Source organism: Lampropedia aestuarii (assembly GCF_004803635.1).
Lineage (GTDB): Bacteria > Pseudomonadota > Gammaproteobacteria > Burkholderiales > Burkholderiaceae_C > Lampropedia > Lampropedia aestuarii.
The window spans coordinates 1-57671 of record NZ_SSWX01000023.1; the positions used below are offsets into that span (position 1 = coordinate 1).

The window sequence follows — 57671 nt, forward strand, 5'->3', positions numbered from 1 at the left end:
GCGTTGCGCGTGTTGCGCCTAACGATGTATGCGCTGCGAACAGGTGCCTCGCCCTGCCTCTTTTGGGTGTTTTGCGCGACTGCGTAGAGATGGTCAACAGGCTCTGAGCTGTCTGATGCCCATAAGAAAGGGCAGCACGCCAAACGCTGCTGCCCTTTTGATGCGTACCCGCAAGACAAACCATGCTTGGCTTGGCTTGCACACACCCACCAAATTTAAAATTAAAACAAATAGTTGCCGCTGATCAAGAAGGTGCGTGGTGCACCAGGCATGCTGCTATTGCGCCAGTAGCGTTTGTCAGTGAGGTTGGTCACCGCCAAGGTCACCGTCCATGGCAGAGGGCGCCAGCCGATGGAGGCGTCAAAGCGTGCATAACCAGGGCGTTCGCTGGTGTTGGCCAGATTGGTATAGGACGAGCCACGGTAAGTCACGCCCACCTCAGCATACAGGTCATTGCGTGGCACATAGCGCACAAACAGATTGCCTGTTTTACGTGCAGTATTGCTCAGTTGTTTGCCTTCGTTTGCAGGGGTTGCCACATCGCGTTTGACAATGGCTTTTTGTAGGCCAACGCCACTGCGAACATACCAGTGTTCTGCCACACGCCCAGTCAGACTCGCCTCCATACCGCGTGAGCGCTCGCCACCCCGCATTGCCCATGTGAAGGGGTCATTTTCTGCATCGGGCTGGTAGCGCACATTGTATTTTTCCAGGTTGTAGACGGCCAACTGGCTGGACAATGCATTGTCAAACCAATCGCTTTTCACACCGACTTCAATTTGGCGCGAGTATTGTGGCTCTGCATCAAACACCACGTCTTCATTGACCGATACACCCAGCGTGCCACGCCCGCCATAGGGCGAGAAATTCTTGCTGTAGGACGCGTAGATGCTGTGCTCAGGCACTGGCTGCCACATGATGCCCAAACGCGGACTCAGCGCATTGCCGCTGTAAGAGCGCTGCCCGTTGTTGATCAGGTTATGGGTTTTGAACGAGTAATGCTCCCAACGCAGGCCAGCCATGATCTTCCATTGCTCAGTCAAACTGATCAAATCCTGCACATACAGGCCTTGGGCTTTGGCCGAGTGTCGGTTGGATGTGGTGGCTGCGATCTGTGCAGGTTTGCTGCTGGTCCACTCTGGGTTGTAGGGATCAACACCGCCCACATAAGGGTTGGTGGCCAAATCCGGGCTGCGTTTTTCCTGCGTGATTTCCAGCCCCATCAGCACATCATGGTCGATGCCATAGGTGTGTGCCTTGCCAATCACATCAAAGGCATTGCTGAAGGTTTTGTTATTGGTCACTTGCCAGGCACGCGTGAACGTCATCAAGCCCGGTGTATTGCATGCCGCGCCATTGCTCAAACGCGTGCCGTCCGGTTGGCAATAGCTGCCGTTATACAAATGGTCAAAATCCTGGTTGGCATCGTGGTAGCCCAAGGTCCATTTGGCCGACCAGTCATTGCCAAAGTCATAGCCCAAGACCGAGCGGAACATGTGCATGGTGTCTTCGACATAGTCTTCCGGATGCGCATAGGCGGTGCGGTAGGACACGTCGCTGGGCAAATTATTGTAGGAAGGCGCGCGATCAGGGCGGCGCCAGACGCTGTCATAGGTGTATTGCCCCAGCCACGTCAAGCCTTGGCGATTGTCGTAAGCGATGCTGGGCGAGAGCATTTTGTTGCGGTTTTGGATGCCACGGCGAAAGCTGTCGGCCTGCTCATAATCGGCCGTCAGACGCACTGCAAGGTTCTCGCTGACAAGACGGTTGATGTCAACGGTGCCACCACGGTTGCCATGCGAGCCCAAACGCATGCCCAGGCTGCTGAGTGACTCAAAGTTGGCCTGCTTGCTGATCATGTTCACAACACCGCCGCCTGCACCGCGGCCATACAGTACCGAGGCCGGCCCTTTGAGCACTTCAATACGTTCGATATTGGCCGTGCTGCGGCGAATTTGGCCACTGGTGCGGATGCCGTCGCGGTATATGTCGCTGCCATCGGCGCTGAAGCCACGAATCATCACGCCGTCACCGCGCATGTCGTAATTGGTGTCAACGCCTGGTACACCCTCCAGCATGACGCTCAAGTCGTTGATGCCGTAAACCTTGAATTTGCTGACCTCCAGAGTGCTGACAGTTTGCGGCACATCTTTGGTATCCAGATTGGTTTTGGTCGCCGTCGAGACGGACTTGGGGCGGCTATCGTCCAAATCCAGCGCATCGGCGGTGACAGTGACTTCTGTCAAAGCCAGGCCACTGGACTCTACACTGGCTGACGCACCGCTCTGAGCTGCTGCACTGCATGAGAGTGCCAGCATGGTCAAAGCGACTGCTAGTGGTTGAACATCGGTTGTCTTGACGGGCATACACGCATCCTGTTTTTGTAAGAGGGGACATTGCAGCGCGCATTATGTCAAAACAAAGTAAATTTGAGAATAGTTTCTATTTAGATTTTCATTAAGGATCAGTCAGGTTACTCATTACCCAACAAGCGTGCATGGTGCAGCTACGCATTCAGAGCTGCCAACACCACCGAGCACACGGGGTTTTGAGGTTGGCACTCAGCGTAAGAACGTGTTTACGATTTTTTTACAGGCTGTAAACACGTTCTAATGGCTTATCACACCTTGCACACCAGCTTATCTGCCTACACAACGACACAACGAACGCAGCAACACCCTTGAGCCGAAATTTGGCGGTGTCGCTGCTTGGGAGCCTCACTGCATAGGCAGGCAGGCTGGTCACGCAATCGATGCCAAGCGTGCTCCGGCTGCCACCATCTGCCCTTGCACTTGGGCATGCGTAAGCACTCCAGTCGTGGGGGCTGTGATATTGGTTTCCATTTTCATGGCCTCCATCACCGCAATCACCTCGCCTGCTTTCACAGCAACGCCGTCGGCCACTTTCCAGGCCAGCAAGGAACCGCTGACTGGCGCAACCACACTGCCCTCCGGCCAATCTTGCGCGTCTTGACTGCTATTGCCCACATTTTGTGCCTGCTCGCCAGCAGCGGCCCCCATGCTCGACAATCCAGCCAACAACTGCGATGGCAGGCCCAGCTGAACACGCTTGCCATCGACTTCCATGAAGGTGCGGTAGAGCGTCGACTCGCGGCTGGGCTCAGGGCGCGGCGCAAACTGGATGCGCTCGGCCAATTCGGTCTCAATCCAGCGGGTGTGGACTTTAAAGCCTGCTTCAGCGGTGAAATCGGCATCCGCCACCACCGCACGGTGAAACGGCAGGACACTGGCCACCCCCTCAATCTGAAACTCACGCAGGGCACGCCGCGCGCGCTGCAACGCTTGCTCACGCGTGGCGCCGGTGACGATCAGCTTGGCCATCATCGAGTCAAATGTGCCGGGAATGGTGCTGCCCTCGGTCACGCCAGTATCCAGGCGCACTCCAGGGCCTGAGGGTGCGTCAAAACGCGTGATTGTGCCGGGCGTGGGCAGATAGCCGCGGCCTGCGTCTTCGGCGTTGATGCGAAACTCAAAGCTGTGCCCACGCGGCGCAGGTGCCTGCTCAAACGACAACGGCAGGCCATCGGCAATACGCAACTGCTCTTGCACCAGGTCAATGCCGGCCGTTTCCTCTGTCACCGGGTGCTCAACCTGCAAGCGGGTATTGACCTCCAGGAACGAGATTTGACCGTCCTGGCTGAGCAAAAACTCCACCGTGCCTGCGCTGACATAGCCTGCTTTGGCGCAGATCGCTTGCGCGGCTGCGTGAATGCGTTGGCGCTGCGCGTCAGTGAGAAACGGTGCAGGTGCTTCTTCGACCAGCTTTTGGTTGCGGCGCTGCAATGAGCAGTCGCGTGTGCCTACGACCACCACATGGCCGTGTGTATCGGCCAGCACCTGGGCTTCGATATGGCGTGGTTTATCCAGGAATTGTTCAATAAAGCATTCGCCCCGGCCAAATGCGGTGATCGCTTCGCGTACTGCCGATTCGTAGAGCTCAGCGACCTCGTCCATGTGCCAGGCCACTTTCAGGCCACGGCCACCACCACCATAGGCGGCCTTGATCGCAATAGGCAGGCCATGCTCGGCAGCAAAGGCCAGCACTTCCTGGGCATCCTTGACAGGCTCTTTGGTGCCTGCGACCAAAGGAGCGCCGACCTCTTGGGCAATTTTGCGCGCAGCGACCTTGTCGCCCAAGGCGTCAATGGTCTCGGGCTTGGGGCCAATCCAGACGAGGCCCGCTTCGAGCACTGCGCGGGCGAAGTCGGCTCGCTCGGACAAAAAGCCGTAACCTGGGTGGATCGCATCAGCGCCACAGCGTTTGGCAATGTCCAATAGCTTGTCAATATGCAAATAAGTTTCGGCTGGCTTGGTGCCTTGCAGCGCAAAGGCTTCATCGGCCAAGCGCACATGCAAGGCATCGGCATCCGAGTCCGCATACACGGCCACCGACCGCACACCATAGTCAGCACAAGCGCGGGCGATGCGCACGGCGATTTCACCGCGATTGGCAATCAATACTTTACGAATCATCATCACTCTCCTTCTAAACCATTCAATTGCTCAACCACAAAAGGCTGCACAACGCGAAAGCGCACTTGCGCACCAGGCGGGACTTGTCCGGCCAGATCGATGTGGTGCGAAGCCACCGCCCCCACCACCGGATACCCGCCGGTCAGCGGGTGATCGGCCAAAAACAGCACCGGCTGCCCATTGGCTGGAACTTGCACGGCGCCAAGCACTGTGCCTTCACTGGGCAATTCGACGCCCTGGTACTGCGCCTGGCGCAGCAATGGATGTGCCCCTTGCAAACGGATACCAACCCGGTTCGATTGCGCAGTGACTTCCCAGACTTGCTCAGTGAGCAGTTGCAAGGACTGCGGCTCAAACCAGTCAGTGCGCGGGCCCAGCACCAAATCCAGCCACACGGGCTCGCCTGCTTGCGGCCATTGCCGCGCCGCGTGTGCCGCAGGCCATTGCACAGCGTGCAAGTCGTTGGCCGGCACCGCCTGGCCAACCTGCACGGCATCGCCCGCCTGTACGGCAGCTGGACCGACCATCGCCAATGTGTCGGTGGCACAACTGCCAAGGACGGCTTGCACCTCAAAGCCACCGCGCACCGCCACATAGCAGCGCAGTCCCGCCGTGCTCGGGCCCACTCGGACCTGGTCGCCATCGTCCACTGCAAAGGCCTGGTCTTGTGGCTGCTGAAAACGCTGGCCTTGCGCGGTCGTGACCTCAATGGCCACGCGCGCGCCTGTAATGGCCAGTACCGCACTGCCCTGGCATTGCCAGTGCATGCCCCCCATCACGTTCTCCAGCACTGCCGTGCCCGTCGGGTTGCCAACCAAACGGTTGGCTGTACGCATCGACTGGCGATCCAGCGCGCCAGAGACCGAAACGCCCATGCCAGTTTGGCCCAGGCGGCCCAAATCCTGGAACACGGTTTGCAGGCCAGCGGCCTTGATAGTCAGGGCACTGCCAGTGGTTGATGCTTTGGCTGCTGACTCTGGTGGTTGTGCTGGCGCGGCGCCGGACTTCGCAGGTAAAAAGACCGTCGATTGCGAGGCCCGCGTCACATCGACAAAGCGCACCCGAAAACCAGGCTGCACCAAGGCCGGTTCGGCTCGGCTCAAATCCCACATCGCCACAGGCGTGGTGCCGATCAGCTGCCAACCGCCTGGGCTGTCTTTGGGGTAGACCGCACTGAAATGCCCCCCCATTGCCACCGAGCCGGCCGGCACCTTGGTGCGCGGTGATGGCAGGCGCGGCACTTTGTCAAAGCTGGCATGGCCGCCTGCCAGGTACACAAAACCCGGCGCAAAACCAGCGAAGGCAGCCTGGTATTCGGCACCGGTATGCCGCGCAATCAATTCTGTGGTGTCAATGTCCAGCAACTGGGCCAAGCTGCTTAAATCAGCGCCGTCATAAACCACGGGAATCTCGACCAAACGGCTGTGCAATGCCTGCTTTGCAGCGGCGCTGCCTTGGGCCTGCGCTTGAGCTTCGGCGTCCCAACGCGCCAGCAACCGCTGTACGTGCTGCCAGATGCGCGCTGCAGTGGTGGCGTATGGTGCAAACTCGATCAAAATCGTGCACGCAGCGGGCACCATTTCCTCTACGCCGACTGGTCGATCGGACTGCAAAGCCTCAAACAAGGCCAAAGTCTTGGCCAAGTCAGGCAGCTCAATCAAAATGGCGCGATCGCTGGCAGGCAAACACCGTGCGCTCATAAGCTGCTACCTGCGACAAAGGACTTCAGGCTCACACCAGCGGCTTCGAGCTGCTGGCGCACTTGCTGGGCCATTGCCACTGCGCCAGGGCTGTCGCCATGGACGCAAATGGAGTCGGCCTGCAACGCAATCAGGCTGCCATCAATGGCCTGGATTTTGCCGGTCTCGACCAAACGCACCATGCGCTGTCCAACGATCTCAGGGTCATGCAAGACTGCCGCTTTTTCCCGGCGCGAAACCAAGCTGCCTTCAGGCGTATAGGCACGGTCAGCAAAGGCTTCAGCGACGGTGGCCAAACCGCGCTCCTGCGCCCATTGCAAAACAGGTGTACCGGCCAGGCCCATCAACACCAGCGAGGGGTCAATCGCCAAAATGCCTTCAATGACATCGCTCGCCTGGCGCTTGTCGTAGGCGATGGTGTTGTAGAGCGCGCCATGTGGCTTCACGTAGCGCACTTGGGTACCCGCTGCTGTGGCCAGGCCTTGCAAGGCGCCTATCTGGTAGACCACATCGGCCACCAACTCGGCGCTGCTCGGGTCCATGTTGCGCCGACCGAAACCGACCAAATCGGGGTAGCCCACATGCGCGCCTACAACTACACCACGGCTGGCTGCGGCACGCAAAGTGTTCAGGATGCCGGTTGGGTCGCCGGCATGAAAGCCGCAGGCCACATTGGCGCTGGTGACAACTTCCAGCATCGTGGCATCGTCGCCCATGCGCCAAGCCCCAAAACTCTCGCCTAAATCACTGTTCAAATCCATGTCAATTCCCTAAGATGATGCGTCAGATAGACAACGCAATAAATATTGTTGAGCAATCTCTATACTCGGTTTGAGCACATCGCTGTAAAACTGTTTTGTCCGCGACCCATTTTTCTACCAATGGAGCTATGAGCCCTCGCCACTTCAACAACCCTATTCCCCCAGCCAGCCTGACCGAATCGGTGGCTGAACAAATTCGCCAAAAACTGATCCTGGGCGAGCTGCGCGCTGGACAACACCTGTCCGAGGCGGCACTGAGTGAGCAGCTGGATATTTCCCGCAATACCTTGCGAGAAGTGTTTCGTATCTTGATCAAAGAGGGCTTGCTGCACCACGAACCCAACAAAGGCGTCTCGGTGGTCGTGCCCAGCATGGGCGACATCATTGACATCTACCGCGTGCGCCGTTTGATTGAGTGCACGGCCCTGGCCCAGGCCTGGCCGCGCCACCCGGCGCACAAGCAAATGAAAGAAGCCGTTGAGCATGCCCAGGCCGCGCGCGAGCTGGGCGACTGGATTGCCGTGGGTTCTGCCAATATGGCTTTTCATGCGGGCATCGTGGCCTTGGCCGACAGCGAAAGGTTGTCGGCCATGTTCTCTGACATTGCCGCAGAGCTTCGCCTGGCCTTTGGCCTGCTCGACGACGCCGAATACTTGCACGCGCCCTACGTGGAACAGAACATCAACTTGCTGGGCCTGTTTGAGACCAGCAGCCCCAGTATCGCGGCCAAGACGCTGGAGGACTACCTGAACCAGTCCGAGCGCATGGTCCTGGCCGTTTACGCACGACAAGTCAGCTGAACAGGACGCGCGCCGCGCCCGCGCCGCGCCCAGCGTGCATGCGCGCGCATGCTGGGCATTGCGGCGCATGCCAGCATCCAGTCGCAGGGCCAGTGGCGGCATCCATGCCCCAGCCCAGCCACACACACAGCGCGCTACGCACGCAAGCCAGCCAGCCAACGCACCAAAACGCAGCATGATTGCACGCTGCCAAATCATAGGCGCACCATTTTTGGTTGAACAATATCGTCGAAAACAATGAACATAACGTAAATATATCTTCTACGAAATTTACCGCATTGTTGATTACCCTAATCGACATTGTCAAAATATCGTGATAATTTTGCATGGCATTTTAATTGCTTGCGTGTTGTTCATGCGATCGCCATTGGCCAAATGACAAATTGTCATGATGGTGCTGCCAACAGCGATGGTGCATGATTGGAGAAGTCCGCTGCATTTGCAAACAATTAATTCGTTATGTCAGCCAGCCTGGTTCATGGATGCAGTTTGTCGCATCCACTACTACCTGATTGACTGGCAGACGCCAGATGGCGTCTGCGCCCCGTTCTCGCTCTTATTAGCTTTTGAAACCGCGAAGGAAACACCATGAAAAGACGCACCCTCCTGGCGACTGCCACATTGATTGCCGCCATGGGCGCCAGCTTCAGCGCACAGGCGCAAACCAAATGGGATCTGGCCTCAGCCTATCCGGCCTTCAACTTCCACACAGAGAATCTGGTGGAGTTCAGCAAAGATGTGGCAGCGGGCACCAACAACGAGTTGCAGATCACCGTGCACCCAGGCGCCTCGTTGTTCAAGGCACCAGAAATCAAGCGTGCCACACAAGGCGGCCAAGCCCAGGCTGGCGAGTTCTTCCTGGTGAGCTTCCAAAACGAATGGCCTTCGTTTGGCGCCGATGGCTTGCCATTCCTGGCTTCCAGCTATGAAGACGCCTACAAGCTCTACCAAGCGCAAAAACCCATGCTGCAGAAAAAACTGGACGAGCAAGGCCTGGTCCTGCTGTATTCAGTCGCTTGGCCGCCACAAGGCATCTACACCAAAAAACCGATTGAATCTGTGGCCGACCTCAAAGGCATGAAGTGGCGTGTGTACAGCCCAACAACGGCCCGCATTGGCGAGCTGATTGGTGCTCAGCCCGTGACCATCCAAGAAGCGGAACTGTCACAGGCGTTGGCCACCGGTGTGGTGGAAGGCTTGATCACCTCCAGCGCGACTGGCGCAGACAACAAACTCTACGAAAACCTGAGCCACTACTACAACGTACAGGCCTGGATTCCTAAAAACGCCGTAGTCGCCAACAAGCGTGCCTTCAGCCGCCTGGATGCTGCAACGCAAGAGGCGGTGATGAAGGCCGCTGCTGAAGCAGAAGAGCGCGGCTGGAAGCGCTCACAAGAAGTGAATGCCAAATCAATTGCAACCATGAAAGACGCAGGCATGAAGATTGAGGAGCCTAGCGCACAACTCAAAGCCGATCTGGCCAAAGTGGGCGAGACAGTGGTGACTGAGTGGGTGGGCATTGCAGGTGCCGATGGTCAGGCCTTGATTGAGGCTTACAAGGCCAGCAAATAAGGCATCTGCGTCGCGCGTCTGTCGCAGCGCCAGCAGCGTTGGCTGAGTGCATCTGAGATGCGTGTTTGCGCTCTCAGCCCCATGGGTGCATGGGGTTTATGTGTTTGCCAACGCTGCCTTTGTCTGCGCAGCATCAGACGCCACCAGATTCCACGCAAAGGAGTATTGCAGTGCGGACATTTCTCAACGGCCTCTACACCACCAGCGGATGGTTGGCAGGTCTTTCCATGGTTGGCGTATTGGTGATGGTGTTGCTCACCATCGTGAGTCGCTTGTTCAGTTTTTCAGCCCCAGGCACCGATGCCTACGCCGGATACGCCATGGCCGGCGCTGGCTTTATGGCGCTGGCCAGTACCTTGAAAAAGGGCGAGCATATCCGAGTGACTTTGGTGCTGGGCATGCTCAAGGGCGGGCCACGCAAAGGCCTGGAGTTGCTGGCATTGTCGATTGCCGTTTTGCTGTCCGGTTTTTTGGCCTTTTATTCGGCCAGACTGGTGTGGGAGTCCTACCAGTTCAACGATATCTCTACCGGCATTGATGCCACACCCATGTGGATTCCGCAACTGGTGATGGCCGTTGGTACTTTGATTTTCTTTATCGCCTTTGTCGACGAATGGGTGCTGGAGCTGCTCAACAAGGGCCGCAGCACCGATGCTGGTGAAATCAGCCTTGAGGAGCTGACCCATGAATGAAATAACCATTAGCATCACCTTGCTAGTCGTCTTGTTCGCCTTATTGGCAGGTGGCGTATGGGTTGGCCTGACCTTGGCCGGTGTCGCCTGGTTTGGCATGGAGGTACTGACTGGCCGCCCCGCGGGCGACGCCATGGCCATGACCATTTGGGGCTCGGCCAGTAGCTGGACCCTCACCGCCCTGCCCTTGTTTGTGTGGATGGGCGAGATTTTGTACCGCACGAATTTGTCCGAGAACATGTTCAAGGGTCTGGCCCCTTGGGTCAATGCCTTGCCAGGCCGCCTGCTGCACACCAATGTGATTGGCTGCACGATTTTTGCCTCCGTATCCGGCTCCTCAGCCGCTACTTGCGCGACCGTGGGCAAGATGAATATTCCCGAGATGCGCAAACGTGGCTACCCCGATGCACAAATCATCGGCTCCCTGGGGGGGCCCTCGACCTTGGGCCTGCTGATCCCGCCCTCGATCATCCTGATCGTGTATGGCGTAGCCGCTGAGGTATCCATCTCCAAGCTGTTCATGGCCGGTGTGTTGCCCGGTATTTTGCTGGCTGTTCTGTTTTCTGGCTGGATCATGGGCTGGGCCTTGCTCAACCCTGGAAAAGTCCCCAAAGCCGAAGATAACCTGAGTTTCAAACAAAAAATCTACGAAACCAGACACTTGATCCCGGTGGTGCTGTTGATTGCCAGCGTGATTGCCAGCATTTACACCGGCATTGCGACTGCCACTGAAGCGGCGGCTGTGGGGGTAGTTGGCGCCTTGATTTTGTCAGCATCGCAAGGCGCATTGACGTGGAAAAGCTTTAGCGAATCTCTGCTGGGGGCCACACGCCTGTACTGCATGATTGCGCTGATCTTGGCTGGTGCGGCATTCATGACTTTGTCGATGGGCTATATCGGCCTGCCACGCCAATTGGCCACCTACGTCGGTAGTTTGAATCTGTCGCCCGAAATGCTGATCATCGTGCTGGGCATTTTCTACATCCTGATTGGCTGCTTCTTGGATGGTATCTCAACCATTGTGCTGACCATGGCCGTGGTGCTGCCCATCATCAAGGCTGCTGGTATTGACCCATTGTGGTTTGGTATCTTCCTGGTGATCACCGTCGAGACCGCCCAAATCACACCGCCGGTGGGCTTTAACCTGTTTGTGCTGCAAAGCATGACGGGCAAGGAAATTACCTACATCGCCAAGGTCTGCGCACCGTACTTCTTCTTGATGGTCTTTGCCCTGGTCCTGCTTTGGTTCTTCCCTGGCTTTGTGACTTGGCTGCCTGCGAAAATGCTGTAAGCACCACAACCGATGGCCGTTTGACGCCAACTAACAGCTGACAAAGCCACCCCTGCCCGTCATAGACAATGGGCAGGGGTGGCTTTTTTCATGGCTAGCAAATGGCCAGTCGTGGGATAGTCGTCGGCCAAACGTGCAGACGGACTAGCCCGCTGACTTCGTCGGCCGCAAATAACGGTAAATGGTTTGCCGACTCACGCCCAATTGCCTGGCCACCTGGGAGACATTGCCATTGAATGCCAGCATGGCCGCTGCAATAGCCTGCTGGGTTTGTTGCTTGATAGGTCTGGCTGGACTGGCGGCAGCACCAAACAGCAGGTCTTCATCGCCGCCCTGAGCTTGAGCCTGCGCCGCCGCATGGTAGCGGCGCTCCACCGGCGACCAATGCGACTCGGATTTCTGCAAAGCCATGCGCATGTCGTCGGCCACATGCGGCCAATCAATCACCCGCTCGTCGCCCTGCAGCAGGGCACAGGCAGTTTGTACGGTGTTGGCCAATTGCCGGATATTGCCTGGCCAGTCATAGCGCTGCATCGCCGCCTCCAAATCCGGGGCCAATTGCGTGCCCTCAGGGGCTTGGTGGCTCGCCAGCAGACGCTGCCACAAGGCTGGCCAGTCGCTGCGCTCGCGCAATGCAGGCAGCTGCACATTGAATCCATTGATGCGGTAGAACAAGTCGGCGCGAAAACGCCCTTGTGCCACCGCGTCCTGCAGCCTGCAATGGGTTGCGCTGATCACGGCAAAATCGACTTTGACGCTGTCGCCCCCCAAAGGGCTGACCGTGCGCTCTTGCAGCACCCGCAGCAAACGCGTTTGCAGGGCCAGTGGCATGTCGCCAATTTCATCGAGGAACAGCGTGCCACCATCGGCCTCACGGATACGCCCCAGACTGCCTGCGCGCAAAGCACCGGTATACGCACCAGGCGCATAGCCAAACAGCTCCGACTCAATCAATGACTCGGGAATGGCTGCGCAATTGATGGCGACAAACGGCTTGTTGCGGCGCGGGCCACTGTCATGGGCTGCGCGGGCCAGCACTTCTTTGCCAGTGCCAGACTCGCCTTGAATCAGCAGCGGCACATTGCTGTGCACAATGCGGCGGACTTTGGCCACCACCGCGCGCCATTGCGCATCGCCAGTATCCAACTGGGCCAACGCATCAGCTGGCTGCAATGCAGCCTCAGTCTGTGGTTTGCTGGCATCGGCCTGCACTGCAGGCGATGGCACAGCCTCGGTGCTCGACCCCGCCACGGTAGCTGGGGTCTCCATACCATCGGCCAGGGACGCGGCAAATAGCTGCGTGTGCCCACTGTGAACACAGAAAAACAGGCGCTGCCCGCCCGGCAAGCGCAGTGCCGCCACTTCTGCAGGCGCACGGTTGTGCAGATGGACTTGCAAGCGGTGTTGCAAACGCTCTTGCAAAATAGTCGATGAAAAATCACTGGATGACAGGCGCAGCATGTGCATGGCAGCCTGGTTGGCGCCTATCAGGCAGCCGTCATCGCGCATGATCAAGATGCCCTCAGCTGCGCTGCCCAACCCCTCGACTCGCGGGTGCAGGTGGATGCGCGCATGTTGTGGGTATGCGGCTTTGAGCCAGCTGTTCTCAATCATGCGAGCAGCCATATTGGCCATGCCCAGGCTGTGGCTGTGCGATGCCATGGGCTCACCCGAAATATCAATGACACCGGCAATCGCGCCTTGTGCAGTAAAGATCGGCGCTGCTGCACAGTGCAGAAAGGCGTTTTGAGCCATAAAATGCTCACCGCCTCGCACCCTGACCGGCATGCGCTCAAACAGCGCTGTGCCAATCGCATTCGTGCCACGGCTGTTCTCTTTCCAGCAGGCGCCCTGGCTCAAGGCAACGCGCTGCGCCTTATTCAAAAAACCTCTGTCGCCTTGCGTGTGCAACACCATGCTGTGCGCATCGGCCAGCACCACCATGCTGCGGCTGCCGCGAATCTGGTGGTAGAGAAAATCCATCACGGGTTTGGCATGCGCGAGCAGCTCGACATTGGAGTCCAGCACATCGCTCAAACGGCTGCCACTCATCGGATCTGGCACATCGCGTGTGTCTTGCGGGTCAACACCGGCTTGGCTGCTGCGCAGCCACGACTGCGCCAAACGCCCGTCGAGCGCAGCTGCCATCGACTGGCCTTGCTCCAGCCATTGGCGTCTGGCTTGCTGCAATTGGGATGTTTCATGCCTCATACCTGCCTCCTATGCCAATGCTTGCCCACCCCCATTAACCAAAACCTTGTGATCACCTGAATCGGTTCCGAACAGCAAATTCGCCCCTGACACAACACAACGTTTGCTTTACTGAAGTGGTTAGGCATTGCGGCTTAGCCAATTATAGGAATGCACTTCGCAGCGTCTCTGAGCATAAACACTAGGCCCAGCAGTGTCACAAAATGGAACACTGCACTGTTGCACAACACCACAGCGATGCTTGAGCTGCTGCCCAATTGCTGCGATGCAGTAATAAAAAGACCAACAAAAACAAGCCTCTTGGCTTTTTGCATGTGTTGGCACAAGAATTGAATACCACAGAGTCAGCGCCTGCAACACTGCCCACTTTTTGGAACTCAGCACAGCAGCGCATTGACCGACCATTCAACCTTATGACAGGAGACCGACATGGCAGATCCCTTTGAACTCAAACGCTTTAACTTGGATTTGGCTTTCCCATTCAAAAACCAGTATGGCAACTACATTGGTGGTCAATGGGTAGCACCTTCTGCAGGACGGTACTTTGACAACCTGTCGCCGATCACTGGCAAGCCGTTCACCAAAATTCCCCAATCCGATGCGGAAGACGTCAACCGCGCACTGGATGCTGCCCATGCCGCCCAGGTCAAATGGGGCAAAACCTCAGCCGCAGACCGCTCTAACTTGCTGCTGAAAATCGCCGACCGCATCGAACAAAACCTGCAAACCCTGGCAGTGGCCGAAACCATCGACAATGGCAAGCCGCTGCGCGAGACCATGGCCGCTGACCTGCCACTGGCCGTTGACCATTTCCGCTACTTTGCAGGCTGCCTGCGCGCCGAAGAAGGTGCGATTTCTGAGATTGATGAGTACACCGTTGCCTACCATTTCCAGGAGCCGATTGGTGTGGTGGGCCAAATCATTCCCTGGAACTTCCCATTGCTGATGGCCGCCTGGAAACTCGCACCAGCACTGGCTGCTGGCTGCTCGGTGGTGATGAAGCCTGCGGAGCAAACCCCAGCATCCATTCTGGTCCTGATGGAAATCATTGGCGACTTGATCCCACCTGGAGTGGTCAACATCGTCAACGGCTTTGGCAAGGAAGCGGGCGAAGCCTTGGCCACCAGCAAACGCATTGCCAAGATTGCCTTCACCGGCTCCACCCCTGTGGGCCAGCGCATTTTGCATGCAGCCGCTGACAACCTGATTCCATCGACCGTGGAGCTGGGCGGCAAAAGCCCGAACATTTTCTTTGCCGACGTGATGGACCACGACGATGCGTTCTTTGACAAGGCACTCGAAGGTTTGGCGATGTTTGCGCTGAACCAGGGCGAGGTCTGTACCTGCCCATCACGCATCTTGGTGCAAGAGTCCATTGCCGAGGCTTTCATTGAACGTGCCAAATCACGCGTCGAGCAGATGAAACTGGGCCACCCCCTGGACACCAGCACCATGGTGGGCGCGCAGGTCTCGCAACTGCAAATGGACAAGATCCTGAGCTACATCGACATCGGCAAGAAAGAAGGCGCGCGTGCCTTGATTGGTGGTGAGCGCAACAACCTGGGGCAAGAGCTCAATGGTGGCTTCTACATCAAGCCGACTATTTTGCAAGGCGACAACAAGATGCGCATCTTCCAGGAAGAAATCTTTGGCCCTGTTGCGGCATTGACCACATTCAAAGACATGGACGAAGCCATTGCGATAGCGAACGATACCGAATATGGCTTGGGCGCTGGCGTTTGGAGCCGCAACGGCACGATTGCCTACCAAATGGGCCGTGCGCTGCAAGCTGGCCGCGTCTGGACCAATTGCTACCACGCCTACCCCGCTCACGCGACATTTGGTGGCTACAAAAAATCGGGTATTGGCCGCGAAACCCATAAAATGGCTTTGGGCAATTACCAGCAAACCAAGTGCATGCTGGTCAGCTACAACGCCAACAAACTGGGCTTCTTCTAAGCCACAAGCATCGGCACAGCGCGACGCACGCTGTGCCGTGCTGGGCTGGTGGCGTCAGTTGCCTCTTCTTGAGAAGTTCTTCTCACCACCTCCGCGCAGTTGCGCAAGGCACAGGCACAGGCACAGGCAGCCGCTTGCGCATCTCAACCATACCCGCCCTACTTGCGGGCGACTCAAACCCCAGCGCGTCGATGCAATCGGGCAGATCGCGCTCCAAAGCGGCCAATGGTGCTTCAAGCCCGTTTGAGACCGCTTGAGGGAGCACAAAGTACAAAAAAACAGCCAAACCGCTGCACGGTTTGGCTGGCAGTATTCACAACGCCAAGCGGTGAATGATCAGCGCTTGCGCAAGGCCAGAATGCTCAGGCCAATGAAGAAACCGGCAAAGGCGACGAACGACCAGTTGGCAATCGACAAGCCCAGAAATGACCAATCGACTAAAGAGCACTCCCCCGTACCTTTGAAAAACATGGGGATTTTTTCACGCAATGGGAAATTGCTCTCGAGCACGCCATAAAAATCGCGGCCACAGTTGGGAAACTCAGGCGGATCCCATTGCAGCCAACTTTGTTTGGCGGCGACAAAAGCGCCAAGACCTGCAGTCACCCAGGCAATCAGGCCCCATAGACCGAGCCAGGCTTTATGGCCCCATAGGCTGCCAATCAAGGCAGTCACACCAACCCCAATCAATGCCAGCCGCTGGACAATACACATCGGGCACGGATCCAGATCGAGGCTGTGCTGGAGGTAGAACGCAAACGCCAGCAATGCTGCGCTACAGGCCGCAATAATGGCGAGCAAGCGCCGGGGTGAGCCAAAAAAGAAATGGGTAAGGGATGTCAAGTTGTAGTTCCTTCCACGAACACGCGGGCGCGTCGTGGAGTCACCAAAACAGTATCTCCCTCACGCAGGCCCAATTCGGCAAACCTGTCTGCAGCGATATGCGCTTCAATCAAGGTAGCTGCCACGGTTGTATTGTCCGCCCCTTTAGAGGCGTTTGTTGACAAAAGTTCCAACCTTGCAACAGGTCCGACGACAATCGCACGGTCAATGCGTGCAATCAGGCCATTGGATTTGCCGTTGTGGCCAATTTCTGCGCCTGGGGTATAGGGCAGCACGTCCAACTCATGCGGGCGCACATAGGCAAACGCATCGCCGGTTTGGTTCTGGTCATCGGTTTGCAACTCAAAGCCTTGCAGGCTGACACTGCCTTTTTCGGCTCGGCCCTTGAACAGGTTGACGTCACCCAGAAAGCCGTAGACAAACGGACTGGCAGGGTCATTCCAGACCTGCTGCGGCGAGCCCACCTGCTCAATCCGGCCTTTGTTCATCACGACCACCCGGTCGGCCACTTCCAGGGCTTCCTCCTGGTCGTGTGTGACAAAGATGCTGGTTACATGCAATTCCTCGTGCAGGCGGCGCAACCAGCGGCGCAGCTCTTTGCGCACCTTTGCATCCAAAGCACCAAAGGGCTCATCGAGCAGCAAGACCTGCGGCTCGACCGCCAAAGCGCGTGCCAAGGCAATGCGCTGGCGCTGCCCGCCCGAGAGCTGGGCGGGGAAACGGTCGGCCAACCAGTCGAGTTGCACCAGTTTGAGCAGGCTCATGACCTTCTCTTTGATTTGTGCTTTACTGGGGCGTTCGCTGCGCGGTTTGACATTCAGGCCAAAGGCCACGTTGTCAAACACGCTCATGTGGCGAAACAGCGCGTAATGCTGGAACACGAAGCCGACCTGGCGATCACGCACATGCACATGCGTGGTGTCATGGCCAGAAAACAGCACCGCGCCACTGTCCGACGATTCCAGGCCCGCAATGATGCGCAGCAAAGTGGTCTTGCCACAGCCCGAAGGGCCAAGCAGTGCAATCAACTCACCCGAGTTGACGTTCAGGCTGACATCTTTGAGGGCGTGAAAATCACCGAAGGACTTACTGATATTTTTGACTTCAATACTCATACAACAACTCCACTCTCTCAATGACGGTTTGTATTGGCTGCAGGCTCGTGCGGATCACGGCTCCACTCGATGCGACGCAGCTCGTCGCCTACAGAGACATCGGCATCGCGCAGCAAATGAGGATTCTCAGGCGGCAGCTCGGCCGCTTTCTTCAGCTGGGCTTCATGGCTCCATTCGGCCCAGGTTTTCAATGCCAGCGTCACCAGGGCCAGCAAAGCGAGCAAGGTCGCCACCGAGAAGGCCGCAACCGATTGGTAATCGGTGTACAGAATCTCGACCTGCAGCGGAATCGTATTGGTTTGGCCGCGGATATGGCCTGAGACCACCGAGACCGCACCGAACTCCCCCATCGCACGGGCATTACACAAGATCACGCCATAGATCAAACCCCATTTGACGTTGGGCAGTGTGACGCTCCAGAACGTGCGAAAGCCCGATGCCCCCAGCACAATCGCGGCTTGCTCCTCGTCATTGCCTTGTGCTTCCATCAAAGGAATCAACTCACGTGCAACGAATGGGAAGGTCACAAAAATGGTCACTAGCACAATGCCTGGAACCGCAAAAATGATCTTGATGTCGTGCGCTTGCAGCAGCGGGCCCAACCAACCATTGATGCCGTAGAGCAGCACATAGGCCAAACCGACGACGACTGGCGAGATGGAGAATGGCAAGTCGATCAAGGTGATCAAAAAGGCCTTGCCCTTGAACTCGTACTTGGCAATGCACCAGGCGGCCATCACACCAAACACCACGTTCAATGGCACGACAATCGCAGCTGTGATCAAGGTCAGCTTGACAGCCGACCAGGTGTCGTCAGACTGGAACGCGGCAGCAAACCCGCTATAGCCTTGGCGAAACGCCTCGGCAAACACCGCCACCAGTGGCAGCACCAAAAACAGCAATAAGAAAGCCAGCGCAATGCCTGTCAGGATGCGCCGCACCCACGGCGACTCAGTCGTCGTCACGGCTTTGGCTGGACGTGCAGTCTGTGTCATTTATTGCTCCCACCGGTTGCACGGCGCTGCCAAGCTTGCAGCCCATTGATGATAAACAGCATGATGAACGCAAACAGCAGCATCACCAAGGCCACGGCAGTTGCGCCTGCATAGTCATATTGCTCCAGCTTGCCAATGATGATCAAAGGCGTGATCTCTGAAACCATCGGAATATTGCCTGCAATAAAAATCACCGAGCCATATTCACCCAGCGCACGTGCAAAGGCCAGCGCAAAACCGGTCAACAAGGCTGGTGTAATGGCTGGAAAAATCACTTTGTAAAAAATCTGCCAGCGGTTGGCGCCCAGGCTGCTGGCCGCTTCTTCCAGCTCTTTCTCAAAATCTTCCAGCACAGGCTGCACAGTGCGCACGACAAATGGCAAGCCAATAAAAATCAAGGCAATCGTCACACCAATGGGGGTGAAAGCCACTTTGATGCCGATCATATGGAAATATTGTCCAACCCACCCGTTGGGTGCCAGCAAAGCCGTCAATGCAATACCAGCGACTGCCGTTGGCAAGGCAAAAGGCAGGTCAACCAAGGCATCGACCAGTCGCTTGAACGGGAACTTGTAGCGCACCAGCACCCAGGCGATCAACATGCCAAACACCAGGTTGACCAAGGCGGCAATGAATGAGGCCCCAATGGTCAGCTTATAGGATGCAACCACCCTGGGCGCGCTCACGGCCTCCCAGAATTGCGGCCAACTCAGCTGCAAGGTATTGACAATCAGCGTGGAAACCGGAATCAGGACAATCAAGCTGAGGTAGAACAGCGTGTAGCCCATGGTCAGGCCAAAGCCAGGAATCACCCGCTTGGGGCGCCCTGCACGCTGGAACTTCTCGCCTGTACTCAGCGGCGAAGCAGGCTGTGCGTAATTGGGTTGTGACATAAGAATCAAGTGCTTTAAAAATCAGAGCCTGTATTGCACCGCCATATTGCCATGGGCAACAGGTGGTGATCGCTGTCTACACAAGCTCAATGGACAAAGGCGCCTTAGAACCTGTTCATCCACTGCATGGAGTGGGTGAACAGGCGCTTTACGCCTTTGACTTGTGATGGCTCTTCGACCAGGCGGTCAACGCAGTGCAGGCCCAACTAGCGACGTGTGGCCTTGCGCCTCGCTTGACGGCCGTTGCGCGCTTGAGAGCATCAACATGCAGGGCCCAGGCAATGGCTGTCAGCCCCGCGGGCTATTCGATTACTTAGCGCCACCGTAGAGTTTGTCGAACTCACCGCCATCGTTGAAGTGCACCCGCTGTGCTTCACCCAATGAACCAAAGTATTTGTTCACACGGAACAGATTCACTGGCTTGAACGTCTCTGGGTGTTTGGCCAACACTTCTTCATTGCGTGGGCGCAGTGCATGGCGGGCGGCAATTTCCTGGCCTTCTTCGGAGTACAGGAAGTCCAGGTAAGCCTTGGCAGCCTCAGCCGTGCCTTTTTTGGCTACGACCGACTCGACAATCGCCACTGGGTTCTCAGCCAATACGCTGGTGCTTGGGTAGATCGCGTCGACCTTGCCTTTGCCAAACTCGCGCTCGACCGACAGCACTTCGGACTCGAACGTGATCAGAACGTCGCCAATGTTGCGTTGCAAGAATGTGGCGGTCGCATCGCGCCCGCCTTTGCCCAGCACTGGGACGTTTTTGTACAGTTTGGAGACAAATTCACGCGCTTGCTCCTCAGTGCCACCATTTTCCAGCACCGAGCCCCAAGCTGCCAGGTAAGCATAGCGGCCATTGCCACCGGTTTTAGGGTTGACAACGATGACTTCTACGCCTGGCTTGATCAGGTCATCCCAGTCCTTGATGTTTTTAGGGTTGCCATTGCGCACCAGGAACAGCATCGTGGACGTGGTGGGCGATGCGTCGTAGGGGAATTTCTGCTCCCAGTCTTTGGCAACCACATTGTTATCTGCCAAAAACTCAATGTCGGTGGTGGTGTTCATCGTCACGACATCAGCCTCCAAACCTTCGCGCACAGCGCGGGCCTGGGCACTTGAGCCACCATGGGCCTGGTCGACTTTGATGTCTTTGCCGGTGGTTTCCTTGTAGTGCTTGGCAAACGCCGGGTTGATCTCGCGGTAGAACTCACGCGCCACGTCGTAGGACGCATTGAGCAAGGTTTGCTGTGCGTGCACTGCCCCACCAGCGAGTGACAAGGCCAGTGCTATTGCAGCCAATTTCCAGCTGTTTGTCATTTTTTTTGTCATAAACACCTTCCACTTAGAACCTAAAATTGTTTGGATGGCGTGATTCTCGTCCTTTCAAATATAAAACAAAAAGACATTTTTATTCTTTTTTTATATGTTTTTTAATATATAGGTGCAATGACAGCGATCTCCGCCTCCATCAAAGTACCTTTCAACCTAAGAGCCTGTTCAAATTTTTGATGAACAGGCTGTGCGAACATCACAAAAACCGCTCCAACAACTTGCGCGAATGTTTGTCCAGCAGCGTGGTATCTGCAATACGGTATTGAACACCGTCCTGGCCTGTGATCAACAGTTTGGTGCGACCTTGCAGCTTGCGGATGTCTTCCTCGGCTTTGAGCACCATTTGCGTATCGCCACGGTCCGTTTGCACGTCCCAGGTACTGGGCGTGGCAAAACTGGAGACTTTGAAGATGCGCTGAATCGATGGCACAAATTCACGAATAGCCAAGTCCTGCTCAATCAATTGGCGGTGTTGGGGCTGCAACTCATCCATCTGCGCAACCCACAGCGCTTCCTTGCCATCAGTTGCCACCAGTGACAGGCCGCGAGTGGGTGCTGTAAGCGGAAACGCGCGCACAGGCGTCACCGCAGTGTGCACAGTGCCATCAGCCAAAGTCAGCACCAGACGGCCATGGGCATTGCGAACCAGCTGGATACCGGCCAGATCTGTGGGTGTCGTTTCAATCATGTCGATTCCTTGCTCTGTAACGTCAGGCCAGCAGCTTGCGCATCTTCTTCTGCACGGCGCGCTTGGGCGTCGTAGAGCCTGAAATAACTGCCCAGCTGGGCCATCAATTCGTCGTGGGGGCCCACTTCAACAATCTCGCCACGGTCCATCACCACCAGGCGATCGGCTTTGCGCAGCGTCGACAAGCGGTGGGCAATTGCAATGGTCGTGCGGCCTTTGACCAGGTTGTCCAACGCCTTCTGAATTTCTTTCTCGGTTTCTGTATCGACGGCCGAGGTCGCCTCGTCCAAAATCAGGATGCGCGGATCAATCAGCAAGGCCCGCGCAATCGAGATGCGTTGGCGCTCGCCGCCAGACAAGCCCTGACCGCGCTCCCCCACCAGCGAGTCGTAACCATGTGGCAGGCGTAAAATGAATTCATGCGCATGGGCCGCACGCGCCGCAGCGACAATTTCTTCAAAGGTCGCATCGGGTTTGCCGTAGGCAATATTCTCGGCAATCGTGCCGAAAAACAGAAACGGCTCTTGCAGCACCAAACCGATATTGCTGCGGTAGTCAGACACCGCCATGCGGCGTATATCGACGCCATCGAGCTGGATCGAGCCGTCACTGACATCATAAAAACGACAGATCAGGTTGACCAGAGTGCTTTTACCCGAGCCGCTGTGGCCCACCAGTCCAATCATCTCACCAGGCCTGATCTCCAGGTTCAAATGCTTGATCACTGCGCGGCTGCCGTAGCGGAAGCTGACGTCTTGCATCGTGATGGCGCCTTGCGCCTTGCCAGGCAGCCTGACCGGGCTGGCTGGCTCGGGCACGTTGCTGACATGGTCGAGGATGTCGAAAATACGCTTGGCCCCCGCAGCGGCCTTTTGCGTGACCGAGACAATGCGGCTCATCGAGTCCAGACGCGTATAAAAACGGCCGATATACGCAATAAAGGCGGTCAAAATACCCACGGTGATTTGGTCGTTGGCCACCAAATAGATACCAAAGGCCCAGATCACCAAAATGCCCAGCTCGGTCAGCAAGGTGATCGTCGGCGTGAACAAGGACCAGGTTTTGTTGACACGGTCGTTGGCATCCAGGTTGATGCGGTTGGCATCGGCGAAACGGGCGGACTCGCGCTTTTCCTGTGCAAACGCCTTGACGACACGGATGCCTGGAATGGTGTCGGCCAGCACATTCGTGACCTCAGACCACACGCGGTCAATCTTTTCAAAGCCGGTGCGCAGCTTGTCGCGCACCAGATGGATCATCCAGCAAATGAACGGCAAAGGCACCAGTGTGACAAGTGCCAGCCATGGGTTGATCGAGAACAAAATGACCGAGGTCATGATGATCATCAGCACATCGGTCGCAAAATCCAGTGCGTTGACCGACAAAAAGAGATTGATACGGTCCGTCTCCGAACCAATGCGCGACATCAAGTCGCCGGTGCGCTTGCTGCCGTAATAGTCCACCGACAAATTCAGCAAGTGGTTGTAGGTGGTAGTGCGCAAATTCGAGCCAATGCGCTCGGACACCTTGGCCAGCACAAACGTTCGCGCCCAACCAAGCACCCATGCCAGCATAGCCGACACTAGCAAGGCGCCCAAATAAAAGCTCACCAAACTCGGGTCGATTTTTTCGCCATTCTGAAACGGAATCAAAATCTTATCCATCAGCGGAATGGTCAGATACGGCGCCACCAACTGGGCAGCCGTTGTCGCCAGCGTCAGCACAAAACCCAACAGCAACTGGTGCTTGTAGGGTTTGGCAAAACGCCACAAACGCAGCAGCACCCAGGTCGAGGTATGCGGTGCCTGTCGACTCGCACAGACCGGACACTCATCGGTTTCAGGTGGCAATACCGTGTGGCAAGCCGGGCAGCGGGACTCATCATCCACCACCACCGGGCTATAAGTTTCGCCTTTGGCAATGCGCTCGCTTTGCTTGTCAAATTGTTGAACCAATTGCAACAACGATGTCTGTTGTGTCAACGTGATGAACCACTGGGCCAGGCGAGCGCTCTGATCGCTCAACTCCAGATTGCCTACGCCGCCGTGGTCCTGCAGTTTCAACACTTGATCGCCGGTCAACGGCCACTCTCTCCACTGCTTGGAGGCTGCGTCATAGGCCAGCAGGCGCGCCTGCGTGAGCGCTACAAGCCCTTGGGCATATTGCAATTGCGCGTTCAGGTCAACAGGGACCAGCGCTAATACGTTTTCATCAGCAGCGAGCTTGGCTCGCAATTCATCCCCCAAGGGGCTGGCAAACACGGTCGAGGCATCCACAAAATGGTGATGTTGCATGTAAAAAAATTTTCTCCGCCGATAACAGCGCCAATCGCCACGCGAACCAAGGCATGGTCATCGCAGGCGCTGCAGGCCCAACTATTTAAAAAACGCTTAGAGCCTGCTCTACAACTTGTTCTAACTGTTCTTACTAACGAGTGAGCCGCTATTTCTGCTGACAAGAGTCACAATGAATATATATATTGGCAAAATTGCAAAGAATTCTATCCAATCCCGCTCCACAGCTGACTGACATGGCGAAATACAACAACATTGAACTATTGCGCACCACGTTTTTGCGTGGCCCCAGTGTCTGGACCTACCGCCCTGTATTGGAAGTCTGGCTTGATCTGGGAGAACTTGAAGACTTCCCCTCCAACACCATTGACGGTCTCAATGAACGGCTGACTGCCTGGCTGCCCGACCTGATCGAGCATACATGCGGCATCGGCGAGCGCGGTGGCTTTATCCAGCGCCTCGAAGGCGGCACCTGGATGGGCCATGTGATGGAGCACGTGATCATTGAGCTCTTGAACCTGGCGGGCATGCCAGCCGAGTTTGGCCAGACGCGTGAAATCTCCAAGCGCGGCATCTACCGCATGGTGTTTCGCTGTCCAGAAGAAACCGTTGCCCGTGTGGCCTTGAAATGGGGTCACCAGCTGCTGATGGCCGCCATCAATGATGAGCCGTTTGAACTCAAACCCGCAATCCAGGCAATCAAGACCGCCATCAACGAACGCTATCTGGGCCCTTCGACTGGCTGCATCGTCGATGCCTGCACCGCACGGCGAATTCCGCATATCCGCCTGAACAGCGGCAACCTGGTGCAACTGGGCTATGGCGCAGCGCAGCGCCGCATCTGGACTGCAGAGAGCGATGAGACCAGCGCCATTGCCCAGGGCATCGCCCAGGACAAGGACTTCACCAAACGCCTGCTGAGCGCTTGCGGCGTGCCTGTGCCCGAAGGCCAGATCGTCGCCTCGGCCGATGAGGCCTGGCAAGTGGCGCAAAAAATTGGCTGCCCCGTCACTGTCAAACCTTCGGATGGCAACCATGCCCGTGGTGTCACGCTGGATCTATCGGAAGAAGCGGAGATCAAGGCAGCCTTTGCCTTGGCACAGCCGGAAGGCTCACAGGTGATTGTCGAAAAATTCATCGATGGCGTTGAGCACCGCCTGCTGGTGGTTGGCGGTCAAGTGGTTGCGGCCACCAAAGGCGAAACCGTCTCGGTGTATGGCGATGGCCAGGCCACGTTGCAGCAGCTGGTGGAAGTCCTGAATCAAGACCCACGCCGCGGCCCCGAGCATGAATACCCGCTGGACTGGATCAACCTGGAAGCTGGTGCGGTGAAACTCGAACTCAACCGCCAGCAACTCACACCTGATAGCGTGATTGCCAAAGGCCAGGCGGTGCTGCTGCAACGCAATGGCAATATGGCGATTGACTGCCTGGACGATGTGCACCCTGATGTCGCCTACTACGCAAGCCTGGCAGCCCAGATCGTGGGTCTGGACATTGCCGGCATGGACATGATTTTGAAAGACGTCTCCAAGCCTATGCTGGGCCAAGGCGCGATTTTGGAAGTCAATGCAGGGCCGGGCCTGTTGATGCACCTGAAACCGACCAGTGGCACGCCCCGCCCAGTTGGCATGGCCATTGCCGACCACCTGTTCCCGCGTGACGCTGGCAGCGATGCCGGACGTATTCCGATTGCCAGCATTGTCGGCACACGCGACAACGCCTTCATCGCCCGCCTAGTCGGCTGGCTGCTGCAACTGTCTGGCAAACACACCGGCGTGGCCAGCAGCGAGGGCATGTTCATTGCCAACAACCTGATCCAGCCCAGCAGTGCCAGCAACTGGGCCGGTGCCGAGCGCATCCTGACCAATAGCCTGGTACAAGCGGCTGTGATTCAAACCACGGCCCGCTCAATTCTCGAAGAAGGTCTGGCCTACGACCGCTGCCTGGTCGGTGTGGTCACCGACATGGATGGCTTTGAGTCACTGGCCGACCACGATGTGCTGGAGCCTGGGCAGATGCGCCGTGTGATGCGCACGCAAATTGATGTAGTGCTCAGCAACGGCGTGGGCGTTTTGAATGCCGATCTGCCCGAGGTCGCCGATCTGGCCGAGTTGTGCGATGGCGAGGTGATTCTGTACGCGAGCAGCGCAGACAACGAAACACTCACCGCACACCGTGCCAACACCGAAGCGCGCCGCGCAGGCGGCCGTGCAGTCTTGCTCAAAGGCACACAAGTCGTATTGGCCACGGGTGCCCAAGAGCGCGTATTGGGCACGCTGGATGCATTGGTGCTCTCTGGCGGCATCCGCCCAGACACATCGGCCTTGCTGGCAGCCATTGCGACGGCATGGGCGCTCGATATCACACCCGAGCTGATTGGCGCTGGCATCACAACTTTTGAGTACGCAATTCACTAAGCCAAGCCACGCGCACCCCCATCCCACTTGCTGAGGACTCACCGCGCAAGCGTTGGTCCCCCAAACACCCATAACGTGCTATCCAGCTGAAAGACACACAATGCAGATCAATCGCAGCCGCGCCCTGCGTGGCCCCAACCTGTGGACCCGCAGCACCGCCATCGAAACCATCGTTCATTGTGAAAACAGCGAACTGCGCTATAGCGCCATCGCTGGCTTTGAAGAGCAACTGCGTGCCCGCTTTCCCACCATTGGCATCTTGCAGCCCGAGGGCGCTGACCAGCCACTCTCGCTGGCCCATGTGCTGGAGCGCGCTGCCTTGTCGCTGCAAATCCAGGCCGGCTGCACAGTCAGTTTCAGCTGCACCCACGAAACAGTGCAGCCAGGCACCTTCCAGGTCGTGGTCGAGTACACCGAAGAATCGGTTGGCACACTGGCTTTAAAGCGCGCCGAGGAACTGATTCAAGCCGCTCTGGAGGACACACCGTTCGATCTCGACGCCTGCATTGCCGAGCTGCGCGAGCTCGACGAAAACGAGCGCATGGGCCCCTCGACCGCAGCGATTGTGCATGCCGCCATCGCGCGTGGGATTCCGTTTCGCCGACTCAACAGCGGCTCTTTGGTGCAACTGGGCTGGGGCTCGAAAGCACGGCGCTTTCAGGCCGCTGAAATCGACTCGACCAGCGCGGTGGCCGAATCGATTGCCCAAGACAAGGATTTGACCAAACGCCTGCTGCATGCCGCTGGCGTGCCGGTGCCACTAGGCCGCCCAGTCAAGAACGTGCACGATGCGTGGCTGGTGGCCGAAGCCATTGGCTTGCCAGTGGTGGTCAAGCCGCAAGACGGCAACCAAGGCAAAGGTGTGGTGGTCAACATCACCAGCCGCGAGGATCTTGAAAAGGCTTTCCATGTCGCCCGCGGCTTCAGCGAAGACGTGATGGTGGAGCGCTATTTGCCCGGTCACGACTTCCGCCTGCTGGTCGTAGGCCGACAACTGGTGGCCGCAGCGCGCCGTGAGCCACCACAAGTGCTGGGCGATGGCCAGAGCACTATTCGTGAACTGGTCGACATCGTCAACCAGGATCCGCGCCGCGGCAGCGGCCATGGCACGGCGCTGACCACCATCCGCCTCGATGACATCGCCATGGCCCGCCTTGCCAGCGAAGGCCTGACGCCAGAGTCCGTGCCAGCACAAGGCCAGCGTGTGGTGCTGCGCAACAACGCCAACCTGTCGACTGGTGGCAGCGCCACCGATGTGACCGATGACGTACACCCCAAAATCGCCGCCCGTGCGATTGAGGCGGCGCAAATCATTGGCCTGCACATTTGCGGCGTCGATGTGGTCTGTGAAACCATGCTCAAGCCCTTGGAAGAGCAAAACGGCGGTATTGTCGAAGTCAATGCGGCCCCAGGCTTGCGCATGCACCTTGCTCCCTCGTTTGGGCGCCCGCGCCATGTCGGCGAGCCCATGGTGGATGAACTCTACGCCCCCGGCGATGATGGCCGAATTCCGGTCGTTGCAGTAACGGGCACCAAGGGCAAAACCACCACGACCCGGGCCATTGCCCATTTGTTCGCCTCGCACGGCTGGCGCACCGCCATGGGCACGACCGATGGTGTCTTTGTCAACGGCAGGCAGATCCACACCGGCGATGGCTCAGGCCCAGCCAGCGCGCGCAATGCGCTGGCACACCCCGAAACCGATGCGGCCGTGCTCGAATGCGCACGCGGCGGCATTTTGCGTGAAGGCCTGGGCTTTGACCGCTGCCAGGTAGCCGTGATCACCAATGTCGGTAATGGCGAGTACCAGGGTCTGGACTACATCGTCACCAAAGAAGACGAAGCCGTGCTCAAACGCGTGGTTGTGCAAAACGTTGCCACTACCGGCTACGCCGTGCTGAACGCCGCCGACCCGCTGGTAGCCGCCATGGCCCATGTATGTCCTGGCAAAGTCATCTTTTTTGCCACGGACCGCCACCACCCGGTCATGCTCACCCACCGCGCACAAGGCAACCGGGTTGTCTATGTCGATGGGGATGCGATTGTCGCGGCCGAAAGCGCTTGGCGCGAAACCATCGCACTACGCGATATTCCACTGACGCGCAATGGCACGCTTGGCTTTGAAGTAGAGAACATCATGGCATCCATTGCGGCGGCATGGGCAGTCGATGTGCCATGGCAAACCATTCGCCGCGGCCTGTCGGGCTTTGCCAACGAGCAGCATTGAGCACATCGCCAGGGGTCTGAAGCGTTGGGCCTTGCGCAACTGCGTTGAGATAATGAACAGGCCCTAAGCCCTGATCGCCCAGCCAAGCTGGGCGACGCAATCCACTGAGACGGTTTAACCCGCCTGGCGCAAGGCGATTTCGCGGTGGCGCTTGAGCGTCGCCCACTCTTTGGCAAACGCCTGGGTCAAGCGCTCAACCAGGTAGACCGAGCGGTGCTGTCCACCGGTGCAGCCAATCGCTACACTGACATAGCTGCGGTGGTTCTCAACGTGGTGGGGCAGCCATTTCTTCAGAAAGTGGGCAATGTCGTTTTCCATCTCCAGCAGCAGTGGCTGGCCCTCAAAAAACGTGATCACATCCTGGTCCATGCCGGTCAAGGCCTTGAGCTTGGGCTCGTAATGCGGGTTGGGCAGCATACGCACATCAAACACGTAATCGGCATCGCGTGGCACACCGCGCTTGTACGAGAACGACTGAAACACCAGCGTCAAATGGCCCCGCGCCACACCCAGAAATTGTTTTAAGCTCGCCTGCAATTGGGCGGCACGGGTGTGGCTGGAGTCAATCACAAACGCCATATCACGCAAAGTGCCCATCAAATGGCGTTCGCGCAAAATCATTTGCACCAAGGCGTCGTCGCCATGGGCATCTTCGCCAGCGGCCAGCGGGTGCTTGCGGCGGGTTTCAGAGAAACGCCGCACCAAGGCATCGGTGGACGCATCCAAAAACACCACACGGACATTCACGCCCTGCTGCTTGACCGACTCCAGGAGATGCGGCACCAAAGGCAGCGAGGTGGCATTGCGCGCATCAATCGCAATTGCCAAGCGCGTGATGCGCTGGTTGCGCTCCAGCGCCAGGCTGGCCAGCAGCAGCTCCGGCGGCAGATTGTCGATGCAGTAGTAACCTGCATCCTCCAATGCGCTCAAAGCCACGGATTTTCCTGAACCGGACATGCCGGTCATCACTACGAGTTCACGCATGTTTGCTCCGTTTCGCTGTCGTTGCCTTGCGCCCTGCCCCCTGGCGAGCCAGGGCAGCCACATCCTGCTTGCCTGCTGCCAGCATTTCTTGCGCGTGCTCAAAACTGGCATCGGTCATTGGGTCACTGCCAAGCATGCGGGCAATTTCCTCTACCCGTGCATCGCCCTCAATCGGCACAACCATGCTGCTGACGCTTTGGGAGGTTTTGTGTTTGCGCACCAGCAAATGCTGGTCAGCACATGCCGCCACCTGCGGCAAGTGCGTCACTGCCAAGACCTGCCGGTCAATGCCCAGGCGGTGCATCAAGCTGCCAACGCTGTGTGCTACTGCACCACCAATGCCGGTATCGACCTCGTCAAAAACCAGGGTTTCAGTCAGGCCCAAACGGCTGGTGCACACCGCAATCGCCAAACTCACACGCGACAACTCACCGCCGGAGGCCACTTTGTTCAGTGGCTTGGCCACGCCTGCCGCATGGCTGGCAATCAAAAATTCGATTTCATCCAAACCATGGGCTTGGGGCTCGTCCAGCGTGCGCACCGCTACGGTGAACTGGCTGCCGACCATGCCCAGGCTTTGCATCGCCTCGGTAACGGCCTTGGCCAGTTGCGGCGCTGCGGCCTGGCGTTTGCGCGACAACACTCCCGCAGCGGCCAACAAAGCCTGCTTGCTGGCTTGCTCGGCCGCTGACAAGGCCTCCAGATCAATGCCGGCATCCAAGGCCTTGAGCTCTTGCTTCCAGTCGGCCCACAACTGCGGCAGGCTATCAGGGGTTTGGCGGTGGCGTCTGGCCAGGCTCAGCCATTGGCTCACACGCGCGTCCAGGCTTTCCAGATCCCCTGCATCCCACTCCTGTGACTGGGCGTAGTCGCGCAAGCTGCGCGAGACATCGGCCACTTGGTCTAACAGCTGCAGCAGCGTGTTTTCCCAGTCGCCAAACTGTGGTTCAATCGCGCGGTGCTCGGCCAAAGTGCTTGCGGCTTGGCTGAGCAATTGCGCAGCGCCGGTATCGCCCTCACTGCCATCGAGCAAGGCCCAGGCCTGGCTGGCTGCGCGTTGCAGGTCTTGCAGATGCGTCAGGCGCGTATGCTGGCTGTTGAGGCTCTCCCACTCGTCCTGCTGCGGCGCGAGTTTGCCCATTTCTTCAATTTGCCATTGCAGGCGCTCGCGGTCCTGGCGCAAGCGTGTGGCATTGGCCTGCGCTGCTTCCAAAGCCTCGACGGCCGCGCGCCAGTCGCGCCAGGCCTGCTGGGTGGGTCCGTCGTCGGCTTGCGCATAGGCATCGAGCAGGCTGCGCACCGACTGCGGCCGCATCAGGCTTTGCCAGGCATGCTGGCCGTGGATGTCGACCAGACTCTCGCCCAGCGTGTGCAACTGGCCAACAGTGGCGACCGAGCCGTTGATCCAGGCACGGCTCTTGCCTTGCACATCGACCGTGCGTCGCACCATCAAGGTTTCATGGGTGTCAAAGCCATGTGCATCCAACCATTGGTGCAGCGCCGCTGCAGCAGTGGCTGACACATCGAACTCGGCAACGATGTCGGCGCGTTGTGCGCCCTCGCGCACCAGACCCGATTCGGCCCTGGCGCCCAGTGCCATTTGCAGCGCATCGATCAAAATGGATTTACCGGCCCCGGTCTCGCCGCTGAGGACCGTGAAGCCATTTTGAAAATCCAGCTCCAACGATTGCACCAACACAAAGTCGCGCAATACCATACGTCGCAATGCCATCAGCTCCCCCCCTCATTCCAGCCGAGCTTGTTGCGCAGCATCGCAAAATAATTCCAGCCCTTGGGATGCAGAAAGCGTGCACGGAACTGCGAACGCTTGACATGCAAGGTATCGCCAATGAGCAACTCGGGCATATTGAGCATATCGTACTTGGCACTCATATCGCGCCCTGACAGCAGCTTCACGCTGATCTGGCTGCTATCGGGCAGCACCAGCGGCCGGTTGGAGAGTTTGTGCGGTGCAATCGGTGCGACCACCCAACCCGAGGTGGCCGGATGCACAATCGGGCCTCCGACCGACAGGGAGTAAGCCGTCGAGCCCGTAGGCGTGGCGATGATCAGGCCATCCGCACGTTGGTTGGAGACGAATTGCCCGTCGACCTCTACGCGAAACTCCAGCATGCCCGACATGGCGCCGCGCGAGACCACGACGTCATTGACCGCATGGCCATTGAAAATCTGCCTGCCTTCGCGCTCAATGGTGGCATGGATCAAGGGCCTGAAATCCTGGTCGTAGATGCCGTGCAACATCGGCCCGAGCTGGTCCTGGTAATGGTTGAGCGGCAAATCGGTCACAAAACCCAGGCGCCCTTGATTGATACCAATCAAAGGCGTGCCATATGGCGCCAGCTCTCTGGCAATGCCCAGCATCGTGCCATCGCCTCCAATTGCAATGCACAGCCCGCACTGCTCGCCAATTTGGCGCGGGGTCAGCAAAGGGTAGCCGGTGACGTCGAGGTTCATAGCGGATTCGGCCTCAAGCACCACTTCGCAGCCAAACTGCAACAAGAACTGGGCTACATCCTCGACCACGGCTCTGGCTGCCTTGCGCGCATCTTGCGAGGTTGTGATCTGGTACTTGCCCAGAATCGCGATTTTTTCAAAAGTGGTTTGCATGCGTTTGTCAGCATCAATCCCTGAGGCGGCCATTGCAAGAATCTTTTATGAAGTGAAGTTGTCGGTGTATCGCGGTGCGCAGCCAGCAACAGCCGCGCCACACCAGTGTTTCAAAGTATAGCCTCTGGCCTGCTCTGCCAGTGCGCCAGTCACGCATATGCATTGAAAGAACGCGTAAATACCACGCCTTCAACCATCCCCCGCCACAAGCCTTTATTTGCGCCGCAAGGCCGTAAACGCCGCATACTCCCAACGGCGCAAGGCCAGAACCATCGTATAGCCCTCACGCTCGCTGGGAGGCACTTTTTGGTCGTTGAGGTGCTGGGTCGAAAAATCCTGGCCGAGCTTGTGCATGCGCTCGAGCAATCCGGGCGCCGCAGCGCGGCTGATATTGCCATGCACCAGAAACAAGCCTTCATCCTCATGGGCAAAATGGCCGCCAAAATAATCCAGCGCCACATTTTCACGAAAGAATTGCATGACCGGGCCATTGGCACGCCATTTGAATGTTTTGGCCAATTTCAAACGGTAGCGGTTCAAAGGGCGCAGCTCCAAAATGCCCAGACGGTCAAGTTGCGCCAGGTATTTGACGCACTCGGCCTCGCTAATTTGGTAGGCGGCCACCATTTGCTCCAGCGTCCACAGGCTCATGGCATTCACCGCCACCAGCAGCAGCTTTTTATCGGCCACGACCACGCGCTCCTGCTCCAGTGTGAGCTGGGCCATCATGGGCTGCTGGTCGGCCACGCGTCTGGCCAAGTCCACAAAATCCAGTCCCATCGCCTGGCATATCGCATCGATGCGTGACAGCGCCATATCGCCCTTGGCCAGCATGCGTTTGACGCTGGACTCGGCCATGTCCATCGCAGCCGCCAAATCTGCATAGGTCATCTGGCTGCTTTTGAGTTCTTTTTTAATCGCCAATACCAATTCCTTACTCGACCCCATCGCTTGCTCCCCTCTGACTTTGCATGCGCAGCATTTGAAAAACTCCATCCAATGTATCAATTATTGATACTCGGCATTGCAAAAAAGCGCGGTCTGGATAATTCCGTACTGCTTTTCGATCCATTGCGAAGACACTGCAGGCCTTGTCCACTGACCACGCACCGTGTCTTCTTCGCCATGTCTTCATACCCTGCTTTCTTTGCCTCGCCGCAGCGCGCACATGCCAGTCCTTGGCTCTTGTTGGGCTGGGGCGTCTTGCTGTGCCTGGCCGCAGCCTTATTGCCTGCGCTGCCGCAAGCGGCGCACTACCATGACTTTGCCGATGCACGCACGCTCATGGGCATTCCTTATGCGATGGATGTGCTGAGCAACCTGCCTTTGTTGCTGGCCGGTCTGGCCATCGCTTGGCAATTGCGCCGCTTTGCCCACACCAGCGCACAACCACTGCCGATGTGGGGCTGGTTATTGGCACTTGCCGCGCTGGGTTTTGCAGTGACGGCACTGGCCTCCTCAATCTACCACTGGCAGCCCGATGACGCGGGTGTGTTCTGGGACCGCCTGGCGATGGGCGTGATTTTTGCTGCCGTGATCGGACTGGCAGTGGGCCAAATCTATGGCGCATTGACTGCTGCAACGGCAGCGTTGCTGACCTTGGCCGCGGCCGTGCTGGCTTTGTGGATTTGGCGCAAGACCGGCAACTTCACGCCCTGGATTGTGTTGCAAGCTGGCGGCATGCTGCTGCTCTTGGCGATTGCTTGCCAGCCAAGGCATTCGCCCTTGCGCCAGGCAGCTGTGCCTTTGCTGCCACTGGGCGCCTTGATTGCCTGGTACAGCCTGGCCAAACTGGCCGAGTTGGGTGACCACGGCGTGTTTGCCGTGACTGCGGGTTTGCTCTCGGGCCACAGCCTCAAGCACATTCTGGCTGCATTGGCCGCTTGGCCTTTGCTGCAAATGCTGTATAACGCTCAGGCCGACTTGGCTGAGCCTTTCTCAGTACGCCTTGCAGGACCTGCGCACCCCTGCCGTAGCGTGTGAATGGTGGGGCTGTGACGGCCCCTTCTCTTTGTTGCCGCCTCATTGTTTTTTCCCATGGCCTCCAATCAAGACCCAAGCAACCAAGCCCCCAGCAAGCCACTGGCCCCTAAAGAGGTCTGTCAATTCAAACTGCTGGCACAAAAGCGTTTTGCCCCATTTTTCTGGACGCAGTTTGCCGGTGCCGCCAACGACAATCTGTTCAAGTTCGCCTTCACTGTCTTGGTCACCTACCAGCTGACGATCAGTTGGCTGCCAGCGCATATGGCAGGCCTGGTGATTGGTGCGGTCTTCATACTGCCGTATTTGCTGTTCTCGGCCACTGCGGGCCAACTGGCCGACAAATACCCGCACCAGTTGATTATTCGGCGTCTCAAGTTGCTGGAAGTCGCGATCATGGTGCTGGCGGCGGTGGCCTTTTTCTTCAACTGGATCGCCGTGCTCTTGCTGTGCATCTTTTTAATGGGCTTGCAGTCCACGCTGTTTGGCCCGGTCAAATACGCGTATTTGCCGCTGCAACTGCGCCCCGCCGAATTGACCGGTGGCAATGGCATGATCGAGATGGGCACCTTTGTCGCCATCGTGCTGGGTAGCCTGGTAGGTGGCGTCCTGATTGATGCGGGCAGCGCAGGTCGCATCTATGTCGCCACTGGCTGCATGGTGCTGGCGATGGTCGGTTACTGGAGCAGCACCCGCATTCCAACGATGGCGGCGACCGATCCTGGGCTGCGCATCAACCTGAACCCGTTCAGTGAGACCTGGAAGAACCTCAGCATTGCGCGCCAGAACGTTGTGGTGTTTCGCTCGGTGCTGGGTATCAGCTGGATGTGGTTTGTCGGCTCGGTACTGATGAGCCAGTTCCCAGTCATTGCCAAGGAAGTGCTGTACGGCAATACCCAGGTCGCCTCTTTGCTGCTGGCGGTGTTTGCGATTGGTATCGGCATCGGCTCGCTGCTGTGCGAGGTGCTCTCGCACAAGCAAGTTGAGATTGGCCTGGTGCCGGTAGGCGCCCTGGGTATGAGTGTGTTTTTAGTGGATTTGTATTTCGCCACACGCCATTTGCCCGATCCGGGCCATTTGCTGAGCGTGGCAGAGTTCGCCAGCTCCCTGGCCAATTGGCGTGTGATGGTCGATTTGCTGCTGCTGTGCCTGTTCACCGGACTTTACAGCGTGCCGATGTATGCGCTGGTGCAAATGCGCTCGCAGCCATCGCACCGCGCCCGCATCATCGGCGCCAACAATATTCTCAACGCCGTGTTCATGATTGCCAGCGCCATTCTGACGGGTTTGCTGCTGCAATGGGGCTTGAGCATTCCGCAAATCTTCCTGGTGCTGGCCCTTGCCAATGCAGTTGTCGGCGCCTATGTCTTCTTGCTAGTGCCCGAGTATTTGCTGCGTTTTGTAGCCTGGATTCTCACGCATTTGGTCTACCGCTTCAGCATCCGCGGGCGCGAGAACATACCCGCCGCAGGCCCGGCCATTCTGGCGTGCAACCATGTGAGCTTTGTCGATGCCGTGTTGCTGATGGCCGCCAGTCCCAGACCGATTTACTTCATCATGGACTACCGGATTTTTCGCAACCCGGTGCTGGGCATTATTTTCCGCATGGCCAAGGCGATCCCGATTGCGCCGCAGCGCGAAGACCCAGCCGCCTTTGAAGCCGCCTTTGCCAAAGCCGCTGAGGCCTTGCGCAACGGCGATCTGGTCGGCATTTTTCCCGAGGGCGCGATCACCCGAGACGGCCAATTGCAACGCTTTCGGCGTGGCTTGCAAAAGATTGTGACAGACGTACAGGCCGAAGGCATCAACCCACCAATCGTGCCAATGGCCTTGTCCAATCTGTGGGGCTCGTTCTTCTCACGCATCGAAGTGCGTGACGGCCAGAATGTCGCAATGGTCAAGCCATTTCGCCGTGGCATGTTCAGCCCCGTTGGCCTGGACATAGGCCCTGCAATGCCGAGCCATACCAGCCCTGAAGAGCTGCAAAAGCAGGTGCAGGCCTTGCTAGAGCAAGCTGGCCAAGCCCAGCCATCCGCCTCGGCTTAAACGCGCTTAAACAGTCTCAACGCGGGCATTTGTCAAGTGTTGTGACTGTGCCGCTTATGGTTGCTGCCACAAACGCCACACATGGGCGGGTGGCACATTGGCCAGCACCGTGTCGGTACGCTCGGCCTGCAAGCCCATGCGCTGGCGCACACCGGCAAGTACCGGGCAGCGCAAACCATACGTGAATAAATACAGCGACTGGCCTGGCCGCAAGGCTGCAAACACGCTGCGCACAATGCGCAATTGTTGTGTGCTGTTCATATTGAGCAAGGGCAAGCCACAAACTACTGCTGCCAGCGGTGGAATGGCATCGGCTTGTTGCTCGTTCAAGCGCTCCAAACGGCACGCATCCTCAGTCACGATGCGCGCGTGTGGAAACTGTCTGCGCAGCTCCTCGGCCATCGCCAAGTCACGCTCAACCAGGATCAAATCCTGCTGCGCCAGGCCGCGTGCCAGCATTGCCCGGGTGAACACCCCCGTGCCCACGCCCAACTCCAGCACAGGCCCTGCGCCTGGTTCAATGTGTTGCGTGATCGCACGGGCCAGCGCAGTGCCAGAAGGCACGAGAGCCCCGACTGCCTTCGGGTTTTTACGCCACGCCTGGTAGAAGTTTCGGTACTCGTGTGCAATGGTGGACCTTGCATGCCATGCGGCCTTGATGGCTTGCATTGGCTCTGTTTTACCGATAGCTCTCATCGCATACGACTTTCCATCATGTAGAGGGGCTGGTCTACGCATCAGCTAACCGATGCACGCAACCATTGTTCACCATTATGCATACCTCCAGCCCGACCAAGGCGAACCGGACTGGGAATACCAACTGCCATTTTGCACTTTCACTGCAATAGTAATGAATTGTTTAACAAATCCATAGACCGGATTCTCCCTAGCCTGCCGCTGACTTTGTAGGCACTCCAGCGGCTGCACTCGTGCACCGGCCATGCATGCCCGAACAACCGGCCAGCCAAACAGCGCGCTAAAGAGCCAACAGATGGCGCCACGATAGGCGAAAAAAAAAAGAACCGGATCAACCGGTTCTTTTGGCTCGCTCAGAGGGCGCAGGGCATCAGTCTTCGATGCGCACTTCCACGCGGCGCGCCTGGGCGTTGCTGCCGGTGCCGGTATTGGACTGAGGGCGCTCCAATTCGATTTTGTCTTCAGGAATATTCAATGACAGCAGCTTGTCGCGCACCGCAAAAGCGCGTTTTTTGGACAGTTCTTCATTGACAGCCGCATCGCCTGTAGCATCGGTAAAGCCTGAAATCACGGCACGCTTGCCGCTATTGACTGCAGCGACCACGTCGAGCAGCGCTTCAGAAGCACCATCGGCCAAGCTGTCACTGCCAACACCGAAGTAGAACTTCACCACCCCATCTTCCACTGCAACGCTAGGGCCGTCATTGCCCGCATTGGCTTGCTGCGGCTCAGCCTGTGGCACTGCGGCAATATTAGCAGCTGCACCAGCGGGCTGCACCTGCAACTCAATGCGCTGTGCATGGGCCCAATCCTGGCTCTGCGCATCCGTCTGTGTGCCAGCCAAAGCCAGCTTCTCGGCAGGCACTCCCAAACGCATCAACTGGGCACGCACCAGACCGATGCGGTCATTGACCAGCGCCTCAGGAGCCGCAGTCGCAGGCGACAGGCCATTGAACGCGGTCAACACGATCACGCTGCCGGCCTTGGCCTGCTCAATCAGCTTGGCCAGCGCTACCTGGGCTTGGCCATCCGCAGGCACTGCCGCCTGGTCTTGAGTGAAGTAATAACGCGCCAGCGTGTCACTCTCCATCACAAATGGCTGTGAATGCGCAGCCTCAGGCACCGTCCCTGCCGCAATCGAGGAAATCACCTCAACCGCTGCCACTGGTTGTTTTGCCAGCACAGTGTGCGCACCAAACCAGACCACGCCAACCACGGTAGCGGCAATCAAACTGGAGACGAGTAACAGCGCGATCCCTGATTCGCTGTCATTGTTTTGCTGTGACATAAAACTTCCTGAAATGGCGCACTCAAAGCAAGCGCGTAGTGAAGATTGAAGCAAAGCCGTGCTTGTAACAGGGTCTGAGCCCCATCCATGCCCACCGTCTTTGCCGCACATGAACCAGATGAAAATAATGGCAGGCGCATTGTATGCGCAACTGGATTTCTTCCCAAATTGCCACTGACCCAAGCTGGTGCCAGTGCAGCGTTTATGCACCTTGGCGCGGGTTTGCTGGCACCACTCCGAATCGCTCCATATGTATCGCCAGCGTATCCATACGTGACAAATTTTGCATTAGGCAAAACAGCCAGGCCTGCATGGGCACAGCGCCAGCGCGGCTTGCGTCCGCAGTCCGCCACTTTCATGCACAATGGCCGCTTTATTCAAAAGAAGTGCTGGGCCAGTCACTGCGAGAGGCGCACAACAAGCCTGCTTGGGCGATTTCTGCCATGGCATTGGCGACAGCTTTTCTTGGCCTTTTGCTGCTTTAGGCAAGCATCTTCCAACACTTTCTATGCAAACTCCTTACGAATGGGCCATGGGCTGGCGCTACACGCGTGCCGGTCGCACCAGCCAAAGCAAGGGCCTGCTGTCCTTTGTGGCCAGTGTGTCGGCGATTGGCATTGCGCTGGGCGTGGCGGCGCTGATCATTGTTTTGTCAGTGATGAATGGCTTTCAGCGCGATGTGCGTGACCGCATGCTCTCGGTGGTCTCACATATTGAGGTCTTCGCGCCACAAGGCGGCACACTGCCCAGTGTCGAGCGTGTGACCGAACAGGTGATGCAGAACCCCGAAGTCATTGGGGTTGCGCCATTTGTCTCGGTGCAGGCTTTGCTGGCACGCGGTGATGACATGCGCGGCGTGGTGCTGCGCGGCATTGATCCGGAGCTGGAGCCCCAGGTCACGGAACTGGCCAGCAGCATCAACCAAGAGGTGCTCAATCAACTCACCCCAGGCAGCTTTCATATTGTGCTTGGCAAAGAGCTGGCGCAATTGCTAGGCGTGAAGCCTGGTGACAATGTCACGGTAGTGGCGCCATCTGGCCAAGTCACGCCGGCTGGTGTGCTGCCAAGACTCAAACAGGCCAAAGTAGTTGGCACCTTCGACTCAGGCCACTACGAATACGACTCGGGCATGGCGATGATGCAGTACGAGGACATGCAGCGGATTTTCCGCCTGGATGCACCCACGGGCATTCGCCTCAAGCTCAAAGACCTGCACAAAGCCCCAGAAGTTGTGCAGCAACTGGCCAGCAGCCTCACCGACCCATTGCTGCTGCGCGACTGGACCATGCAAAACCGCAATTGGTTCATTGCCGTACAAATGGAAAAGCGCATGATGTTCATCATCTTGACCCTGATCATCGGCGTGGCTGCGTTCAACCTGGTCGCCACCCTGGTGATGACGGTGGCCGATAAACGCGCGGACATTGCGATTTTGCGTACCTTGGGCGCGACGTCTGGCTCGATCATGGCCATCTTTGTCGTGCAAGGTGCGATGGTCGGGGTGCTGGGTACTTTGGCCGGGTTGGTGATGGGGCTGGCGGTAGCCTACAACATCGATGTGATTGTGCCTGCCATTGAAAAAGTGCTGGGTTTTCAGTTCCTGCCCAAAGACGTCTATCTGGTCAGCGAAATCCCTAGCGATCCGCAGATGCAGGACATTGCATACATCTGTTTGGTCGCGCTGGTGCTCGCCTTTGTCGTGACCCTGTATCCAAGCTGGCGCGCCAGCCGAATCAATCCAGCGGAGGCTTTGCGCTATGAGTAAAGTGATTTTGAGCGCCCACCAGTTGGTCAAGCGCTTTGCCGAAGGCGCACTGGATGTGACGGTACTTAAAGACCTGTCGCTGGATGTCTATGCTGGCCAAACCTTGGCCATTGTGGGCTCCTCAGGCTCGGGCAAAAGTACCTTGCTGCATATCTTGGGCGGGCTGGACAAACCCAGCAGCGGCTCGGTCGTGCTCGATGGCCAGCAACTGGAGACCATGAGCACCAACCAGCGCGGCGCTATGCGCAACCGCAAAATGGGTTTTGTCTACCAGTTTCACCACTTGCTGCCGGAGTTGACCGCCCTTGAAAACGTCGCCATGCCACTGCGGATTCGCCGCGTTGGCCAGGCACAATGCCGCGAAAAAGCCAGCGCAATTTTGCGCAAAGTCGGTCTGGGCGAGCGTTTGCAGCACCGCCCGTCCGAGCTTTCAGGTGGCGAGCGCCAACGTGTCGCAATTGCCAGGGCCTTGGTGACAGACCCGGTTGTCGTACTGGCTGACGAACCCACTGGCAACCTGGACAAAGACACGGCCGATGCCGTGTTTGCCATGATGCTGGAGCTGGCCAGAGACCACGGCACGGCTTTCGTGCTGGTGACCCATGACCAGTCGCTGGCCGCACGCTGCGACCGCCAATTGCAGCTGGTCTCGGGACGTTTCACGGCGCCTGCGCAGGCGCAGGCATAGACGAATCAAAGCGCTGCCTGCTACAGTGACGCTCTAACGCCCCAACACGATTGTGCAAAGCCATGCTGCGCTTGGCTTTGCACAAGCTCTTTAATTCAGCAACAACGCCCTCACCTAGATCGCTATGACTGAACAAAACACCCCCCAAAACAGCAACGACAACCCACTTGACTCTGTGATCGAGTACCCGTTGGACTTTCCGATCAAAGTCATGGGTTTGAAATCCGAGGAGTTTCTGGCCGCTGTGAAAGAAATTGCCAACAAACACGATCCAGAATTTGACGAAGCCACGATTGAATTGCGCGACAGCCGCGAAGGCAAATACCAAAGCGTCACCATCACGATTTTGGCGACCAGCCGTGACCACCTTGATGGCATTTACCGTGAGCTGACCGCCCACCCATTGTCAAAAATGGTGTTTTAAGAACGTGTTCAATGCTTTTTGCGGCCTCGCCAAGGCCCAAAAGGCGCATTGCCTTGTTGAAAATCCCCGCCGGGCATAGTAGCGCGACTGCGGCTTTTGCCGTGCACTGCCAGCTTTTGGGCTTCAATGCGGCTGCGTCGAGATTTTGAACAGGCTCTGAGCCAGCGCGTTTCGACACCAGCACCATTTGCTCGGTATATTGGCGCGCAACGCCACAGATTTCTCATCCACGTGATTGTCAAACAGCTAGGAATGGCAGAGTACCTGCCAACCATTCAGGCCATGGAAGCCTTTACTGCGCAGCGCACGCTGCTCAGTGAGGACGAGCTATGGCTGTGCGAGCACGCCGCCGTCTTCACGCTGGGGCAAGGTGCCAAACCTGAGCACCTGCTCAATCCCGGCACCATTCCGGTTGTGCAGACTGCGCGCGGAGGCCAGGTGACCTACCATGGCCCAGGCCAGTTAGTGGCCTACCCACTGCTGAACCTCAAGCAGCGCGGCATTTTCATCAAAGAGTACGTACGCAGGTTGGAGCAGGTCGTCATCGACACCTTGCTGCATTTTGGCATTGCGGCACAGCGCATCGCTGGTGCCCCCGGCGTCTACGTCCGCACCACCCCTGCCCACAGCCCTGCACCAACCGCCAGCCCCCTGCCCTCTGCAGGTCCCTCGTTTACAGGCATGGCCAAGATTGCCGCCTTAGGCATCAAGGTCAGTAAAAGTTGCGCCTACCATGGTTTGGCCCTGAATGTCGCGATGGACTTGCAACCTTACAGTCGCATCAATCCCTGTGGCTACCAGCACCTGGCTACGACAGACATGCATACAATGGGCGCCTCAGCCACTGTCGCCGAGGTGTCTGCTGTGCTCAGCGCGTTGCTGGCGCAGCAGTTAGCCCCACCACCCTCCATTGACAAGTCCAGTTAAGCACACGCCGTTATGACGACTCCAACCACGCCAACGCAGTCCGTTGCAGCCCCTTCTTACGACCCCACCATCAAGCAAAAAGCCGCGGCCAAGCTATCGCGCATTCCAATCAAGGTCGAGCGCAGCGAATTGCTGAAAAAGCCAGACTGGATTCGTGTCAAAGCCGGCTCACCGACCACGCGCTTTTACGAGATCAAGCAAATTCTGCGTGAGCACAAGCTGCACACCGTGTGTGAAGAGGCCAGCTGCCCCAATATTGGCGAGTGCTTTGGCAAAGGCACGGCAACCTTCATGATCATGGGTGACAAATGCACACGCCGCTGCCCATTTTGCGACGTCGGCCATGGTCGCCCTGACCCGCTGGACAAGGATGAGCCGCTGAACCTGGCCAAAACCATCGCCGCTTTGAAACTCAACTACGTGGTCATTACCAGCGTGGACCGCGACGACTTGCGCGATGGCGGCAGCGGCCATTTTGTCGAGTGCATCCAGCGCATTCGCGAGTTGTCACCCACCACCCAGATCGAGATTCTGGTGCCTGATTTCCGTGGCCGCGATGACCGTGCGCTGGAAATCCTCAAGGCCGCACCGCCCGATGTGATGAACCACAACCTGGAAACCGCACCGCGCCTGTACAAGCAAGCTCGCCCAGGATCTGACTACCAGTTCAGCCTGAACCTGCTGAAGAAATTCAAGGCCTTGCACCCCAATGTGCCAACCAAAAGCGGCATCATGGTTGGCTTGGGCGAGACCGATGAGGAAATTCTGCAGGTCATGCGCGACATGCGTGAACACGGCATCGACATGCTCACGATTGGCCAGTACCTGGCACCGTCCAATAGCCACCTGCCGGTCAAACGCTATGTCCACCCTGACACCTTCCAGATGTTTGAAGACGAAGCCTACAAAATGGGTTTTAGCCACGCTGCCGTAGGCGCGATGGTGCGTTCAAGTTATCACGCTGACGAACAAGCGCACGCTGCCGGTTATTAATCGCGCGGCAGCGCAAGCTCCGGACACGCAAAAAAGCCGACCTGCTCACCAGCGAGGTCGGCTTTTTTTATGTCTCAATTTTCTGCGTTGCAAACACCGCCTTGTAACGCTGCAAGGCCAGCGCAGCGCCGATCAAGCCCACGATGGCAATCACACCGCCGACATAGCCGACCTCAGCCACACCCATATGGATGCCGACCTGGCTGCCCAGCAATGCGCCCGCACCAATGCCGACATTAAAGAGCCCGGAGAACAAGGACATGGCCACATCGGTCGAGTCAGAGGCCAAGCCCAACACCCGCGCTTGCATCACCAGCACCAGGCACAAAAACACCATGCCCCACAGCACGATCAGTGGCAGCAATACAAAGATGTGAGGAGCAGATGGCTGCAGGCCCAATAAGCACAAGGCCAAAGCCCCGAAAGTGGCCAGTAGAAACGCATCAGGGCGCTTCAAACCTTGCCAGCTAAACAGCGCAGAACCCAGCAAGCCAGCCCCACCAAACAGCAGCAAAATCCAGGTGACAAATTGCGGACTCAGCAGCGCGACATGCTCCATAAAAGGCTCCATATAGCTGTAAGCCGTAAAGTGCGCGGTCACGCTGACAATGATCAACGCATAAATGCTCACCAGCGCAGGGCGCTTGAGCAAAATAGGCAAGCTGCTCAAATCGCCGCTGTTTTTACTAGGCAAGCGTGGCAGCAAACGCATCAGCAGCAGCATGACCACCAAGGCGATCACACCAATCAGCGCAAAGGTCCAGCGCCAGCCCATCAGAGCGCCGACCATGCGCCCGAGCGGAATGCCCAGCACCATCGCCATCGACGTACCGGTGGCCAGCATGCCCAGCGCCTGGCCTTTGCGACCAGCAGGCGCAATGCGCACCACCAGTGAGGCCGTGATTGACCAAAAAATCGCATGCGCTGCAGCAATCCCCAAGCGGCCCGCCAATAGCACGTAAAAGTTGGGCGCGAGTGCGCAGACCACATGGCTTGCAATAAACAACGCAAACAGCCAAGTGAGCAGCTTGCGGCGCTCGACTTCACGGGTCACCAGCATCAAGGGCAAGGATGCCAGTGCGACTGCCCACGCGTAGATGGTCAGCATCAAACCGACATGTTCCGTGCGCATGTCAAAGCTGCGCCCAATATCAGACAAAAGACCAATCGGCACAAACTCCGTGGTATTGAAAATAAAAGCCGATAGCGCCAAGGCAATCACGCCCCACCAGGGGTTGACGCTTGATGACGGTGAAGACTCAACTTGCATCACCGATTCCTTCAAAAAATAGACTTGTGCTGTGCAGGCCGATGGAGATTGGCACACCTCACCGCCTGATGAGCGGATGCGCAGACATGCGCGACGAAAAGGCGAGATTGTGATCGAAATTGATAACAGGAATGGCCTGCACTACGAGAAAACCCGTAGAGAGCATGCCCTGCGCATGGCTGCAATGCACATCACTTAAAAATATGCATGCAGCGTTGCTAAAGCCAAACCGCCAACGCCTGGACCGCTTGGCTGTGTGCGCTCGGCACTTCAATCTCGGCACTTCAATGGGCGGCGGTTCGCACCGACTGGCCGTAACCTGCTGCCGCCACCAAAGCCTGTGTGTACGCATGCTGTGGCTGCTGCAAGACCTGATGCATCTCGCCGGCCTCCACAACTGCACCGGACTTCATCACCATCACCCGGTGCGCCATGGCTTTGACGACATCGACATCATGGGTGATCAGCAAATAGGCCAAGCCACGCTCTTTTTGCAGCCGCTGCAGCAACGCCAACACCTGCTGCTGAATCGTCGCATCCAGCGCGCTAGTGGGCTCATCAAGCACCAGCACACTGGGCTGCACCACCAAGGCACGTGCAATCGCAATGCGCTGGCGCTGGCCGCCCGAGAATTCATGCGGGTAGCGCTCCAGCAGGCCTGGAAACTGCGTTTGCGTCAGGCCAACCTCGGCCAGGACGTCAGCGACGGTCTGCCTGCGTTGCTCAGCGCTGGCATCGGGTGAGTGGACCCGCAAGCCTTCGCCGACGATTTCGCCAATCGTCAAACGCGGCGACAGTGCCGAAAACGGGTCTTGGAACACCACCTGCACACGTTGGCGCAAGGCCTGGTTGTGGGCATTGTTGCGGCTGGCTGGCTGCTGCCAGTGCTGCCCCATCAACTCCAACTGCCCAACTGCGGCAATCAAACCCAACACGGCCTGAGCCAAGGTGGTTTTGCCTGAACCGGACTCACCGACCACCGCCATGGTCTCGCCTGGGCGCAGGTAAAAATCCATTGGCTGCACGGCCTGGAACTGGCCTTTTTTGAACCAGCCACGCACTCCGGCGATCGGCACATCGTAGAACACGCTCAGTTGCTGAGCACGCAAACGGGCTGGCTCGCCGCCTTGCTCTATGGGCGGCAATTCCACCACATTGCGCACTGGGCGGCTGTCAATCAAACGGCGCGTATAGTCTTGCTGCGGCTGATTGAATACCTGCTCGACGGGCCCTTGCTCAACAATCAAGCCGTTTTGCATCACTGCGACCGAGTCTGCAAACTGGCGCACCAGGTTCAAATCATGTGTGATCATCAGCACCGCCATGCCGGTGCTGCGCTGCAAATCGCTGAGCAACTCCAGAATCTGCATGCGCAGCTGGACATCCAAAGCAGTGGTCGGCTCATCCGCAATCAAGAGCTTGGGGCGGTTGGCCAAGGCCATTGCAATGACCGCGCGTTGGCGTTGCCCACCACTGAGCTGGTGCGGATAAGCGCCAGCGCGGCGCTCTGGCTCAGGGATGCCGGTTTGCGCCAACAAATGCACCGCCTCTTGCCAAGCTTGCTTTTTGGACAGCGCTTGCTTGAGCTCGACCACTTCGGCGATTTGCCGCCCCACGGTCATCAACGGATTCAAGGCTGTCATCGGCTCCTGAAACACCACAGCAATCGCATCGCCGCGCACACGGCGCAGTTGGTGTTCTGGCAATTGCAATAAATCCTGGCCATCAAAGCCGACCCGGCCTGACAGCTGCGCACCCTCAAGCAAACGCAGCACACTGAGCGCGGTGACCGATTTGCCTGAGCCCGACTCCCCCACCAGCGCGAATTTTTCGCCACGCTGGATCTGAAAGCTCACGCCGTGCACGACTGGCTGCGCACTGTGGCCAAAGCCCACCTGCAGTTGCTGCACATCGAGCAATGGCTGGGCATCGCGAGCTAAAGGCGTAGAAGTGTGACTCATGGCATCACCCCTTTGGCGGAGCTGGTGACCGGCGTATTCAGTGACAAGCCAGTTTCTTCGGCAGAGGTACCAATGCCTGGTTTCGTTGGCAATACATCGGTATGGACTTTGCGTGGGTCCAGTGCGTCTCGCAAGGCATCGCCCATCAGCGTCAGCAGCAGCAAGGTCACAACCATCACGGCAAAGGTAAAAACACCTATCCACCAGGCATCCAAATTGTTTTTGCCTTGGTTGAGCAACTCCCCCAGTGATGGCGTGCCTGGCGGCACTCCCAGCCCCAAAAAGTCCAGAGCGACCAAAGCCGCAATCGCCGCACTCATGCGAAATGGCAAGAAAGTCACGACCGGTGTCATGCTGTTGGGCAGGATATGCCGCCACATCAAATGCCAGTTGCCCACGCCCAAGGCTCTGGCCGACTTGACGTAGTCGAGCTGGCGGTTGCGCAAGAACTCTGCACGCACATAGTCAGACAAACCCATCCAGCCAAAAATACTCAAAATCACCAGCAACAAGCCGACACTGGGCTGAAAGATCGCGCTGAGAATAATCAGCAAAAATAGCTCTGGCAGCGAACTCCAGATCTCAATGAGCCGCTGGCCAAACAAATCGATCTTGCCAGCAAAAAAACCCTGCATTGCCCCAATCAGCACACCCAACACCACCCCTATGGCCGTCAACGCCAGGCCGAACAAGGCACTGACGCGAAAGCCATAGAGCAACTGCGCCAATAAATCACGGCCTCGGTCGTCCGTGCCTAGCCAGTTTTGCGAAGAAGGCGGCGCAGGATCGGGGGCCGCGCTGTAGTAGTTGATGGTGCGCGGGCCGTAGCGGTTGAGCGGAAAAATCGCCCAATTGCCATCGCTGGTGATGCGCTGGTAAATATACGGATCGAGGTAGTCGGCCTGCGTGACAAAATCGCCGCCGAACTGGGTTTCAGGGTAATTTTTGAATAGCGGAAAGTAGTACTCGCCCTGGTATTGCATCACCAAGGGCTTGTCATTGGAGAGCACTTCGGCAAACAAGCTGACCACCAGCATGCAGCTAAACAGCACAAAACTCCAATACCCGAGGCGGCTGCGCTTGAAGCGGCGCCAAGCCCGCTGGCCAGGTGACAAGATGGCAGGGTGAGTCTGGGACATGAAGCTGGGCACCAATCCAATGAAAAGTATCGATAAGATCGTAAACACGTTCTAAGACAAGGCGGCGTTGGATGCCTGTCATGCTGGGCACATACAGGCCTGTGCGCGATTGTCCATAATAGGCCTTTATCAAGCACGCATGGACGAGTATGCTAGCGCGAAGGACAAAGAACAACGCAAAAACACAAGAACATCGCCGCCATTTCCCAAGCACTCTTTTTTGAGCCCATTACGCGCCATCATTCGAGCACCTGCCATGGACCAACACTATCTGTCTGCCTTGTTTGACCCGCAATCGATTTTGCTATTCACCGGCTCCAGCAAACACCCCGAGGCACAAACACCCCAGGCCAAAGCCTTGCACAGCAACCTGAATGAAGACACGTTCAAGGGCAAGATCACCAGGCTCGATAGTACAACAACCGGCACACTGGCGGACCTGGCCTCGACCAAAGCGGATCTGGCCGTGATTGCCTTGCCACACGATGAGATCATGTCGGCGCTGGAGTTGGCAGGCCGGGTCAAAGTCAAGGCCGCCATTGTGTTGTCTGCAGGCGTGGACAGCACGCTAGCCAATGCCATGCACCGCCTGGCACAGCACTTGGGCATCTGGCTATTGGGCCCCAATAGCCAAGGCCTGCAGCGCCCCTACCTGCAGCTCAATGCCGGCGTGATTGGGCCTTTGGCCAGTCAAGGGCAATTGGCGCTGGTGGCACAATCGGGCGCGCTCACAGCCTCCATTCTGGACTGGGCCAGGCACAATGATGTGGGCTTCTCAACAGTGGTCTCGCCAGGGCCTTTGTCGCATGTCAAATTGGCCGATGTGCTGGACTTTCTGGCCACCGACCGACGCACCTCGGGCATTGTGATGTATATGGAAGGCATCAGCAATGCGCGGCGCTTTACCAGCGCGCTGCGCGCTGCCGCCCACTCCAAGCCGGTGGTGGTACTCAAGGCTGGCCGCAAGGCGGCTGGCACGGTGGCAGCGCAAACCCACTCCAGCGCGGTTGTAGGCAGTGACGATGTATTTGATGCCGTACTGCGCCGTGCTGGCGCCGTGCGGGTGCGCTCATTCGTTGAGCTGTTCTCCGCAGCCAAGTGCCTGGCGTCGCGCTATCGGCCCGTGGGCAAACGTCTGGGCATCATCACCAACGGCGGCGGCCCCGGTGTACTGGCGGCCGACTGGACCAATGAAATGGGACTGGAGCTGGGCACGCTGTCCGAGCAGGTCGCGCAGGAGCTCAAGCCCTTGCTCACGCCCAATGCCAGCCTGACTGACCTGATTGATGTCTCAGAAGAAGCCGGCCCGGCAGAATTCAGAGCCGCTCTGGAAGCGACCGCGCGTGACAAGAGCATCCATGGCATTTTGCTGATCTTCTCGCCCAAATGGGGCATTGATCCGGACCAGGTGGCGCAGCAACTGATTGAAATGCGGCCGCAATTGAAGAAACCGTTGATCGCCTGCTGGATGGGCGAGCAGTCCGTAGGCCAAGCGCGCAAAAAACTCTCGGCCGCGCAAATCCCCACCTTCCGCACGCCGGAGGCGGCCGTCGGTGCGTTCTCCAACATCGCCTCGTTCTACCAGAACCAGCAGCTTCTACAGCAAACACCGCCGCCACTGAGCTCCAACCTTGCCAGCCCCGATGTCGAAGGCGCACGCTTATTGATTGAAGGCGTGCTGGCTGAGCGGCGCCACATCCTCACTGAAATGGAGTCCAAGGCGCTGCTGTCGTCCTTTCATATTCCAGTGACGCAAACCCTGCTGGCGCGCAGCCCAGCCGAGGCCATGATGATTGGTGCGCAACTGGGCTTTCCCGTGGCCCTGAAGATTGACTCGCCCGATATTTCCCACAAATCGGATGTCGGAGGCGTGGCCTTGAACGTCATGAGCGCGACTGCGATTCGCGATGTCTACAACGACATGATCGCCAATGTGCGTGAGCTGCGCCCACAAGCGCGTATCAATGGCGTCACGGTGCAAACCATGGCACGCAAAAGCCGTGGACGTGAGCTCTACATTGGCGTGGTCACCGACGATCCGTTTGGCCCTGTCATCGCCTTCGGTGCTGGTGGCACCATGATCGAGCTGATGGCCGACCATGCCATGGAATTGCCGCCGCTCAACCAGTTTTTGGCCAAGCGCCTGATTGAGCGCTCACGCGCCTCGGAAACCTTGCAGGAATGGCGTGGTGCAAAGGCGGTCGACCGCCAAGCACTTGAGCAAGTATTGCTGCGCGTCTCGGAAATGGTCTGCGCACTGCCACAACTGCGCGAGATGGACATCAACCCGATCATCGTCGATGAGAACGGTGTGATTGCCGTCGATGCGCGCATTGTCGTGGGCTCGGCAGCACAAACCTCGCCTGGTCGCTCAGGCAAATATGGGCACTTGTCGATCCTGCCCTACCCTAGTGCCTATGACCAGATTTGGCCCTTGCGCGGCGGCAATGAGTACCGCGTCCGCCCCATTCACCCCGATGATGCCCAAGGTCTGCAAGACCTGGTCAAGCGCATCAAACCCGAAAGCCGCTACTTCCGCTTTGTCTCGCGTCTCTCGGAGCTGCCGCCCTCGATGCTGGCCCAATTCACCCTGATCGACTACGACCGCGAAATGGCCTTGTGTGCGGTGATTGAGGAAGACCATTTGGACGAGCAAGGCCGCAAACACATACGTGAGCGCATCATTGGCGTCTCGCGCTATGTGACCAACCCTGATCAAACCAGCTGCGAGTTTTCCTTGCTGGTCGACGACCAGTTTGTGGGCCAGGGGCTGGGTTCGCGCCTGATGCACAGCATCATGGATGTGGCGCGCGACAAAGGCCTGGAAGAAATCATCGGACTGGTGCTGACCACCAACGACGGTATGCTGCGTCTGATGCGCAGCTTGGGCTTTAGCATCAAAGCCTACCCCGATGACCCAGAGTTCCGGCTGGTCACGCACAGCTTGTAAAAACCTGTTTACGATCTTTTCGCAGACCGCGTTCAGCTGGTCTAAAAACAAAAACCACTGCGGCGCAGGCTGCAGTGGTTTTTTTTGTTGGCCGCCTCTCTAGCGCATCAGCGCCAGACAGGCACGGCCCACACACAAAGCTTATTTGCTCACGTTGGCAATACCATCCACGATTTCTTTGTGCGCATCTTCAATGCCACTCCAGCCCAGCACTTTGACCCATTTGCCTTTTTCCAGGTCTTTGTAGTGCTCAAAGAAGTGGCTGATGGCGTTCAATGTGCCTTCGTTGACGTCGGCAATGCTTTTGAGGTGGGCGTATGCGGGCAGAATTTTTTCGGTAGGCACAGCCAGCACCTTGCCATCCACACCCGACTCGTCTTCCATACGCAAGATACCCAGAGCGCGGCAAGGCACGACAACGCCTGGCTGCAGCGCGTATGGGGTCAGAACCAGCACGTCCACTGGATCGCCGTCACCGGAGAGGGTTTGTGGCACATAGCCGTAGTTGGCTGGGTAGAACATGGCGGTGTTGATGAAACGATCAACAAAAATGGCGCCAGTTTCCTTGTCTACCTCGTACTTGATAGGATCCGAATTTTGAGGAATTTCAATAATGACGTTAAAAACTTCTGGAGCTTTGCTGCCGGCCGGAACGTTGTTCAAGGACATGGTATGGACTCAAAGGAGAGAGAGTTGAAAGAATCCGGCATTCTATACGCCAGCATTCAGCTCAAATCAATTGCTGTGCAAACTAGTCCAAGACAAAAGTCACAGGCTCTTAGTCAGCACAATAGAAAAAGTCCGCATCTGGGGCGGACTTGAGATTGAATCGAATTTGGTGTGACCCTATCGAATAGCCAGCTGCCACAAGCAACAACTGGCGGTAAATCAGGCCACTTGTTTTTCAGCGCCGCTCAATGCTTTGACGGCTTTGAGCACGTCATCGACATGGCCTGGCACTTTCAGACCGCGCCACTCTTGCACCAACACACCATCGGCGTTGATCAGGAAAGTACTGCGCTCAATGCCTTTGACTTTTTTGCCATACATGATCTTGTTTTTCACAACACCAAACATGTGACACATCTTCTCTTCTGTGTCGGCAATCAGCTCAAACGGCAGATCGAGTTTTTCCTTAAAACCATCGTGAGATTTCATGTTGTCGCGGGAGACGCCAAACACTTCAGCGCCAAGTTTGACAAACTTGTCATACTTATCGCGAAACTGCATCGCCTCTGTGGTGCAACCGGGCGTATTGTCCTTTGGATAAAAGTAAAGGATCACAATCTGTCCATTGTGCGAGGAATTACTTACTGTCACTCCTCCAGTTGCGCTAGCTTCAAACTCGGGAAGTGGCTTATTGACAACGATCGCCATATTAATAGGGTCTCTCAATCTAATGTGTCGTTGAAAAGATGTCGAACCTCGCTCAAACCGCAAAAAAATCTTGACAAGCTGCCAATGACATACAAAACTAGCTGACTGGATATATAGGTATAACCAGCCGCTTTTTTGCCTGTCGTTAGGAACAGCTCAAAAAAACTTCACATACTGCGGTTTGCTGCAGCGTATTGCCGCACACTACCAAAGACCACTGCCATCAGCGCAAAGAAGTCGTGGTTGGAGTCTTGGCTGCAGCCCCCAGGCCCTTAAGCCAAAGAGTGCAAGCGCACTGTCACTGGCCGATTTCAGACCAGTTCCCAGACCACCAGTTTTCAAAACCGATTGTCCAGCCAATACCGCTTTTTACGCAAACGCAATGCCATTGCAAGTTGCAGGCCCGGCGCAACCTCTAATTATAAGCGGTTAGCCTTTACAAGTAAAGGTATGCGGCCCTTGCAACGAGTATTCTTCTAGGGCAGCTTGCCATTGGTCGATCTGTGCTAAACGGCGCTGCATATGGCTTGCAGGCACATGTCACTCCAAGATCAGCGCAGCCAAGACCTTGCGCCCCTCTCCTGTCAGCACGTTGTAGGTGCGGCAGGCCGCTGCTGTGTCCATGGTCTCCAAGCCCAGTTGAGCCTGTGCAAAAGGCCTTAGCCATTGCACAGGCGGAAAACGGTTGCGCAAACCGCTACCAAACAAGACCACCTGGGCATCTTGCTGCCGGGCCAATTGGGCGATGAGCTGGAGGTCCTCGGCAGTCAATGCGTCGAAGCTGTTGCACTGCCAAGCCTGCAAAAATCCCTCGCTGCTGAGGATTAGACTGCTCTCAACACGGTTTTGTGGCAATTGAATCCAGCCGGCGCCGTGGCCAATGATGGAGGTCGATTCGGGGTGTTCTGCGTGGAATTTCATGAAGCAAGTGTGGATCTATGCAAATATCAGGAATCAACCCCGATCAAGTGTGGTCAAATTATAGGTTTCCTCCCATCCCCATTTCAGGCTAGAGGTATCTTCATGAAACCGATTCGCAAGTCCACCAAGTTGGCACATGTTCTCTACGACATTCGAGGCCCGATTGTCGAAGAGGCGCGCCGCATGGAAGACGAAGGTCAAAAAGTCATCAAACTCAATATTGGTAACTTGGCCGCGTTTGGATTTGATGCCCCCGAAGAAGTCCAGCAGGACATGATCCGCAATCTGCCGGCCTCTGCGGGCTACTCCGACAGCAAAGGTATTTTTGCAGCGCGCAAAGCAGTGATGCATGAAACCCAGCGCCAAGGCATTGCAGGCGTCACTCTCAACGACGTGTACTTGGGCAATGGCGCCAGTGACCTGATCGCCATGGCCACTAACGCGTTGCTGGACGACGGTGACGAGTTGTTGCTGCCCGCACCGGACTACCCGCTGTGGACCGCCGTGACCAACCTCTCTGGTGGCACGCCGGTGCATTACCTGTGCGATGAAAACCATAACTGGGAGCCGGATCTCAACGACATCCGCAGCAAAATCACCCCCCGCACCAAGGGCATCGTGGTGATCAACCCCAACAACCCCACTGGGGTGATCTATTCCCTCAAGACCTTGCAAGGCATTATCGAGATTGCGCGCGAGCACAATCTGGTGATTCTGGCCGATGAGGTATACGACAAGGTCTTGTACGACGCCAATACCCACACCGCGATTGCCAGCCTCTCCAGCGATGTGCTGACATTGACCTTCAACTCGCTGTCCAAAAGCTACCGCTCCTGCGGCTACCGTGCGGGCTGGATGGTAGTTTCTGGCGACAAACACAGCGCCAAGGACTATATTGAAGGTTTGGATATGCTGGCCAATATGCGCCTGTGCTCCAACGTACCTGGCCAATGGGCGATTCAAACTGCACTGGGTGGCTACCAAAGCATCAACGAGCTGACGTGTGAAGGTGGCCGCCTGCGGCGCCAACGCGATCTGGCCTACGAGCTGATCACGGCCATTCCAGGTGTGAGCTGCGTCAAGCCCCAAGCCACGCTGTACATGTTCCCCAAACTGGATTTGGAGATGTACCCCATAGCCGATGACCGCCAGTTTTTCCTCGAACTGCTCAAGGAAACCCGTGTGATGCTGGTGCAAGGCACAGGCTTTAACTGGACCAAACCAGACCATTTCCGCATCGTGTTCTTGCCGCATGAACCCGATCTGCGCGAAGCCATTGAGCGCATTGCGCGCTTCTTGAAAACGGTGCGCGAACGTGCTGCTGCTCGTAAAACCGGCAGCAACATCGCCGCCGCCCCAACCGCCGCTCTGGAAAGCGCGGCGGCCAGCACCACTGACAGCTAAAGCAGTTTTCTGCCCCACCCTGTTGGTGACGACAGGTTTGCAGTGCGCAAGCGCTGCAAACTATTCACTTATCTCTCGTTCAAATCAACCCATACCATGAACCGCATCAGAGTAGGCCTTCTTGGCATCGGCACCGTCGGTGCCGGCACCTTCACCGTCCTCAAACGCAACCAAGAAGAAATCAGCCGCCGTGCTGGCCACGAAATTACGATTACAGTCGTGGCCGATCTGGATACCAACCGTGCGCGCAGCATTGTGGGCGACGACGTCGAAGTTGTGGCCGACGCACAGCAAGTGGTGACACGCGATGACGTGGATGTGGTGATTGAGTTGATTGGCGGCTACGGCATTGCCAAAACCCTCGTTTTGGCCGCAATTGAAGCCGGCAAGCACGTGGTCACCGCCAACAAAGCATTGCTGGCGGTGCACGGCACCGAGATTTTTGCAGCGGCTGCGCGCAAGGGCGTGATCGTCGCCTATGAGGCGGCGGTCGCCGGTGGCATCCCAATCATCAAAGCGCTGCGCGAAGGCCTGGTGGCCAACCGCATTGACTGGGTGGCCGGCATTGTCAACGGCACAACCAACTTCATCTTGTCGGAAATGCGCGACAAAGGCCTGGACTTTGGCACGGTACTCAAAGAAGCCCAGCGCCTGGGTTATGCCGAAGCCGACCCGACCTTTGACATCGAAGGCATTGATGCCGCCCACAAAACCGCATTGATGAGCGCGATTGCTTTTGGTATTCCGGTGCAGTTTGACAAGGCCCATATCGAGGGCATCACCAAGCTCGAGCGCATCGACATCCAGTACGCCGAACAGCTTGGCTACCGCATCAAGCTGCTGGGCATTGCCAAGCGTGCAGACAAAGGCATTGAGCTGCGCGTACACCCATCGCTGGTGCCAACCCGCCGCCTGATTGCCAGCGTCGAAGGCGCCATGAACGCCGTGGTCGTGCATGGTGATGCGCTGGGCACTACGCTGTACTACGGCGCAGGTGCAGGCTCTGAACCAACGGCCAGCGCGGTGATTGCCGACCTCGTTGACATCGCCCGCCTGCAAGGTGCCGACCCAGCCCACTACACTCCGGTGCTGGGCTTCCAATCGGCCAGCTTGAACGCAGCCCAAAACAATCTGCCAGTGCTGCCAATTGAAGAGGTCGTCACCAGCTACTACTTGCGTGCACGCGTAGCTGATGAGCCCGGCGTATTGGCCCAAATCACCACCATCCTGTCCAACCATGGCGTCAGCATCGACGCGCTGCTGCAGCGTGAATCCGACGACGTGCTGGGCGAAGGCGCGGACCAGACCGACTTGATCATTCTGACCCACCGCACCCGCGAAGGCACAATGAATGATGCACTGGCCACCATCCAGGCACTGCCCACCGTCTTGGGCTCGGTCGTGCGCCTGCGCAAAGAAGAACTGAACTGAGTCAGGAGCGATTGATGCAATACCTCTCCACCCGTGGCGATCCTGAGCGCAAACGCTTTTGCGACATCTTGCTCGAAGGCTTGGCGCCCGATGGCGGCCTGTACCTGCCAGAGCACTATCCGAACATCAGCGCGCAATTGCCAGCGCTGCGCACGATCTACCAAGAGCAAGGCTATGCCGAGCTGGCGTTTGCGATCCTGTCGCTGTACATCGACGACATCCCCGCCGATGATCTGCGCGCCTTGACCCACAAAACCTATACCAAAGCAGTTTTTGGCACGGATGCCATCACACCGGTACGCGAGTTGGAGCAAGGGCTGTGGCTGGAAGGCCTGTCCAACGGCCCAACGCTGGCCTTCAAAGACATGGCCATGCAGCTGCTGGGCAACCTGTTTGAGTACGAACTCGCACGCCGCAAGGCCGAGCTGAATATCCTGGGTGCCACCTCGGGTGACACCGGCAGTGCAGCCGAATACGCCATGCGCGGCAAACAAGGCGTGCGCGTCTTCATGCTCAGCCCACATGGCCGCATGAGTCCATTCCAGCAGGCCCAAATGTTCAGCCTGCAAGATGCCAATATCTTCAATATCGCCGTTGAAGGCGTCTTCGATGATTGCCAGGACATTGTCAAAGCGGTCAGCAATGACTTGTCTTTCAAGCAGCAGTACAAAATTGGCACGGTGAATTCGATCAACTGGGCGCGTTTGCTGGCCCAGGTCGTCTACTACTTTGCGGGTTATTTCCAGGTCACCAAGAACGACAGCGAACCAGTCTCGTTCACCGTCCCGAGTGGCAACTTTGGCAATATCTGCGCTGGCCATGTGGCGCGCCAAATGGGCTTGCCGATCAAGCAACTGGTAGTTGCGACCAATGAAAACGACGTGCTCGACGAGTTCTTCAAAACCGGGATTTACCGCCCAAGAAGCAGCGCCAATACGCTGGAGACCTCCAGCCCGTCAATGGACATCTCCAAAGCCAGCAACTTCGAGCGCTTTGTGTTTGACCTGCTGGGGCGCAACAGCGCCGAGCTGAAAACCCTGTTCACGACCACCTTGGCCGAACAAGGCTTTTTCGACCTCAGTGCAGATCCACGCTTTCAAACACAGCATGCGCGTTTTGGCTTTGTGAGCGGACGCAGCACCCATGCTGACCGACTGGCAACCATCCGTGCGGTCTGGCAAGGCCACCAACAAGAGATCGACACACACACCGCAGACGCGGTCAAAGTCGCACGTGAAGTGCGTCAGGCTGGTGACGAACCGATGCTGGTGCTGGAGACTGCACTGCCGATCAAATTCAGCGCAACGATTATTGAAGCCCTGGGCCATGAGCCGCAACGCCCTGCAGCCTTCAACGGCATCGAAGACCTGCCCAAACGCGTGCAAGTTTTGCCTGCCGATGTACAGCAGATCAAAGCCGTGATCGAACAAGCAACGCAAGCTGTTTAAGCCTTCGCACACTGCGATCATTCGATCCGAACACCGCCTGCAAGAGCTCTCTTGCAGGCGGTTTTTTTAGTAAGCTGTCAGCCTCATCACACAAAGAAAGCCATACCAAGTGATTACAACACTCAGCATGCTGGCCGGAGGGATTGGCGTGTTTCTGCTGGGCATGGTGCTCATGTCAGACAGTCTCAAGGCCATGGCCGGTGAATCGCTGCGCTCAGGCCTGGCCAAACTCACCGGCAAACCGATCAAGGCCTTGCTCGCCGGCCTTGGCGCAACGGCTGCCGTGCAGTCCTCTACCGCCACCACGATGGCCACGATTGGTTTTGTCAGCGCCGGTCTGCTGTCGTTTCAAAACGCCATTGGCGTGATCATTGGCGCCAATATTGGCTCTACCAGCACCGGCTGGATCGTCGCGCTGCTGGGCATGAAGTTCTCCATCTCCAGCCTGGCCATGCCGGTGATTGCCGTCGGCGCCATTATGAAACTGCTGGGCAAGGATCGGATGGCCTTGGCGGGTCTGGCGCTGGCCGGCTTTGGTTTGATTTTTGTGGGCATCGATTTCTTGCAGCAGGCGATGTCTGGGCTGGCAGCCAAAGTCGACTTGACGCAATATGCCTCGACCGGCATAGGGCCGCGCCTGGTCCTGGTCGGGATCGGCATTGTGATGACCATCATCCTGCAAGCCTCCAGCGCGGCGCTGGCCACCACCTTGGCGGCCTTGTCGACCGGCACGATTGATTTCTCACAAGCCATGTCCTTGGTGATTGGCCAAAACATTGGCACTACTGCAACCGCCCTGCTCGCAGCAGCAGGCGGCACGGCCAGTGCCAAACGCACGGCATTGGTGCATTTGCTCTTTAACCTGGGCTCTGCGGTACTGGCATTTTTCATCTTGCAGCCGCTCTTTAGTTGGGGCACACAGGCCTGGGGCCTGCGGCACGCGGGCATCAATACAGCGTTGGCACTGGCGGCCTTCCATACTGCCTTCAGCGTCTTAGGTGCGATTGTGTTCTTGCCGCAATCGGCCTTGCTCGCACGCTTAGCCACCCGCCTAGCACCAGAGCATGCACC

At 57.4% G+C, this 57671-nt stretch carries 44 protein-coding genes and 1 pseudogene (1 of these 45 running past the window's edge); 20 read left to right on the forward strand and 25 right to left on the reverse strand.

Features of this window, described 5'->3' with window-relative positions; genetic code table 11:
* Positions 1–221 precede the first annotated feature (221 nt).
* The 4 genes from E8K88_RS14845 to E8K88_RS14860 all read right to left on the reverse strand — a co-directional run bounded on the left by E8K88_RS14845 (position 222) and on the right by E8K88_RS14860 (position 6954).
* On the reverse strand, positions 222–2366 hold the full coding sequence (locus tag E8K88_RS14845) for a TonB-dependent receptor (protein WP_136407462.1): 2145 nt from the start codon (positions 2364–2366) through the stop codon (positions 222–224).
* A gap of 375 nt (positions 2367–2741) precedes the next feature.
* A complete protein-coding gene (locus E8K88_RS14850) occupies positions 2742–4493 on the reverse strand; it encodes an acetyl/propionyl/methylcrotonyl-CoA carboxylase subunit alpha (protein WP_420813583.1) in 1752 nt (583 codons plus the stop codon).
* A gap of 2 nt (positions 4494–4495) precedes the next feature.
* Entirely contained in the window at positions 4496–6193 is a 1698-nt protein-coding gene (locus tag E8K88_RS14855) for a 5-oxoprolinase subunit B/C family protein (protein ID WP_136407463.1), read from the reverse strand.
* Entirely contained in the window at positions 6190–6954 is a 765-nt protein-coding gene (locus E8K88_RS14860) for a LamB/YcsF family protein (RefSeq protein ID WP_420813582.1), read from the reverse strand. Before E8K88_RS14860 ends, E8K88_RS14855 begins: the two co-directional genes overlap by 4 nt.
* Before the next feature lie 128 nt (positions 6955–7082).
* On the opposite strand from E8K88_RS14860, the gene E8K88_RS14865 reads away from it, so the two are divergent.
* On the forward strand, positions 7083–7754 hold the full coding sequence (locus tag E8K88_RS14865) for a GntR family transcriptional regulator (protein WP_136407465.1): 672 nt from the start codon (positions 7083–7085) through the stop codon (positions 7752–7754).
* Here the strand turns inward: E8K88_RS14865 and E8K88_RS14870 are convergent.
* Positions 7747–8082: a hypothetical protein gene (locus E8K88_RS14870; RefSeq protein WP_136407466.1), complete on the reverse strand. Its 336-nt coding sequence runs from the start codon at positions 8080–8082 to the stop codon at positions 7747–7749. The genes E8K88_RS14865 and E8K88_RS14870 overlap by 8 nt on opposite strands.
* A gap of 60 nt (positions 8083–8142) precedes the next feature.
* On the opposite strand from E8K88_RS14870, the gene E8K88_RS14875 reads away from it, so the two are divergent.
* The 4 genes from E8K88_RS14875 to E8K88_RS14890 all read left to right on the forward strand — a co-directional run bounded on the left by E8K88_RS14875 (position 8143) and on the right by E8K88_RS14890 (position 11309).
* Entirely contained in the window at positions 8143–8346 is a 204-nt protein-coding gene (locus tag E8K88_RS14875; protein ID WP_136407467.1) for a hypothetical protein, read from the forward strand.
* Complete coding sequence (locus E8K88_RS14880) at positions 8343–9326, forward strand: TRAP transporter substrate-binding protein (RefSeq protein WP_136407468.1); 984 nt, start codon at positions 8343–8345, stop codon at positions 9324–9326. The genes E8K88_RS14875 and E8K88_RS14880 overlap by 4 nt, the downstream gene beginning before the upstream one ends.
* 170 nt (positions 9327–9496) lie before the next feature.
* Positions 9497–10018, forward strand: a complete 522-nt coding sequence (locus E8K88_RS14885; RefSeq protein ID WP_136407469.1) for a TRAP transporter small permease — start codon at positions 9497–9499, stop codon at positions 10016–10018.
* Entirely contained in the window at positions 10011–11309 is a 1299-nt protein-coding gene (locus E8K88_RS14890) for a TRAP transporter large permease (protein ID WP_136407470.1), read from the forward strand. The genes E8K88_RS14885 and E8K88_RS14890 overlap by 8 nt, the downstream gene beginning before the upstream one ends.
* A 144-nt stretch (positions 11310–11453) precedes the next feature.
* Here the strand turns inward: E8K88_RS14890 and E8K88_RS14895 are convergent, their stop codons facing one another.
* Positions 11454–13520, reverse strand: a complete 2067-nt coding sequence (locus E8K88_RS14895; RefSeq protein ID WP_136407471.1) for a sigma-54-dependent Fis family transcriptional regulator — start codon at positions 13518–13520, stop codon at positions 11454–11456.
* A gap of 429 nt (positions 13521–13949) precedes the next feature.
* Between E8K88_RS14895 and E8K88_RS14900 the strand changes: the two genes are divergently transcribed.
* Positions 13950–15479 (forward strand): aldehyde dehydrogenase family protein, encoded by a 1530-nt coding sequence (locus tag E8K88_RS14900; RefSeq protein WP_136407472.1) that lies wholly within the window; start codon positions 13950–13952, stop codon positions 15477–15479.
* Positions 15480–15815: 336 nt separating this feature from the next.
* Here the strand turns inward: E8K88_RS14900 and E8K88_RS14905 are convergent, their stop codons facing one another.
* The 7 genes from E8K88_RS14905 to E8K88_RS14935 all read right to left on the reverse strand — a co-directional run bounded on the left by E8K88_RS14905 (position 15816) and on the right by E8K88_RS14935 (position 23633).
* Positions 15816–16322, reverse strand: a complete 507-nt coding sequence (locus E8K88_RS14905; RefSeq protein WP_136407473.1) for a disulfide bond formation protein B — start codon at positions 16320–16322, stop codon at positions 15816–15818.
* The gene (locus tag E8K88_RS14910) at positions 16319–17437 is read right to left on the reverse strand and encodes a sulfate/molybdate ABC transporter ATP-binding protein (protein ID WP_136407474.1); all 1119 of its coding nucleotides are present in this window, start codon (positions 17435–17437) and stop codon (positions 16319–16321) included. Before E8K88_RS14910 ends, E8K88_RS14905 begins: the two co-directional genes overlap by 4 nt.
* 17 nt (positions 17438–17454) lie before the next feature.
* On the reverse strand, positions 17455–18432 hold the full coding sequence (gene cysW / locus E8K88_RS14915; RefSeq protein WP_136407475.1) for a sulfate ABC transporter permease subunit CysW: 978 nt from the start codon (positions 18430–18432) through the stop codon (positions 17455–17457).
* Positions 18429–19325 (reverse strand): sulfate ABC transporter permease subunit CysT, encoded by an 897-nt coding sequence (gene cysT / locus E8K88_RS14920; RefSeq protein WP_136407476.1) that lies wholly within the window; start codon positions 19323–19325, stop codon positions 18429–18431. Before cysT ends, cysW begins: the two co-directional genes overlap by 4 nt.
* A gap of 309 nt (positions 19326–19634) precedes the next feature.
* Complete coding sequence (locus tag E8K88_RS14925) at positions 19635–20636, reverse strand: sulfate ABC transporter substrate-binding protein (protein WP_136407508.1); 1002 nt, start codon at positions 20634–20636, stop codon at positions 19635–19637.
* A gap of 211 nt (positions 20637–20847) precedes the next feature.
* Complete coding sequence (locus tag E8K88_RS14930; protein WP_136407477.1) at positions 20848–21339, reverse strand: cyanophycin metabolism-associated DUF1854 family protein; 492 nt, start codon at positions 21337–21339, stop codon at positions 20848–20850.
* Positions 21336–23633: a cyanophycin metabolism-associated ABC transporter gene (locus E8K88_RS14935; RefSeq protein WP_136407478.1), complete on the reverse strand. Its 2298-nt coding sequence runs from the start codon at positions 23631–23633 to the stop codon at positions 21336–21338. The genes E8K88_RS14930 and E8K88_RS14935 overlap by 4 nt, the downstream gene beginning before the upstream one ends.
* Before the next feature lie 236 nt (positions 23634–23869).
* On the opposite strand from E8K88_RS14935, the gene E8K88_RS14940 reads away from it, so the two are divergent.
* Together E8K88_RS14940 and E8K88_RS14945 are read left to right on the forward strand one after the other, a co-directional pair.
* Complete coding sequence (locus E8K88_RS14940) at positions 23870–26053, forward strand: cyanophycin synthetase (protein ID WP_136407479.1); 2184 nt, start codon at positions 23870–23872, stop codon at positions 26051–26053.
* A 100-nt stretch (positions 26054–26153) separates the two neighbouring features.
* A pseudogene (locus E8K88_RS14945) lies at positions 26154–28271 on the forward strand (cyanophycin synthetase); the annotation flags it as partial.
* A 123-nt stretch (positions 28272–28394) separates the two neighbouring features.
* Here E8K88_RS14945 and rapZ read toward each other — a convergent pair.
* The 4 genes from rapZ to E8K88_RS14965 form a co-directional block, all read right to left on the reverse strand.
* Positions 28395–29264, reverse strand: coding sequence for an RNase adapter RapZ (gene rapZ / locus E8K88_RS14950; protein WP_136407480.1), 870 nt, complete (start codon positions 29262–29264; stop codon positions 28395–28397).
* Positions 29257–30996 carry a DNA repair protein RecN gene (gene recN, locus E8K88_RS14955; protein ID WP_136407481.1) on the reverse strand — a complete coding sequence of 580 codons (1740 nt, stop codon included), beginning with the start codon at positions 30994–30996 and terminating at the stop codon, positions 29257–29259. Before recN ends, rapZ begins: the two co-directional genes overlap by 8 nt.
* Positions 30996–31892, reverse strand: a complete 897-nt coding sequence (locus tag E8K88_RS14960; protein ID WP_136407509.1) for an NAD kinase — start codon at positions 31890–31892, stop codon at positions 30996–30998. Before E8K88_RS14960 ends, recN begins: the two co-directional genes overlap by 1 nt.
* A 213-nt stretch (positions 31893–32105) precedes the next feature.
* Positions 32106–32840 (reverse strand): helix-turn-helix domain-containing protein, encoded by a 735-nt coding sequence (locus E8K88_RS14965; RefSeq protein ID WP_136407482.1) that lies wholly within the window; start codon positions 32838–32840, stop codon positions 32106–32108.
* Positions 32841–33017: 177 nt separating this feature from the next.
* Between E8K88_RS14965 and E8K88_RS14970 the strand changes: the two genes are divergently transcribed.
* Together E8K88_RS14970 and E8K88_RS14975 are read left to right on the forward strand one after the other, a co-directional pair.
* The gene (locus E8K88_RS14970) at positions 33018–33875 is read left to right on the forward strand and encodes a hypothetical protein (RefSeq protein ID WP_136407483.1); all 858 of its coding nucleotides are present in this window, start codon (positions 33018–33020) and stop codon (positions 33873–33875) included.
* 54 nt (positions 33876–33929) lie between these two features.
* Positions 33930–35918 carry an MFS transporter gene (locus E8K88_RS14975; protein WP_136407484.1) on the forward strand — a complete coding sequence of 663 codons (1989 nt, stop codon included), beginning with the start codon at positions 33930–33932 and terminating at the stop codon, positions 35916–35918.
* 54 nt (positions 35919–35972) lie between these two features.
* Here the strand turns inward: E8K88_RS14975 and E8K88_RS14980 are convergent, their stop codons facing one another.
* Both E8K88_RS14980 and E8K88_RS18400 read right to left on the reverse strand, forming a co-directional pair.
* Positions 35973–36587, reverse strand: a complete 615-nt coding sequence (locus E8K88_RS14980) for a class I SAM-dependent methyltransferase (protein WP_168797353.1) — start codon at positions 36585–36587, stop codon at positions 35973–35975.
* Between the two features lie 397 nt (positions 36588–36984).
* Positions 36985–37902: an OmpA family protein gene (locus E8K88_RS18400; protein WP_240754551.1), complete on the reverse strand. Its 918-nt coding sequence runs from the start codon at positions 37900–37902 to the stop codon at positions 36985–36987.
* 508 nt (positions 37903–38410) lie between these two features.
* Between E8K88_RS18400 and E8K88_RS14990 the strand changes: the two genes are divergently transcribed.
* The 5 genes from E8K88_RS14990 (at position 38411) to lipA (ending at position 42699) form a co-directional block, all read left to right on the forward strand.
* Complete coding sequence (locus E8K88_RS14990) at positions 38411–39667, forward strand: lipoprotein-releasing ABC transporter permease subunit (protein WP_136407486.1); 1257 nt, start codon at positions 38411–38413, stop codon at positions 39665–39667.
* Positions 39660–40355 (forward strand): lipoprotein-releasing ABC transporter ATP-binding protein LolD, encoded by a 696-nt coding sequence (lolD, locus tag E8K88_RS14995; protein WP_136407487.1) that lies wholly within the window; start codon positions 39660–39662, stop codon positions 40353–40355. The genes E8K88_RS14990 and lolD overlap by 8 nt, the downstream gene beginning before the upstream one ends.
* A gap of 124 nt (positions 40356–40479) precedes the next feature.
* Positions 40480–40779 (forward strand): HP0495 family protein, encoded by a 300-nt coding sequence (locus E8K88_RS15000; protein ID WP_136407488.1) that lies wholly within the window; start codon positions 40480–40482, stop codon positions 40777–40779.
* Positions 40780–41004: 225 nt separating this feature from the next.
* Positions 41005–41706, forward strand: a complete 702-nt coding sequence (lipB, locus tag E8K88_RS15005) for a lipoyl(octanoyl) transferase LipB (RefSeq protein WP_276606677.1) — start codon at positions 41005–41007, stop codon at positions 41704–41706.
* Between the two features lie 12 nt (positions 41707–41718).
* Entirely contained in the window at positions 41719–42699 is a 981-nt protein-coding gene (gene lipA / locus E8K88_RS15010; protein ID WP_136407490.1) for a lipoyl synthase, read from the forward strand.
* A 67-nt stretch (positions 42700–42766) separates the two neighbouring features.
* On the opposite strand, the gene E8K88_RS15015 is transcribed toward lipA, so the two are convergent.
* The 3 genes from E8K88_RS15015 to E8K88_RS15025 all read right to left on the reverse strand — a co-directional run bounded on the left by E8K88_RS15015 (position 42767) and on the right by E8K88_RS15025 (position 47069).
* Positions 42767–43969, reverse strand: coding sequence for a sugar transporter (locus E8K88_RS15015; protein WP_136407491.1), 1203 nt, complete (start codon positions 43967–43969; stop codon positions 42767–42769).
* Positions 43970–44253: 284 nt separating this feature from the next.
* Complete coding sequence (locus E8K88_RS15020) at positions 44254–45930, reverse strand: ABC transporter ATP-binding protein (protein ID WP_136407492.1); 1677 nt, start codon at positions 45928–45930, stop codon at positions 44254–44256.
* Positions 45927–47069, reverse strand: coding sequence for an ABC transporter permease (locus E8K88_RS15025; RefSeq protein ID WP_136407493.1), 1143 nt, complete (start codon positions 47067–47069; stop codon positions 45927–45929). The genes E8K88_RS15020 and E8K88_RS15025 overlap by 4 nt, the downstream gene beginning before the upstream one ends.
* A gap of 256 nt (positions 47070–47325) precedes the next feature.
* Here E8K88_RS15025 and E8K88_RS15030 point away from each other — a divergent pair, with 256 nt between their 5' ends.
* Positions 47326–50019, forward strand: a complete 2694-nt coding sequence (locus E8K88_RS15030; RefSeq protein WP_136407494.1) for a bifunctional acetate--CoA ligase family protein/GNAT family N-acetyltransferase — start codon at positions 47326–47328, stop codon at positions 50017–50019.
* Between the two features lie 141 nt (positions 50020–50160).
* Here E8K88_RS15030 and ppa read toward each other — a convergent pair whose 3' ends face one another.
* The 3 genes from ppa to E8K88_RS15045 form a co-directional block, all read right to left on the reverse strand.
* Complete coding sequence (ppa, locus tag E8K88_RS15035) at positions 50161–50688, reverse strand: inorganic diphosphatase (RefSeq protein ID WP_136407495.1); 528 nt, start codon at positions 50686–50688, stop codon at positions 50161–50163.
* A 219-nt stretch (positions 50689–50907) separates the two neighbouring features.
* Complete coding sequence (locus tag E8K88_RS15040) at positions 50908–51396, reverse strand: peroxiredoxin (RefSeq protein ID WP_136407511.1); 489 nt, start codon at positions 51394–51396, stop codon at positions 50908–50910.
* A gap of 540 nt (positions 51397–51936) precedes the next feature.
* Positions 51937–52317: an Mth938-like domain-containing protein gene (locus E8K88_RS15045; RefSeq protein ID WP_136407496.1), complete on the reverse strand. Its 381-nt coding sequence runs from the start codon at positions 52315–52317 to the stop codon at positions 51937–51939.
* A gap of 102 nt (positions 52318–52419) precedes the next feature.
* Between E8K88_RS15045 and E8K88_RS15050 the strand changes: the two genes are divergently transcribed.
* The 4 genes from E8K88_RS15050 to E8K88_RS15065 all read left to right on the forward strand — a co-directional run.
* Positions 52420–53721: a pyridoxal phosphate-dependent aminotransferase gene (locus E8K88_RS15050; protein ID WP_136407497.1), complete on the forward strand. Its 1302-nt coding sequence runs from the start codon at positions 52420–52422 to the stop codon at positions 53719–53721.
* A 96-nt stretch (positions 53722–53817) separates the two neighbouring features.
* Entirely contained in the window at positions 53818–55152 is a 1335-nt protein-coding gene (locus E8K88_RS15055) for a homoserine dehydrogenase (RefSeq protein WP_136407498.1), read from the forward strand.
* A 14-nt stretch (positions 55153–55166) separates the two neighbouring features.
* The gene (gene thrC, locus E8K88_RS15060; protein ID WP_136407499.1) at positions 55167–56600 is read left to right on the forward strand and encodes a threonine synthase; all 1434 of its coding nucleotides are present in this window, start codon (positions 55167–55169) and stop codon (positions 56598–56600) included.
* A gap of 109 nt (positions 56601–56709) precedes the next feature.
* Positions 56710–57671: the 5' portion of a Na/Pi cotransporter family protein gene (locus E8K88_RS15065; RefSeq protein WP_136407500.1), read on the forward strand. 634 nt of this gene lie beyond the right edge of the window; only the first 962 of its 1596 coding nucleotides appear in the window; the start codon lies at positions 56710–56712; its stop codon lies beyond the right edge, outside the window.

Coding starts and splice junctions, on each gene's coding strand:
- recN (WP_136407481.1), bottom strand. CDS start 30,996: ATGGCATTGCGACGTATGGTATTGCGCGACTTTGTGTTGGTGCAATCG.
- E8K88_RS14960 (WP_136407509.1), bottom strand. CDS start 31,892: ATGCAAACCACTTTTGAAAAAATCGCGATTCTGGGCAAGTACCAGATC.
- E8K88_RS14940 (WP_136407479.1), top strand. CDS start 23,870: ATGGCGAAATACAACAACATTGAACTATTGCGCACCACGTTTTTGCGT.
- E8K88_RS14870 (WP_136407466.1), bottom strand. CDS start 8,082: ATGCAAAATTATCACGATATTTTGACAATGTCGATTAGGGTAATCAAC.
- thrC (WP_136407499.1), top strand. CDS start 55,167: ATGCAATACCTCTCCACCCGTGGCGATCCTGAGCGCAAACGCTTTTGC.
- E8K88_RS14935 (WP_136407478.1), bottom strand. CDS start 23,633: ATGCAACATCACCATTTTGTGGATGCCTCGACCGTGTTTGCCAGCCCC.
- E8K88_RS15015 (WP_136407491.1), bottom strand. CDS start 43,969: ATGCAAGTTGAGTCTTCACCGTCATCAAGCGTCAACCCCTGGTGGGGC.
- E8K88_RS18400 (WP_240754551.1), bottom strand. CDS start 37,902: ATGTCACAGCAAAACAATGACAGCGAATCAGGGATCGCGCTGTTACTC.
- rapZ (WP_136407480.1), bottom strand. CDS start 29,264: ATGCGTGAACTCGTAGTGATGACCGGCATGTCCGGTTCAGGAAAATCC.
- E8K88_RS14875 (WP_136407467.1), top strand. CDS start 8,143: ATGATGGTGCTGCCAACAGCGATGGTGCATGATTGGAGAAGTCCGCTG.
- E8K88_RS14865 (WP_136407465.1), top strand. CDS start 7,083: ATGAGCCCTCGCCACTTCAACAACCCTATTCCCCCAGCCAGCCTGACC.
- cysW (WP_136407475.1), bottom strand. CDS start 18,432: ATGACACAGACTGCACGTCCAGCCAAAGCCGTGACGACGACTGAGTCG.
- E8K88_RS14970 (WP_136407483.1), top strand. CDS start 33,018: ATGTCTTCATACCCTGCTTTCTTTGCCTCGCCGCAGCGCGCACATGCC.
- E8K88_RS15000 (WP_136407488.1), top strand. CDS start 40,480: ATGACTGAACAAAACACCCCCCAAAACAGCAACGACAACCCACTTGAC.
- ppa (WP_136407495.1), bottom strand. CDS start 50,688: ATGTCCTTGAACAACGTTCCGGCCGGCAGCAAAGCTCCAGAAGTTTTT.
- E8K88_RS15045 (WP_136407496.1), bottom strand. CDS start 52,317: ATGAAATTCCACGCAGAACACCCCGAATCGACCTCCATCATTGGCCAC.
- E8K88_RS14860 (WP_420813582.1), bottom strand. CDS start 6,954: ATGGATTTGAACAGTGATTTAGGCGAGAGTTTTGGGGCTTGGCGCATG.
- E8K88_RS14880 (WP_136407468.1), top strand. CDS start 8,343: ATGAAAAGACGCACCCTCCTGGCGACTGCCACATTGATTGCCGCCATG.
- E8K88_RS14845 (WP_136407462.1), bottom strand. CDS start 2,366: ATGCCCGTCAAGACAACCGATGTTCAACCACTAGCAGTCGCTTTGACC.
- E8K88_RS15020 (WP_136407492.1), bottom strand. CDS start 45,930: ATGAGTCACACTTCTACGCCTTTAGCTCGCGATGCCCAGCCATTGCTC.
- E8K88_RS14890 (WP_136407470.1), top strand. CDS start 10,011: ATGAATGAAATAACCATTAGCATCACCTTGCTAGTCGTCTTGTTCGCC.
- E8K88_RS14910 (WP_136407474.1), bottom strand. CDS start 17,437: ATGAGTATTGAAGTCAAAAATATCAGTAAGTCCTTCGGTGATTTTCAC.
- E8K88_RS14965 (WP_136407482.1), bottom strand. CDS start 32,840: ATGGGGTCGAGTAAGGAATTGGTATTGGCGATTAAAAAAGAACTCAAA.
- E8K88_RS14855 (WP_136407463.1), bottom strand. CDS start 6,193: ATGAGCGCACGGTGTTTGCCTGCCAGCGATCGCGCCATTTTGATTGAG.
- E8K88_RS15050 (WP_136407497.1), top strand. CDS start 52,420: ATGAAACCGATTCGCAAGTCCACCAAGTTGGCACATGTTCTCTACGAC.
- E8K88_RS14990 (WP_136407486.1), top strand. CDS start 38,411: ATGCAAACTCCTTACGAATGGGCCATGGGCTGGCGCTACACGCGTGCC.
- E8K88_RS14925 (WP_136407508.1), bottom strand. CDS start 20,636: ATGACAAACAGCTGGAAATTGGCTGCAATAGCACTGGCCTTGTCACTC.
- cysT (WP_136407476.1), bottom strand. CDS start 19,325: ATGTCACAACCCAATTACGCACAGCCTGCTTCGCCGCTGAGTACAGGC.
- E8K88_RS14975 (WP_136407484.1), top strand. CDS start 33,930: ATGGCCTCCAATCAAGACCCAAGCAACCAAGCCCCCAGCAAGCCACTG.
- E8K88_RS14980 (WP_168797353.1), bottom strand. CDS start 36,587: ATGCAAGCCATCAAGGCCGCATGGCATGCAAGGTCCACCATTGCACAC.
- E8K88_RS15055 (WP_136407498.1), top strand. CDS start 53,818: ATGAACCGCATCAGAGTAGGCCTTCTTGGCATCGGCACCGTCGGTGCC.
- E8K88_RS14850 (WP_420813583.1), bottom strand. CDS start 4,493: ATGATTCGTAAAGTATTGATTGCCAATCGCGGTGAAATCGCCGTGCGC.
- lolD (WP_136407487.1), top strand. CDS start 39,660: ATGAGTAAAGTGATTTTGAGCGCCCACCAGTTGGTCAAGCGCTTTGCC.
- lipA (WP_136407490.1), top strand. CDS start 41,719: ATGACGACTCCAACCACGCCAACGCAGTCCGTTGCAGCCCCTTCTTAC.
- E8K88_RS15040 (WP_136407511.1), bottom strand. CDS start 51,396: ATGGCGATCGTTGTCAATAAGCCACTTCCCGAGTTTGAAGCTAGCGCA.
- E8K88_RS14900 (WP_136407472.1), top strand. CDS start 13,950: ATGGCAGATCCCTTTGAACTCAAACGCTTTAACTTGGATTTGGCTTTC.
- E8K88_RS14930 (WP_136407477.1), bottom strand. CDS start 21,339: ATGATTGAAACGACACCCACAGATCTGGCCGGTATCCAGCTGGTTCGC.
- E8K88_RS15025 (WP_136407493.1), bottom strand. CDS start 47,069: ATGTCCCAGACTCACCCTGCCATCTTGTCACCTGGCCAGCGGGCTTGG.
- E8K88_RS14895 (WP_136407471.1), bottom strand. CDS start 13,520: ATGAGGCATGAAACATCCCAATTGCAGCAAGCCAGACGCCAATGGCTG.
- E8K88_RS15030 (WP_136407494.1), top strand. CDS start 47,326: ATGGACCAACACTATCTGTCTGCCTTGTTTGACCCGCAATCGATTTTG.